General features: G+C 59.0%; 50 protein-coding genes and 3 pseudogenes (1 of these 53 running past the window's edge). 36 read left to right on the plus strand and 17 right to left on the minus strand.

The features are described from left to right. A partial coding sequence (locus CES87_RS24755) for an MFS transporter (protein WP_256591081.1) occupies window positions 1-904 on the minus strand: 904 nt, incomplete at its 3' end. Window positions 905-1,117: 213 nt separating this feature from the next. Here CES87_RS24755 and CES87_RS24760 point away from each other — a divergent pair. Continuing rightward, entirely contained in the window at window positions 1,118-2,020 is a 903-nt protein-coding gene (locus CES87_RS24760; RefSeq protein ID WP_128608174.1) for a LysR family transcriptional regulator, read from the plus strand. On the opposite strand, the gene CES87_RS24765 is transcribed toward CES87_RS24760, so the two are convergent. Continuing rightward, entirely contained in the window at window positions 2,017-2,286 is a 270-nt protein-coding gene (locus tag CES87_RS24765; protein ID WP_128608175.1) for a hypothetical protein, read from the minus strand. The genes CES87_RS24760 and CES87_RS24765 overlap by 4 nt on opposite strands. 414 nt (window positions 2,287-2,700) lie before the next feature. On the opposite strand from CES87_RS24765, the gene CES87_RS24770 reads away from it, so the two are divergent. After that, window positions 2,701-3,765, plus strand: coding sequence for a hypothetical protein (locus CES87_RS24770; RefSeq protein ID WP_128608176.1), 1,065 nt, complete (start codon window positions 2,701-2,703; stop codon window positions 3,763-3,765). A gap of 31 nt (window positions 3,766-3,796) precedes the next feature. After that, the gene (locus CES87_RS24775) at window positions 3,797-4,150 is read left to right on the plus strand and encodes a DUF1428 domain-containing protein (RefSeq protein WP_128608177.1); all 354 of its coding nucleotides are present in this window, start codon (window positions 3,797-3,799) and stop codon (window positions 4,148-4,150) included. A 15-nt stretch (window positions 4,151-4,165) separates the two neighbouring features. Here the strand turns inward: CES87_RS24775 and CES87_RS24780 are convergent, their stop codons facing one another. After that, window positions 4,166-4,360 (minus strand): hypothetical protein, encoded by a 195-nt coding sequence (locus CES87_RS24780; RefSeq protein ID WP_128608178.1) that lies wholly within the window; start codon window positions 4,358-4,360, stop codon window positions 4,166-4,168. Window positions 4,361-4,420: 60 nt separating this feature from the next. On the opposite strand from CES87_RS24780, the gene thpR reads away from it, so the two are divergent. Continuing rightward, window positions 4,421-4,960 (plus strand): RNA 2',3'-cyclic phosphodiesterase, encoded by a 540-nt coding sequence (gene thpR / locus CES87_RS24785; protein ID WP_128608179.1) that lies wholly within the window; start codon window positions 4,421-4,423, stop codon window positions 4,958-4,960. A gap of 235 nt (window positions 4,961-5,195) precedes the next feature. On the opposite strand, the gene CES87_RS24790 is transcribed toward thpR, so the two are convergent. The 5 genes from CES87_RS24790 to CES87_RS24810 form a co-directional block, all read right to left on the minus strand. Continuing rightward, the gene (locus CES87_RS24790) at window positions 5,196-6,293 is read right to left on the minus strand and encodes a polyamine ABC transporter substrate-binding protein (protein WP_128608180.1); all 1,098 of its coding nucleotides are present in this window, start codon (window positions 6,291-6,293) and stop codon (window positions 5,196-5,198) included. 157 nt (window positions 6,294-6,450) lie between these two features. Next, window positions 6,451-7,335 carry an ABC transporter permease subunit gene (locus tag CES87_RS24795; protein ID WP_128608181.1) on the minus strand — a complete coding sequence of 295 codons (885 nt, stop codon included), beginning with the start codon at window positions 7,333-7,335 and terminating at the stop codon, window positions 6,451-6,453. Next, window positions 7,332-8,213 (minus strand): ABC transporter permease subunit, encoded by an 882-nt coding sequence (locus tag CES87_RS24800; RefSeq protein WP_178081481.1) that lies wholly within the window; start codon window positions 8,211-8,213, stop codon window positions 7,332-7,334. Before CES87_RS24800 ends, CES87_RS24795 begins: the two co-directional genes overlap by 4 nt. A 29-nt stretch (window positions 8,214-8,242) precedes the next feature. Then, window positions 8,243-9,385 carry a polyamine ABC transporter ATP-binding protein gene (gene potA / locus CES87_RS24805; protein ID WP_128608183.1) on the minus strand — a complete coding sequence of 381 codons (1,143 nt, stop codon included), beginning with the start codon at window positions 9,383-9,385 and terminating at the stop codon, window positions 8,243-8,245. 350 nt (window positions 9,386-9,735) lie between these two features. After that, window positions 9,736-10,497, minus strand: coding sequence for a gamma-glutamyl-gamma-aminobutyrate hydrolase family protein (locus tag CES87_RS24810; RefSeq protein WP_128608184.1), 762 nt, complete (start codon window positions 10,495-10,497; stop codon window positions 9,736-9,738). A gap of 281 nt (window positions 10,498-10,778) precedes the next feature. Here CES87_RS24810 and CES87_RS24815 point away from each other — a divergent pair, with 281 nt between their 5' ends. The 5 genes from CES87_RS24815 to CES87_RS24840 all read left to right on the plus strand — a co-directional run bounded on the left by CES87_RS24815 (window position 10,779) and on the right by CES87_RS24840 (window position 16,831). Continuing rightward, window positions 10,779-12,155: a glutamine synthetase family protein gene (locus CES87_RS24815; protein ID WP_128608185.1), complete on the plus strand. Its 1,377-nt coding sequence runs from the start codon at window positions 10,779-10,781 to the stop codon at window positions 12,153-12,155. 178 nt (window positions 12,156-12,333) lie between these two features. Next, window positions 12,334-13,824, plus strand: a complete 1,491-nt coding sequence (locus tag CES87_RS24825; RefSeq protein WP_128608186.1) for an aldehyde dehydrogenase — start codon at window positions 12,334-12,336, stop codon at window positions 13,822-13,824. Window positions 13,825-13,878: 54 nt separating this feature from the next. Beyond that, window positions 13,879-15,177, plus strand: a complete 1,299-nt coding sequence (locus tag CES87_RS24830) for an FAD-binding oxidoreductase (protein WP_128608187.1) — start codon at window positions 13,879-13,881, stop codon at window positions 15,175-15,177. A 382-nt stretch (window positions 15,178-15,559) separates the two neighbouring features. Continuing rightward, window positions 15,560-16,108: a cupin domain-containing protein gene (locus CES87_RS24835; RefSeq protein ID WP_045057658.1), complete on the plus strand. Its 549-nt coding sequence runs from the start codon at window positions 15,560-15,562 to the stop codon at window positions 16,106-16,108. Window positions 16,109-16,243: 135 nt separating this feature from the next. Continuing rightward, a complete protein-coding gene (locus tag CES87_RS24840; RefSeq protein WP_128608188.1) occupies window positions 16,244-16,831 on the plus strand; it encodes a nucleotidyltransferase family protein in 588 nt (195 codons plus the stop codon). A gap of 46 nt (window positions 16,832-16,877) precedes the next feature. Here the strand turns inward: CES87_RS24840 and CES87_RS24845 are convergent, their stop codons facing one another. Beyond that, complete coding sequence (locus CES87_RS24845; RefSeq protein ID WP_128608189.1) at window positions 16,878-17,165, minus strand: fructose-bisphosphate aldolase; 288 nt, start codon at window positions 17,163-17,165, stop codon at window positions 16,878-16,880. A gap of 642 nt (window positions 17,166-17,807) precedes the next feature. Between CES87_RS24845 and CES87_RS24850 the strand changes: the two genes are divergently transcribed. Then, window positions 17,808-18,614: a hypothetical protein gene (locus CES87_RS24850; protein WP_128608190.1), complete on the plus strand. Its 807-nt coding sequence runs from the start codon at window positions 17,808-17,810 to the stop codon at window positions 18,612-18,614. A 40-nt stretch (window positions 18,615-18,654) separates the two neighbouring features. On the opposite strand, the gene CES87_RS24855 is transcribed toward CES87_RS24850, so the two are convergent. Then, window positions 18,655-19,395, minus strand: a complete 741-nt coding sequence (locus tag CES87_RS24855; protein ID WP_128608191.1) for a hypothetical protein — start codon at window positions 19,393-19,395, stop codon at window positions 18,655-18,657. An 860-nt stretch (window positions 19,396-20,255) separates the two neighbouring features. On the opposite strand from CES87_RS24855, the pseudogene tssB reads away from it, so the two are divergent. The 26 genes and pseudogenes from tssB (at window position 20,256) to CES87_RS24985 (ending at window position 50,074) form a co-directional block, all read left to right on the plus strand. After that, a pseudogene (gene tssB, locus CES87_RS24860) lies at window positions 20,256-20,749 on the plus strand (type VI secretion system contractile sheath small subunit). Between the two features lie 44 nt (window positions 20,750-20,793). Continuing rightward, the gene (gene tssC, locus CES87_RS24865; protein WP_128608192.1) at window positions 20,794-22,332 is read left to right on the plus strand and encodes a type VI secretion system contractile sheath large subunit; all 1,539 of its coding nucleotides are present in this window, start codon (window positions 20,794-20,796) and stop codon (window positions 22,330-22,332) included. A gap of 38 nt (window positions 22,333-22,370) precedes the next feature. Further along, complete coding sequence (gene tssK, locus CES87_RS24870; RefSeq protein WP_128608193.1) at window positions 22,371-23,726, plus strand: type VI secretion system baseplate subunit TssK; 1,356 nt, start codon at window positions 22,371-22,373, stop codon at window positions 23,724-23,726. Then, window positions 23,723-24,406, plus strand: coding sequence for a type VI secretion system protein TssL, short form (gene tssL / locus CES87_RS24875; protein ID WP_128608194.1), 684 nt, complete (start codon window positions 23,723-23,725; stop codon window positions 24,404-24,406). The genes tssK and tssL overlap by 4 nt, the downstream gene beginning before the upstream one ends. A 7-nt stretch (window positions 24,407-24,413) precedes the next feature. Next, complete coding sequence (locus tag CES87_RS24880) at window positions 24,414-26,114, plus strand: OmpA family protein (protein ID WP_128608195.1); 1,701 nt, start codon at window positions 24,414-24,416, stop codon at window positions 26,112-26,114. A gap of 15 nt (window positions 26,115-26,129) precedes the next feature. Next, window positions 26,130-26,621 carry an Hcp family type VI secretion system effector gene (locus CES87_RS24885; protein WP_128608196.1) on the plus strand — a complete coding sequence of 164 codons (492 nt, stop codon included), beginning with the start codon at window positions 26,130-26,132 and terminating at the stop codon, window positions 26,619-26,621. Between the two features lie 149 nt (window positions 26,622-26,770). After that, window positions 26,771-29,413, plus strand: a complete 2,643-nt coding sequence (gene tssH / locus CES87_RS24890) for a type VI secretion system ATPase TssH (protein ID WP_128608197.1) — start codon at window positions 26,771-26,773, stop codon at window positions 29,411-29,413. 2 nt (window positions 29,414-29,415) lie between these two features. Further along, window positions 29,416-31,269, plus strand: a complete 1,854-nt coding sequence (locus CES87_RS24895; protein WP_371858262.1) for a type VI secretion system Vgr family protein — start codon at window positions 29,416-29,418, stop codon at window positions 31,267-31,269. Between the two features lie 27 nt (window positions 31,270-31,296). After that, window positions 31,297-33,405: a DUF2345 domain-containing protein gene (locus CES87_RS34545; protein ID WP_371858263.1), complete on the plus strand. Its 2,109-nt coding sequence runs from the start codon at window positions 31,297-31,299 to the stop codon at window positions 33,403-33,405. Then, window positions 33,402-33,668, plus strand: coding sequence for a DUF2931 family protein (locus CES87_RS33595; RefSeq protein WP_256591075.1), 267 nt, complete (start codon window positions 33,402-33,404; stop codon window positions 33,666-33,668). Before CES87_RS34545 ends, CES87_RS33595 begins: the two co-directional genes overlap by 4 nt. Continuing rightward, window positions 33,661-34,038: a DUF2931 family protein gene (locus CES87_RS33600; RefSeq protein WP_256591076.1), complete on the plus strand. Its 378-nt coding sequence runs from the start codon at window positions 33,661-33,663 to the stop codon at window positions 34,036-34,038. Before CES87_RS33595 ends, CES87_RS33600 begins: the two co-directional genes overlap by 8 nt. Before the next feature lie 10 nt (window positions 34,039-34,048). Continuing rightward, the gene (locus tag CES87_RS24910; RefSeq protein ID WP_128608256.1) at window positions 34,049-34,684 is read left to right on the plus strand and encodes a DUF2931 family protein; all 636 of its coding nucleotides are present in this window, start codon (window positions 34,049-34,051) and stop codon (window positions 34,682-34,684) included. A gap of 35 nt (window positions 34,685-34,719) precedes the next feature. Further along, entirely contained in the window at window positions 34,720-35,079 is a 360-nt protein-coding gene (locus CES87_RS24915; RefSeq protein ID WP_128608198.1) for a DUF2388 domain-containing protein, read from the plus strand. A gap of 69 nt (window positions 35,080-35,148) precedes the next feature. Further along, on the plus strand, window positions 35,149-36,246 hold the full coding sequence (locus CES87_RS24920) for a hypothetical protein (RefSeq protein WP_128608199.1): 1,098 nt from the start codon (window positions 35,149-35,151) through the stop codon (window positions 36,244-36,246). Between the two features lie 97 nt (window positions 36,247-36,343). Continuing rightward, window positions 36,344-37,321: a hypothetical protein gene (locus tag CES87_RS24925; protein WP_128608200.1), complete on the plus strand. Its 978-nt coding sequence runs from the start codon at window positions 36,344-36,346 to the stop codon at window positions 37,319-37,321. Further along, window positions 37,296-37,883, plus strand: coding sequence for a hypothetical protein (locus CES87_RS24930; RefSeq protein ID WP_128608201.1), 588 nt, complete (start codon window positions 37,296-37,298; stop codon window positions 37,881-37,883). Before CES87_RS24925 ends, CES87_RS24930 begins: the two co-directional genes overlap by 26 nt. Before the next feature lie 28 nt (window positions 37,884-37,911). After that, window positions 37,912-38,175: a PAAR domain-containing protein gene (locus CES87_RS24935; protein WP_128608202.1), complete on the plus strand. Its 264-nt coding sequence runs from the start codon at window positions 37,912-37,914 to the stop codon at window positions 38,173-38,175. Between the two features lie 2 nt (window positions 38,176-38,177). Continuing rightward, window positions 38,178-39,407, plus strand: a complete 1,230-nt coding sequence (locus CES87_RS24940; protein WP_128608203.1) for a hypothetical protein — start codon at window positions 38,178-38,180, stop codon at window positions 39,405-39,407. 9 nt (window positions 39,408-39,416) lie between these two features. Beyond that, window positions 39,417-42,775: pseudogene (locus CES87_RS24950) on the plus strand (ImcF-related family protein). Further along, window positions 42,772-44,343 carry a type VI secretion system protein TssA gene (gene tssA, locus CES87_RS24955; protein WP_128608205.1) on the plus strand — a complete coding sequence of 524 codons (1,572 nt, stop codon included), beginning with the start codon at window positions 42,772-42,774 and terminating at the stop codon, window positions 44,341-44,343. Before CES87_RS24950 ends, tssA begins: the two are co-directional and overlap by 4 nt. A 24-nt stretch (window positions 44,344-44,367) precedes the next feature. Further along, the gene (tssF, locus tag CES87_RS24960; RefSeq protein ID WP_128608206.1) at window positions 44,368-46,137 is read left to right on the plus strand and encodes a type VI secretion system baseplate subunit TssF; all 1,770 of its coding nucleotides are present in this window, start codon (window positions 44,368-44,370) and stop codon (window positions 46,135-46,137) included. After that, window positions 46,101-47,198, plus strand: coding sequence for a type VI secretion system baseplate subunit TssG (gene tssG / locus CES87_RS24965; RefSeq protein WP_128608207.1), 1,098 nt, complete (start codon window positions 46,101-46,103; stop codon window positions 47,196-47,198). The genes tssF and tssG overlap by 37 nt, the downstream gene beginning before the upstream one ends. Continuing rightward, window positions 47,179-47,715, plus strand: coding sequence for a type VI secretion system lipoprotein TssJ (gene tssJ, locus CES87_RS24970; protein WP_128608208.1), 537 nt, complete (start codon window positions 47,179-47,181; stop codon window positions 47,713-47,715). Before tssG ends, tssJ begins: the two co-directional genes overlap by 20 nt. Window positions 47,716-47,718: 3 nt before the next feature. Continuing rightward, window positions 47,719-48,165 carry a type VI secretion system baseplate subunit TssE gene (tssE, locus tag CES87_RS24975; protein ID WP_128608209.1) on the plus strand — a complete coding sequence of 149 codons (447 nt, stop codon included), beginning with the start codon at window positions 47,719-47,721 and terminating at the stop codon, window positions 48,163-48,165. A gap of 200 nt (window positions 48,166-48,365) precedes the next feature. Next, the gene (locus tag CES87_RS24980) at window positions 48,366-49,274 is read left to right on the plus strand and encodes an OmpA family protein (protein WP_322784200.1); all 909 of its coding nucleotides are present in this window, start codon (window positions 48,366-48,368) and stop codon (window positions 49,272-49,274) included. Between the two features lie 131 nt (window positions 49,275-49,405). Further along, window positions 49,406-50,074 (plus strand): ATPase, encoded by a 669-nt coding sequence (locus CES87_RS24985; RefSeq protein WP_128608210.1) that lies wholly within the window; start codon window positions 49,406-49,408, stop codon window positions 50,072-50,074. Between the two features lie 951 nt (window positions 50,075-51,025). Here the strand turns inward: CES87_RS24985 and CES87_RS25000 are convergent. From CES87_RS25000 to CES87_RS25025, 7 genes and pseudogenes are all read right to left on the minus strand, one after another. Beyond that, window positions 51,026-52,465, minus strand: coding sequence for a family 16 glycosylhydrolase (locus tag CES87_RS25000; RefSeq protein WP_256591077.1), 1,440 nt, complete (start codon window positions 52,463-52,465; stop codon window positions 51,026-51,028). 47 nt (window positions 52,466-52,512) lie between these two features. Beyond that, window positions 52,513-53,568: a UDP-glucose 4-epimerase GalE gene (gene galE / locus CES87_RS25005; RefSeq protein WP_128608212.1), complete on the minus strand. Its 1,056-nt coding sequence runs from the start codon at window positions 53,566-53,568 to the stop codon at window positions 52,513-52,515. Between the two features lie 44 nt (window positions 53,569-53,612). Next, on the minus strand, window positions 53,613-54,074 hold the full coding sequence (locus CES87_RS34550; RefSeq protein ID WP_371858265.1) for a polysaccharide biosynthesis C-terminal domain-containing protein: 462 nt from the start codon (window positions 54,072-54,074) through the stop codon (window positions 53,613-53,615). Window positions 54,075-54,134: 60 nt separating this feature from the next. Further along, window positions 54,135-55,027: pseudogene (locus tag CES87_RS34555) on the minus strand (oligosaccharide flippase family protein); the annotation flags it as partial. Between the two features lie 40 nt (window positions 55,028-55,067). Continuing rightward, a complete protein-coding gene (locus CES87_RS25015) occupies window positions 55,068-56,003 on the minus strand; it encodes a glycosyltransferase family 2 protein (protein ID WP_128608213.1) in 936 nt (311 codons plus the stop codon). Next, window positions 55,997-57,337, minus strand: coding sequence for an O-antigen ligase (locus tag CES87_RS25020; protein ID WP_128608214.1), 1,341 nt, complete (start codon window positions 57,335-57,337; stop codon window positions 55,997-55,999). Before CES87_RS25020 ends, CES87_RS25015 begins: the two co-directional genes overlap by 7 nt. Continuing rightward, window positions 57,334-57,671, minus strand: the end of a protein-coding gene (locus CES87_RS25025) for a glycosyltransferase (RefSeq protein ID WP_128608215.1). 775 nt of this gene lie beyond the right edge of the window; the window shows 338 of its 1,113 coding nt (coding positions 776-1,113); its start codon lies beyond the right edge, outside the window; its stop codon occupies window positions 57,334-57,336. Before CES87_RS25025 ends, CES87_RS25020 begins: the two co-directional genes overlap by 4 nt.

Below are 57,671 nucleotides of genomic sequence, written 5' to 3' on the forward strand. Positions count from 1 at the left end.
CCGCAGGCACGCCGGTCAGCGCGGCGACCAATGGTCCGACCGACAGCACCAGCCCGACCCCGACGGCGCTTAATCCAAGAGCCTGAGACAGATAAAACGGCCCGACCACCAGCGTGCCCATCATCACCGTGGTCACCAACAGGCTCATAACCAGACTGCCACTGAGCTGCCGATCATGGAACATCGCCAGTCGGATCAACGGCGCAGCGACACGCTTCTCAACCCACACAAACAGCCCGACACCCACGCAAGCTGTCAACAGCAACGCAATGTTCAAACGGCCAAAATGACCGCGTCCAAGGGTCATGGCCAACGCGTAGGCGGCGAGCGTCAGGGCAAGCAGCAAAGTGCCCAGCGGATCGAAAACCCGTCGTGCTGTTTTTGCCTTCTGCTGATCAGCAGGCAAATAGCGCCAGGCCAGCAGCAGCGTCACCAAGCCCAATGGCACCGTGATCAGGAAAATCGCTCGCCAGCCCAGCCCGGCGATGAGCACTCCACCCAGCGACGGTCCCATCGCCGTACCAATGGCCGACATTGTGCCGAGCAATCCCATGGCGCTACCGGTCCTCTCCTTTGCCACCGTCTCGCCCACAAACGCCATCGTCAGCGCCATCATGATCGCCGCGCCGAGACCCTGAAGGGCCCTCGCGCCAATCAACAGTCCCAGGGTTGGCGCCAGTGCGCACAAGCCCGAAGCCAACGTGAACAAAGCGATACCGCATAACAGCAGACGCCGCCGACCCATCACGTCACCGAGCCGCCCGACACTGACGATCAGGGTAGTGATGACCAGCAAATAGGCGAGGACGATCCACTGCACTTGCTGAAAGGACGCATCGAACACCTGGGCCAACGTCGGCAAACCGACATTGGCAATGCTGGTGCCCAGGGATGACAGCAGCATCGACAGCGATAGGCTGGCCAACACCCAGCTGACGGACAGTGTCCGATGCCCGTTTTCTGTGACTGCTGTGTGGAATCCATGCTGTTCCTCTTTTCTGGTGACTCCCGATTGGAGCTACCGAAAAGCTACCCCCGCGCCTAACATGGCGGAAGACGCACCAGTTGCACTTAATACGTGCTCTTGACGCCATATCACCACGCTGCGAGGTGTTGCATGACTGCCGATTTCAACTTGCTGATCACACTGGATGTCCTGCTAAGCGAGGGCAGCGTGGCTCGGGCCGCCAAGCGCTTGCGCCTGAGCCCGTCGGCGATGAGTCGGGCACTTGCGCGGTTGCGCGAAACTACGGGCGATCCGCTGCTGGTCAGGGCAGGGCGCGGCCTGGTGCCGACGCCGCGAGCGCTGGAATTGCGTGAGCGGGTCAGTCAGCTTGTGCTGGAGGCTCAAGCGGTGCTGCGCCCGGCCGAGCAACCGGATCTCAAACACTTGGTACGCACTTTCACCTTGCGCACCAGCGAAGGTTTCGTCGAAAACTTCGGCGTCGCCTTAATTGCACGTGTCGCCGAGCAAGCGCCGGGTGTGCGCCTGCGTTTCGTGCACAAACCCGACAAAGACAGCACTTCACTGCGCGACGGTACGGTCGATCTGGAAACCGGCGTAGTCGGCAAGGCCGCTGGCCCGGAACTGCGGACCCAGGGCTTGTTCCGCGACCGCTTCATCGGCGTCGTGCGTTCGGGGCATGTGCTTGCAGAATGCGAGATCACGCCGGCGCGCTTCGCGGCAGGCAGCCACATCAGTGTTTCGAGGCGTGGGTTGGACAGGGGGCCAATTGATGATGCGCTGGAGGCGTTCGATCTGCAGCGGCAGATCGTGACAATCGTTGCGGGCTTCTCCACCGCGCTGGCGCTGGCCCGATCCAGTGACCTGATCGCCAGTGTCCCGGAACGCCACACTGCCAATCTGCGTACCGGCATGCGCAGCTTTACCTTGCCGTTGGCCCTGCCGGAATTTCCCGTGGCCATGCTCTGGCATCCGCGGCTGGATGCCGACCCGGTGCATCGCTGGTTGCGTGGCTGCCTGCGCGAGGTTTGCGCGGCACCCGATGCAACGCCTTAAAAGGTGAAGGGGCGCGCCGAACGGGGTGAGGTCCGAGCCATCTCGATCTCAAGCAAATGCTCGGCCAGCACATCGTTGAGGAAGCGAAACTGATCGTTGAGCCCGACCACTTCGTTGTTGAAGTGATGACCAGCTGCCGGAATCAGCAATGCTTCGAATTTTTTGTCGAACATCAGGGTCAACACTTTACGAGACTCGAATTGCTGCGAGTAGTAGTTGTTGCCGAACACCGGAAAGCTCACGGACAGGGTGACTTCGTTGATCATGACGTGCGCTCCTCGGTGAGGACGAACCAGGCAAATACGCTCAACGTGAAGGCCGTCAGGGCCAGACAGGTCAGGAGATGGATTAGCATGATTCGACCCTCCGCTACAGGTTTCGTGTTGGGTTGATATTGATCCTACGCTGACGGTCGGCGGGCGGAAGGCAATCGTGGCGATTGTGAATATCGATGCAAGTGATGGTCGGTTTTGTGGTGGTCTTTCGGGCCTCTTCGCGGGCAAGCCTCGCTCCTACAGTATCTATAACGACACTGCATCTGTAGGAGCGAGGCTTGCCCGCGAAGACGGCCTCAGGATCACCATCAGACCCGAATGGGCAACGACCGCCACCTATACTCAATTCAGGGCCTTTCAAGCGCCGAACATTCGGCTCGGCGCAAAATTCAGGAAACCACGATCTTGAACCTGCGTTCGCTGATCGTCGCCGTGCTGGTGGTGTTGGCGGGATGCGCCACGACCCCGCGCGCGCCGGTGGAAACACCGCAGGTCATGGTGGCGCCAAGCGTGTGGCAGCAGGTGGATCGGGAAATGATCGAGGCGTCGCAATCAGCCACCGAGCAGACCAGGATCTACGCCCGCGGTGCCATGGACTACTGGCGTACGCGGGTCTATGAACTGACCGAAGAAAACTTCATACCCTGGTTCAGCAGCTACTGGACCCAGGAATGGCTTTCGATGAAAGTCAGTTGGTACACCATCAGTGCCAAGGGTGAACAGGATGCTTCGGAAAAACGCCTGGCCGCTTATCTGCTGGAAAAATACCGGGAAAAAGTGCTGGCTCCGGTGGCGGTGGAGATTGATCCTGATGCGATTCTCAGCCTGGCGGCTGCCTTCTACGTGGACATCCTCAAGGAAGAGCTGCAGAAAATCTCCCAGCGCCACGGCGTGCCGATGGCTCAGCTCAATGGCCGCATCCAGAAAATCCCCGCCATTGCCCTCGGGCCTCCACCTGCCCGGGACGCCTCGCTTTATCAGGTGGTGCGCAGCGAATCGCTGAGTACTCTGCCGGCGTACGCCGCGCTGGTCGACAAAATCCACCAGGCCGGTGGCGACAAGGGCGTCGGCTCCACCGACACCGCCATGGCGCCGGTGGCCAGGCGCGCCAGCCAACGAATGGAAGCCGAAATGGCCCCGCGCGGGGCGGCCGGTGCCGTGGCGGCGGCCGCCGGGAAACTGGCGGGAGGATTGATTACCGTCGGGGTCGCAGGGATTCGAGCGTTGATTCAGGCCGCCGACCGGCCGGACAGCGAAGCGCTGATTCGCAGCAGCCTGGGCAACACGTTCGACAAGGCCTGGACGAAGCTGGTGCAGAACCCGACTACCGGAGTGATGGCCGGGACCTTGTACATGGCGGCACAGATCGAAGGCAACCTGGCCAGCAGCGCGCAACCGCCGGTCGGTCTGGATGCCGGTGATGTCGAATTGCACCCGAGCCAATCGACTAACCAGCAGATCACCCCATGAACGCATCTACCTACGAAGCAGGTGAACACTCATGTCTTATGTGAATGCTTTTGTCGCCGCGGTGCCCACCGCCAACCGCGAAAAATTCAAGAAACACGCCGAGATCACCGCCGCGCTTTTCAAGGAAAACGGTGCACTGAGTGTGGTCGAGTGCTGGGGTCATGATGTACCCGATGGCAAGGTGACCTCATTCCCCATGGCCGTGAAGCGCAAGGAAGATGAAACCGTGGTATTTGGCTGGCTCATCTGGCCGGACAAGGCCACCAGTGACGCAGCGATGGAAAAAATGATGGCCGACCCGAGGATGAAGCCGGACGTCAATCCCATGCCGTTCGACGGCCAACGGATGATCTTCGGCGGCTTTGAAATCATCGTGAAGGCTTGAGCAGCCTCTGCAGGCTCACTCTGGTGTCGGTGTGATCCTGCAGCTCTTGCGATTGCGAATCTCGCTGTCAGTCGGCCGCTGCTTGACGAACTCGAAACGCGGCTCACCTTCGTTGTAGTGAACCAGCCAGCCCCATTCGAGCTCGGACTCATCTTGACCGGGTTTCGGTGGCACGGCCCACCATGGCTCTTTGCTGATGATTTCTCGCATGGCCCCCTCCAGTTCAATCGTTTGCATGAACTATAACTTGGATGTCAGGAGGTGCCACGAATGAGCGACGAATCCCGCGAACCGTTCAAACGACTGTTTTTTGCTCTGGATTGCGCACCAGAGCAACGCAAGGCCATCGCCCATTGGCGCAGCGCCCTGCAACTGCGCAGCGGACGCCCGGTGCCGGCGGAAAATTTTCACCTGACCCTCAAATTTCTGGGTTCGGTTGGTGCGGCGCAAATTGCCGATATCTGCGAGGCTGCCGCATCTGTCCGCACGTCGGGCGAGCGTTTGACCGTCGTGCTGGATCGGCTGGATGTCTGGCGCAGGGCAGGGGTATTGGTATTGGCACCGGAGCAGGCGCCGCCGCCATTGTTGCGGTTGGTGTACGACCTGGAGCAGGCCTTGTTGCCGTTTGCGCTTGAAGATGCTCCACGGGAATTTCGACCACACCTGACCCTGGCCCGCGACTTTCGCGCACCGGCTCCCGAGTCCGCCACGCTACCGGAGTTTTTCCTGCGGGCCGATCGCTTCACCCTGTTCGAATCGCACAAGGGCCGCTACCGGGCCCTGGCTTCCTGGCCGCTGGGAACGGCATAAGCTCAAACAAAAAAGGCGCCCGAGGGCGCCAAACTTCACCTTAACCGAGGAGCCAGGTGAGTGCAGCGGTGGTAAGGCGCTGCATGAACGGAAAAAGTTTGTGCGGTGATAATGATCGTTCCTACGCTCCGCGTGGGAATGCCTCAAGGGACGCTCCGCGTTCCAGCTCTCGAAAGGGACGCAGAGCGTCCCGGGCTGCATTCCCACGCAGAGCGTGGGAACGATCATTTCGCGGCTATTTGCCGAGTTTCACCTTGGTCCAGCCCCGGGTCATCACCCGTTGCACACCAATCGGCATATCCGGAATCGCATACAAGGTCGCCATCACCTCCTGCGATGGGTACGACCCCGGATCGTTGCGAATCGCTTCATCCACCAACGGCGTAGCCGCCGAGTTGGCGTTGCTGTAGCCGATGCTGTTGGTGATCTCGGCGATGATGTCCGGGCGCATCAGGAAGTTCATGAACAGGTAGGCGTTCTCGACGTTGGCGGCATCGCGCGGGATGGCGACCATGTCGTAGAAACTGCCGGCCCCTTCTTTCGGGATGCTGTAGTCGATCTTCACCTTGTCCCCGGCTTCCTGAGCGCGGGCCTTGGCCTGCAGCACGTCGCCGGAGTAACCGACGGCCACGCAGATGTTGCCGTTGGCCAGGTCGGAGATGTATTTCGACGAATGGAAGTACGCCACCGACGGGCGAATCTTCATGAACAGCGCTTCGGCCTCGCTGATGTGTCGCTTGTCCTGATCGTTCGCCGGGTAGCCCAGGTAGTGCAGGGCGGCCGGGAGCATCTCGGTCGGCGAATCAAGGAAACTGATGCCACAGGCTTTGAGTTTTTCAGCGTTTTCCGGTTTGAACAGCAAGTCCCAGGAGTTGGTCGGGGCGTTCGCGCCGAGCACTTCCTTGACCTTGTCCGGGTTGAAACCGATACCGATCGAGCCCCACATGTACGGGAAGGCGTGGGCGTTGCCGGGGTCGCTGGCGGATGCGTTTTTCAGCAGCACCGGGTTGAGGTTTTTCCAGTTAGTCAGCTTCGACTTGTCCAGTTCCTGGTAGACACCGGCCTTGACTTGCTTGGCCAGGAAACTGTTGGACGGCACGACGATGTCATAGCCGGATTTGCCTGCCAGCAGGCGTGCTTCCAGGGTTTCGTTGCTGTCGAACACATCGTAGGTCACCTGGATCCCGGTCTCGTCTTCGAACTTCTTGACGGTGTCCGGGGCAATGTAATCCGACCAGTTGTAGACGCGCAGTACCTTGTCATTGGCCTGGGCGCCAGTAGCGATCGCGCCCATTAAGGACAGTGTCAGCAGAGTCCTGCCAAACATTTTCATCGGTACAACTCCATTCTCTTTTTATTCGCTCTTTTGTAGGAGCGAGCCTGCTCGCGAAAAACTCAAGGACGACGCGTTAATTCTGCCAGTCCACGTCATCGTTAACGTCCATCGCGACGGTTCGACGCTTCGACAGGCTCGCTCCTACAGGTAGGCACTAGGCCGTTGCTTCGAGCATTTGCTTTTTAGGTTGTTGCCAGGATTCGCTCGCTGTCTGGTCCATGGCTTCCTGGATCGCCCGCTTGCGGCTGACTTCGGCACGGCGACTGAAGTACCAGACCATGAAGGTCACGATCGACACCGCCAGCAAAATCAGGCTGGCCACGGCATTGATCTCCGGCTTCACGCCCAGACGCACCGCCGAGAACACTTCCATCGGCAGGGTCGTGGAACCCGGACCGGAAACGAAGCTCGCCAGTACCAGGTCATCCAGCGACAGGGCGAAGGACATCATGCCGCCAGCCGCCAGTGACGGTGCGATCATTGGGATGGTGATCAGGAAAAACACTTTGAACGGCTTGGCACCGAGGTCCATCGCCGCTTCTTCGATGGACAGATCCAGCTCACGCAAGCGCGCCGACACCACCACCGCCACATACGCCGCACAGAACGTGGTGTGAGCGATCCAGATCGTCACGATGCCGCGTTCCATCGGCCAGCCGATCAGTTGCGCCATGGCCACGAACAGCAGCAACAGCGACAGACCGGTGATCACTTCCGGCATCACCAGCGGCGCGGTGACCAGGCCACCGAACAACGTACGACCCTTGAAGCGGGTAACCCGGGTCAGCACGAACGCCGCCAGCGTCCCCAGTGCCACCGCGGCAACCGCCGTGTAACAGGCGATTTCCAGCGAGCGCCCCACCGAGCCCATCAGTTGCGTGTTGTCGAGCAGGCCGGCGTACCACTTGAACGACCAGCCACCCCAGACCGTCACCAGCTTGGAGGCGTTGAACGAGTAGATGACCAGAATCAGCATCGGCAAGTAGATAAACGACAGGCCGAATACCAGCATCATTTTTGAAAAGCCGAAACGTTTCATCCCCGTGCCTCCATCTCTTTGGCCTGGCTGCGGTTGAACAGCAGAATCGGCACAATCAGGATCAACAGCATCACCACCGCCAGGGCAGACGCCACCGGCCAGTCGCGGTTATTGAAGAACTCTTGCCACAGCACGCGACCGATCATCAGCGTCTCCGGACCACCCAGCAGTTCCGGAATCACGAACTCGCCGACCACTGGAATGAACACCAGCATGCAGCCGGCGATGATCCCGTTCTTGGCCAGCGGCACGGTGATTTTCCAGAAGCTGTTGAAGGTGCTCGAACCCAGGTCGGATGCCGCTTCCAGCAGGCTGCCATCGTGCTTGACCAGGTTGGCGTACAACGGCAGCACCATGAACGGCAAGTACGCGTAGACCACCCCGATGTAGACGGCGGTGTTGGTGTTGAGGATCTCGATCGGGTGCGAAATCAACCCGGTCCACATCAGGAACGCATTGAGCAGACCGTTGTTGCTGATAATGCCCATCCACGCATAAACGCGGATCAGGATTGCGGTCCAGGTCGGCATCATGATCAGCAGCATCAAGACGTTTTGCGCTTCCTTGCTCGCCTTGGTGATGGCGTAGGCCATCGGAAAGCCGAGCACCAGGCACATCAACGTGCTGAAAAACGCTACCTTCAACGAACCGAGGTAAGCCGAGAGATAAAGCTCATCCTGACCCAGCAACGTGTAGTTGCCGATGTTGAGGAACAGCTGGAATTTCTGCTCGGCGTAGGTGTAGATCTCCGAGTAGGGCGGAATGGCCAGGGCTGCTTCCGAGAAGCTGATCTTCATCACCAGAAAGAACGGCAGCATGAAGAACAGGCACAGCCACAGGAACGGGATGCCGATGACGAGCTTTCGACCGCTGGGCACCAGGCGCAGGAATTGCTGATTGAAGGTTCTCATGCGCGCAGTACCACGCCGCTGTCGTCTTCCCACCACACGTAGACCTGATCGTTCCAGGTCGGACGCGCACCACGGCGTTCGGCGTTGGCCATGAACGATTGCACGACTTTGCCGCCAGGCAGTTCGACGTAGAATACCGAGTGACCGCCGAGGTAGGCGATGTCATGTACCTTGCCGCTGGACCAGTTGTAGCGGGCGTCGGGTTTGGTGGTGCTGACCAGCAATTTTTCCGGACGGATCGCGTAGGTGATCGACTTGTCCTGCACCGAGGTGCTGACGCCGTGACCGACGTAGATCTTCTGCTCCAGGTCCGGGCTGTGAATGATCGCGTGACCTTCCAGGTCTTCCACCACCGTGCCATCGAAGGCGTTCACGTTGCCGATGAACTCGCAGACCATGCGGCTGACCGGTGCCTCGTAGATGTCCACCGGGCTACCGATCTGCGCGATCCAGCCGAGGTGCATGATCGCAATGCGTTCGGCCATGGTCATGGCCTCTTCCTGATCGTGGGTCACCATCACGCAGGTTACGCCGACGCGTTCGATGATCTCGACCAGTTCCAGCTGCATCTGCGAACGCAGCTTTTTATCCAGCGCGCCCATCGGTTCGTCGAGCAACAGCAGTTTCGGACGTTTTGCCAGGGAGCGGGCCAGGGCCACGCGCTGACGCTGGCCGCCGGACAACTGATGGGGTTTGCGCTTGGCGTATTGGGTCATGTGTACCAGACGCAGCATCTCCTGGACGCGGGCGTCGATTTCGGCCGCGGGCAAACGGTCCTGCTTGAGGCCGAAGGCGATGTTCTGCGCCACGGTCATGTGCGGGAACAGGGCGTAGGACTGGAACATCATGTTGATCGGCCGTTCGTACGGCGGCATGTCGGTGATGTCGACGCCGTCGAGCAGGATCCGGCCTTCGGTCGGACGCTCGAAGCCGGCGAGCATGCGCAGCAGCGTCGATTTACCGGAACCGGAGCCACCGAGCAGGGCGAAGATTTCGCCCTGATGAATTTCCAGGGACACATCGTCCACGGCGGTGGTTTCGTCGAACTTCTTGGTAACGCGATCGACTTTCACCAACACCTTTTTCGGTGCCTGGTGACCTTCAAGAGCCTTCCTGTAGATGCTGGAGGCGTTTGCCATGTGAAACTCCCAACAGGTTTCAGTCGTCGGGCCAACGCGGCCTGACTTAATAGTTGATTGCAAACCCGGGGCTTCAAGGTCGACGCGGCTTCTTCTGTAGGAGCGAGCACGCTCGCGATGGTCGCCAACGATAACGCTGGCAGTTTGAATGTCCGCGGTGTCCGGACATCCATCGCGAGCATGCTCGCTCCTACAGGGAATTGCGTTTCCCACTCCGGGTTTATCCGGTGCCGCCTTCCTGGCTGCGGTACTTGTTGTTATTGCAGTGTGTTGTTGTCGTGAGGGCCGGACGCACAAAGGCACGCCCGACTGACTCACGGGGGCAGTAAATGGATTGTTCGTGTGTTACGTCAGCGCGAATTCCGCAGCGCCGCCCGTTGCCGGCACGCTTCGCCGAACGCCTGGAAAATGCTCAAGTAGGGCGGGTTGTCCAGGACCTGCCATTCCGGGTGCCATTGCACGCCGAGGGCAAAGGCCTTGCTCTGCTCGACCGAGACCGCCTCGATCAAGCCATCGGGAGCGACGGCCTCGGCGCGCAGGCCGGGGGCCAGTCGGTCGATGCCTTGGCTGTGAATCGAATTGACCTGGAACACCGGTGGCAGATCCAGCGCTTCGAATACACCGCCGGGCTGCACGTTCACCGCATGAGCGGGTGCGTATTGCACGGCCAGATCCGGATGGTTGGCTTCGCGGTGATCGAGCAAGCCTTGGAGCTCATGAACCTTCTGATGCAGGCTGCCACCGAACGCCACGTTCATCTCCTGAAAGCCGCGGCAGATGCCAAGCACTGGAACGCCTGCGGCGATGGCCGCGCGAATCAGGGGAAGGGTGGTGCGATCCCGCTGGGGATCGTGTTCGGTGCCGGGAGCGCTGTCGGGGCCTTGATAGTGGAAGGGTTCCACATTCGATGGCGAACCGGTCAGCAACAGACCGTCGAGCTGCCCCAGCAGGTCATCGATTTCAGTCAGGTCGCCTAAGGAAGGAATAACGACGGGCAGCCCCAGCGCCGCAACGCTGACAGCACGCAAGTACTTGTCGCCGCTGACATGGCAGGGGTGCAGGCCAATCTGTTTGACGCAGGCAGTAACGCCGATCAATGGCTTGAGTGCCATTTTTATCACCTCGAAGTTTCACACTTGAACGAGCTTTTCTGGAGCTTAGCCTTGTTGATTTTAATTAACAACTCTCATGTAAAAAATTCTAAACGCCGCACGTCAGATCTTCGGGATTTACGGGCGTTTGGCGGCTGATGTGGCACTCTCGTCCTCCTGAGAGGCCCTAAAATAAACGCTGAACGGCTGAGTGTTCGCTATTGACTTCACTTTGCCTTTCGGATTGACTGGCTACGTGAAAGGGCAGTGAACATAATAATTAACAGCTAAATAGGTGCATCATGTCGGTCCCTCTGCGTACCGTTCAACTCAACGAAGCAAACGCATTCCTTAAGAAATATCCTGAGGTTTTGTACGTCGACCTTCTGATTGCGGATATGAACGGTGTGGTGCGCGGCAAGCGCATCGAACGCACCAGTCTCCACAAGGTTTACGAAAAGGGCATTAACCTGCCGGCGTCTCTGTTTGCTCTGGACATCAATGGTTCTACGGTGGAAAGCACCGGCCTGGGTCTGGACATCGGCGACTCCGACCGGATCTGCTACCCAATCCCAGGAACCCTGAGCATCGAGCCGTGGCAAAAGCGCCCGACTGCACAACTGCTGATGACCATGCACGAACTGGAAGGCCAGCCGTTCTTCGCCGATCCGCGGGAAGTGCTGGCCAATGTGGTGCGCAAGTTCGACGACATGGGCCTGACCATCTGCGCCGCGTTCGAACTGGAGTTCTACCTGATCGACCAGGACAACGTGAACGGTCGTCCGCAATCGCCACGTTCGCCGGTTTCCGGCAAGCGTCCAATGTCGACCCAGGTGTACCTGATCGACGACCTCGACGAATACGTCGATTGCCTGCAAGACATCCTCGAAGGCGCGAAAGAGCAGGGCATCCCGGCTGACGCCATCGTCAAGGAAAGCGCCCCGGCGCAATTCGAAGTCAACCTGCATCACGTGTCCGACCCTATAAAGGCCTGCGATTACGCAGTGCTGCTCAAGCGTCTGGTGAAAAACATCGCCTACGACCACGAGATGGACACCACCTTCATGGCCAAGCCGTATCCGGGCCAGGCAGGTAACGGTCTGCACGTGCACATTTCGATTCTCGACAAAGAAGGCAACAACATCTTTGCCAGCGAGGATCCCGAGCAGAACGCCGCGCTGCGACACGCGATCGGCGGTGTGCTCGAGACCCTGCCGGCGCAGATGGCGTTCCTTTGCCCGAACGTCAACTCGTACCGCCGTTTCGGCGCACAGTTTTACGTGCCGAACTCGCCGAGCTGGGGCATCGACAACCGCACCGTGGCTGTGCGTGTGCCGACCGGTTCGCCGGACTCCGTGCGCATCGAGCATCGTGTAGCCGGCGCCGACGCCAACCCGTACCTGCTCATGGCTTCGGTCCTGGCCGGTGTGCACCACGGTCTGACCAACCAGATCGAACCGGGCGCGCCAGTAGAAGGCAACAGCTACGAGCAGAACGAGCAAAGCCTGCCGAACAACCTGCGCGATGCATTGCGCGAGCTGGACGACAGCGAAGTCATGGCCAAGTACATCGACCCGCTGTACATCGACGTGTTCGTGGCGTGCAAGGAAAGCGAACTGGCCGAGTTCGAAAACTCGATTTCGGACCTTGAGTACAACTGGTATCTACACACGGTCTGAAGACCACCCCACCCTGTAGGAGTGAGCCTGCTCGCGATTGCGTCATCACATTCAATGGTGATGGTGACTGATTCACCGCTATCGCGAGCAGGCTCACTCCTACAGGGGATCGGATTACCAGAGTTTGATTGGCGGTGTTCGCCCGCCAGTCACCAATTCCCTGCGTCGAGTCACAACCATGACAATCACTCGCAGCGACTGGGAGCAACGCTTCCAGTCCCTCAACATCGAAAGCCGTGCCTTCATCGACGGTCAATATTGCGCAGCTGCCAGCGGCGCCACGTTCGAATGCATCAGCCCCGTGGACGGTCGCTTTCTGGCGAACGTCGCCAGCACCGACGAAGCCGATGCCAACGCAGCGGTAGCCGTGGCACGCCGTACCTTCGAGTCCGGCGTGTGGGCCAACCTGGCCCCGGTCGAGCGCAAGCGAATCCTTATCCGCTTCGCCGACCTGATCCTGGCCAACCAGGAAGAATTGGCGCTGCTGGAAACCCTGGACATGGGCAAACCCATCAGCGACTCGATGAACGTCGACATTCCGGCGACCGCCAACGCGATCCGCTGGACCGCCGAAGCCATCGACAAGATCTACGACGAAGTCGCCGCCACGCCCCACGATCAACTTGGCCTGATCACTCGCGAACCGGCCGGCGTGGTCGCGGCCATCGTGCCGTGGAACTTCCCGCTGATCATGGCCAGCTGGAAATTCGCCCCGGCGCTGGCAGCCGGTAACTCGTTCATCCTCAAGCCTTCGGAAAAGTCGCCGCTGACCGCGATTCGCATCGCCCAGTTGGCCCTCGATGCCGGCATCCCCAAAGGCGTGTTCAACGTGCTGCCGGGCTACGGTCACACGGTCGGCAAGGCCCTGGCGTTGCACATGGACGTCGACGTACTGGCGTTCACCGGTTCGACCGCGATTGCCAAGCAACTGATGATCTACGCCGGGCAAAGCAACATGAAACGCGTCTGGCTCGAAGCCGGGGGCAAGAGCCCGCACGTGGTGTTCGCCGATGCGCCGGACCTGCGCGTGGCAGCCCAGGCGGCAGCCAGCGGCATCGCCTTCAACCAGGGCGAAGTCTGCACCGCCGGCTCGCGCCTGCTGGTGGAACGTTCGATTCGCGATCAGTTCATCCCGCTGCTGGTGGAAGCCTTGCAAGCGTGGAAACCGGGGCACGCGCTCGACCCTGCGACCACCGTCGGCGCAGTCGTCGATCAGCGTCAACTGGATAACGTATTGCGCTACATCGACATCGGCAAGGAGCAGGGCGCCGAGCTGATTGCCGGCGGCCAACGCACCCTCGAGGACACTGGCGGCCTGTACGTGGAGCCGGCGATTTTCGACGGCGTGACCAACGCCATGACCATCGCCCGCGAAGAAATCTTTGGCCCGGTGCTGTCGCTGATCACCTTTGATACTGCTGAAGAAGCCCTGGCAATTGCCAATGACAGCATCTTCGGTCTGGCGGCAGGCGTGTGGACCAGCAACCTGAGCAAGGCCCACACCTTTGCCCGTGGCTTGCGCGCCGGCAGCGTCTGGGTCAACCAGTACGACGGCGGCGACATGACCGCGCCGTTTGGCGGCTACAAGCAGTCAGGCAACGGCCGGGACAAATCGCTGCATGCGTTCGACAAATACACCGAACTCAAAGCGACCTGGATCAAGCTCTAACACCTATAAAAAAAGCGACGGTCGCCGGCACGCCGGTGGCCATCGGAGAAACCTATGAAACAAGACTCTTCTAATCAACAGCATGTAAACAGCTACTACGCCGCCACCCGCAACTTCACCGGCGACTTCCCGGTACTTGAAGAGCGGGTGGAATGCGATGTCTGCGTGATCGGCGCCGGCTACACCGGCCTGTCCTCGGCACTATTCCTCGCCGAAGCGGGTTATAGCGTGACCGTGCTGGAAGCGGCGAAAGTCGGCTTCGGCGCCAGTGGTCGCAACGGCGGCCAACTGGTCAACTCCTACAGCCGCGACGTCGATGTCATCGAAGAGCGCTATGGCGACAAGACCGCCGAAGTGCTCGGCAGCATGATTTTCGAAGGCGCCGACATCATTCGTCAGCGCATACAACACTACGACATTCAGTGCGACTACCGTCCGGGCGGCATTTTTGCGGCGCTGAACAAGAAGCAGCTCAAAGGCCTGGCCGAGCAGAAGAAAAGCTGGGAACGCTACGGCAACAAGAATTTGACCCTGCTCGGTGAGGCTGACATCAAGCGCGAAGTGGGCTGCGACAACTACGTCGGCGGCCTGCTGGACATGCAGGGCGGGCATATTCATCCGCTGAACCTGGCCCTGGGCGAAGCCTCGGCGATCATCGGCCTGGGCGGCAAGATCTTCGAGCAATCGGCGGCGGTGGAAATCACCTACGGCGAGCCGATCACCGTGCGCACCGCCAAGGGCGTGGTGCGGGCCAAATACCTGCTGATCGCCGGTAACGCCTACTTGCCGCAGGACCTCGATAACCGCGTGACCCGCAAGAGCATGCCCTGCGGCTCGCAAATCGTCGTCACCGAGCCGTTGTCGGAAAAAGTTGCGCGCAGCCTGATCAAAAACAACTACTGCGTTGAGGACTGCAACTACTTGCTCGACTACTTCCGCCTGACCGCCGACAACCGCTTGCTCTACGGCGGCGGCGTGGTCTATGGCGCTCGCGAGCCGGACGACATCGAACAACTGATCAAGCCGAAAATCCTCAAGACCTTCCCGCAACTGAAGGACGTGAAGATCGACTACCGCTGGACCGGCAACTTCCTGCTAACCATGTCGCGCATGCCGCAATTCGGTCGTATCGAGAAGAATGCCTACTACATGCAGGGCTACAGCGGCCATGGCGTCACCTGTTCACACCTGGCCGGCAAACTGATTTCGGAAATGATCCGCGGCGACGCCGAACGCTTCGACGCATTCGCCTCCCTGCCACACATGCCGATGTTCGGCGGCCGCACGTTCTCCGCGCCGCTCACTGCCATGGGCGCCGTGTACTACTCGCTGCGCGACCGGTTCGGGATCTAAGCTTTACCTCGCCGGCGGCCGCCCCAAAAGGTGTCGCCGGTTTTTTAATTGCAAAAACACCGCAACAACCCTGTAGGAGCGAGGCTTGCCCGCGAAGAGGCCATATCAGCCACCATTGATGTCGCCTGACGCACCGCTTTCGCGAGCAAGCTTCGCTCCTACAGCAACACCAACAAACGTGATTTAATAGCCGCCTTTCACGTTTGCGGGACCGGAAAACGGCGTGATCCACGCCTGCTCTCCACCCTTCCATTATCACTGTAGGAGCAGCCGGTCGACGTTCGATTGCTGGCGATAGCGTTGGTTCAGCCGACATCAATGTTGAAGGTCAGATAGAAATCGCGAGCAAGCTCGCTCCTATGGGTTGGCACATAAGGCTGTCATGGACACGGGCTCACGACTTAAATTAGTACGCGAAAGCTACAAACTGTCCCAGCGCGAGCTGGCCCGGCGTAGCGGCGTCACCAATGCCACCATCTCGCTGATCGAACAGAATCGCGTCAGCCCCTCGGTCAGTTCCCTGAAAAAACTGCTCGAAGGCATCCCCATGTCCCTGGCGGACTTTTTCACCTTCGATCAACCCCCGCGCGAGCACCAATACGTCTTCCGCGCAAGCGAACAACCCGACCTCGGCCGCCACGGCCTGCGCCTGCTGCTGATCGGCGCCTCGGTGCCGAGCCGACAAATGCGCCTGCTACGCGAGCAATACGCACCGGGTGCCAGTTCGGGGGAAGAGCCGATTGTGCACTCGGAAGGGGAGGAGTGCGGGCTGGTGACGCGGGGCACGGTTGAGCTGACCGTTGATGGGCAGATCAGTGTGTTGAATGCCGGAGATGGGTATTACTTTCCGACGACGTTGCCGCATCGGTTTCGCAACATTGGACAGGATGAGGCAGAGATCATCAGCGCCAACACCCCGGCAAACTTCTGATCCTGTAGGAGCCGGCTTGCTGGCGAACGCGGTGTGCCAGGCGCCATCCGTGTTGCTTGATACGCCGCCTTCGCCAGCAAGCCGGCTCCTACAGAGGTCGTAATGCGTCGTCCCGTCGGGTTTCAAGGAACGAACATGACATTGACTGCCGAAGAGTTGGTCCGAATTGCCATGACCAACCCAATAAACGCAGAAATTACCTCACGCCTGCCATCTCTCGGCCTGAATCAATGCATGCTCACCGCCGGCTGCCTGTTCCAGGCGGTGTGGAATCATCAGTCGGATCAGCCGGCAGACTGGGGCATCAAGGATTACGACGTTTTCTACTTCGACACGGATCTGTCCTGGGAAGCTGAAAACGAAGTTATACAGTCGGCCCAACACCTGTTCCATGACCTTGGCGTCAGCATTGAAATCAAGAATCAGGCCCGCGTGCACCTTTGGTACGGTCAGCGCTTTGGCAAACCGTATCCTGCGCTTCAGTCATCAAAAGACGGAGTTGATCGTTACCTGATTGCGGGTACCTGTATCGGGCTTGATGTTGCAACAGGCGAAGTCTATGCACCAAATGGCCTGGCGGACACGGAACAAGGGGTCCTTCGTATCAACCCGAAAAATCCACAGCCGGACTTGTTCGATGAGAAGGCGAAAAGTTATCAGGCTCGCTGGCCCTGGCTCAGGATCCTCGCGGACCGTTTCGGAAGTCCCGACCTGAAAAGCTGAAAACCCGCATTAATGCGGGTTTTCTATGGCTAGAAGGTGGTCGTTGTCACTTGGGCACCTCAAACCCCCGCTGCTCAATCACGCTAAAAACGTCGCGCACATCCTGAAGCAGAATCCGGGCGATTTCGGTGACGGTGTTGACGTCGTTTTCGGCGTAGTCGGGGAGGCTGGTGCAGGCCATCAGATGCAGGTATTTGAGGGCGGCGTTGAGGCGTTCACTGACGCAATTGTGCAGTTCGCGGATGGGGGCTTGGTTGTCGATCAGGAGGACGGGGTAGTCGGTGGCGAATTGTTTCATGGGGATGAAGCGGCGTGGCGGAAGTGGATTGATCATCGGAAATCCTTAGCTCAAGTGAAGAATTGGCCACCGTTTGCTGCGAAACAAATTGGGTGGCAGCTATACGTGGGTTCGCAGACCGAGGAGCTAAGACTCGGCAGACCCGAAGGTCTCCCACGCACAGCCGCCATAAAACAGAACACAGGCGAAAATGCCGCGTCGTATTTTGACGGTTGTGGACTTAACTCGCTAGGGCTGCGAAACCCAATCACTGACTGCGGTCAGCGACGGGACCTACAATAAGAGGCATTTTGGATACCTTCAACCGGGTTGCCGCAGGTGTGTAGGACCATGCGAGGCCACTGTTGCGAGGGGATTCATCCCCGTTCGGTGGCGCAGCCGCCGCAAACCGGACACTCAGATTCGTCCTAGGAAATGAGCTAGCAGGGTTGGGGGCGCTTCGCGACGCAGCGGGGATAGATCCCCTCGCCACAATGGGAAATGCCCTACATATTTTGCAGACCTTCAGATTGAACGTTCGTCGGATGGCGGGTGGCTATCACTGCAATTGCCTCCCGATCTCATCACGACTGCTACGCTTGGACGTTGCAACGCCCGAGCCCATTCCTGGCTCACGTTGCAAGCATTCCCACGGAGTACGACATCCAGTCCTGTCGGCAACCTGCACGGAGGCAGGCGATGTTTATCAAGCGAATGATCGATTCGAGTGCGGCGGGAGTTCCCGAGTCGCTCGATCGTGAAGAGATGGAACGGGTGCTGGCGTTGTTGCTGGCCAGCCCGTTGTTTGCCAAGTCCAGGCGGATGGGCAGTTTGTTGCGTTTTATGGTCGAGCACGACCTGCATTCTCCCAACCCACCTCTTACCGAGCACGCCATTGGCATCGAGGTGTTTCGTCGCGACCCGGCGGTGTATTGCACGGGTGACGATCCGGTGGTGCGGGTACAGGTGGGGCGGTTGCGCCGCAAGCTCGCGGCGCATTACGCCACCAACGGCCAGCAAGACCCGGTGCGGTTGAGCATTCCACCCGGTTGTTATCGCATGGCGTATCAGCGGCTGCGGCCCAAGGGGGTTGGCACGCGCCATCCTGTTCTGCAGATCCAGCCGTTTACCTGCATCACCCGCGATGGAGACGACTTTACCAGGGGTCTGTGCGAGGAGTTGAGTTGTCGCTTGTTCGAGTCGTTCGAGCAGGCGCAGACCGGGTCCAATCATGTGTTGATGCGGGTCGCGCGCAATAGTGTGCAAGCATCTGAGCTGGGGCGTGGCAGGCGTTACAGCTATTGCCTGGAGGGCAGCGTGCGGGTCGAGCCGGCGAGGGTTAGGGCGTCGTTGCGGCTGGTGGATATAGCGCAGGGGCGGATTCGCTGGTCAGGGCAGTTCGATCGCAATCAGCCGTATGGCATTGCGACTCAGGAGGATTTGGCGGAGTCGATTTGTCACTCGCTGACGGGGTACTTCGCTGGCAACGTGATGGACGATAACTGAAGGGAAGGGGCAACCCTGTGGTTGCCCCCCGGCGCTTCGGTCAGATCGTTTTCCACACACCGTCTTCGTAAAGGCGACCTGCGGTGTTATCGAAAGTCAGGTCGATTTCGATCGCCTTGGAGCGTGAGGAACTGAACATGGTGCTCGTCTGCACGTTTTGTTCGAACCACACGAGGATGGTTTCGACCGGTGTCAGCACGGTGTTGCCGGTGACGACCTGATTGACGGCCACGTAGATGGGCGTGCTGACCTGGTTGCCATCTATGCCGGTGGACAATTGGTTGACCCCTGGGTGAATCGGCGCGTAGTCGTTTACGAACGTAAACGAGGTGTCAGGACCACCCGTCACCGCCGGGCTCAACAGGCCAGAGTCGGCGAGCGTCGAGGTTTGGCCCAGGCCGATGTTGACGATGTTGGTCGAGACTTTGACTTGTACGTTTTCCTTGAACACATTGGTAGCGAACAGCTGATACTGCGGCGTCCAGCTGAATTCGTTGTTGCTCAGGAAAGCGACATAGGACTGCCAGACCACGTTGTAGTCTTCGTCACCTACTTTTTTGGCAAAACACAGCTTGTAGCCGGACTTTTTCAGCAGGGTCAGATCAGCGGAGGCGATCTCGATGGTGACGGTTTTTTGCGAAGCTGCCAGGGTTGACCGGAACACCTTGCCGTAGTCGGTAGGGGTCAGGGCCTTGGTGGCGCCGAGAAGCGACTTGACCGCTTCTTGCACATCATTGTGAAGCTGCTGGCTATGTTGGCTGACAGCAATTGATTTGCTCATGGTTTCCCTCTTCCTTGTTGGTGTGTTGGGCAATCAATGGGCCGTGGGCGGTCAACCCTGTCGGTCCAATGAGGGCTTCACTCTAGGTGCATGAGGTACGGTGGCTAAGTGTCTTGGCGTTACAGGTGGGTAACGAGGTTGTATCAACGAAGGGACTTTCAGGATAAAGCAGCAGAGCGGTTGTTCGACCGCCCTGCTCACCGAAGTCCCTACTGTATTGACCGGCCCGACGGTGCAGAAGTGACAACAGGCGCGCTGAGGTAACAGCCGGGAAACAGCGCCGCGCTGTGACGTATCCCCAACGTATCAAGCGCGCCGCATGCTCCTGGTGAGGTGTTTCCCTTTGTGCTGTTAAAAATAGCGGGTTTGGTCTGTAAGGGAAGTCGTCGGGTCGCTCTTGAGGGCTGCGACTTCACCGTCCAACTGATGCAGATCCCCTCCACAAGAACGGAAAATTCCTATATCGAAAACGAGCGTAATGAACGAATCTGGACCTTCAGTTGTTCAGGAGAGGAACGCAGCCAGGACGATTCGTTTTGAAGCCAAATCTGATAGTTCGTATCGCCCAGACAGTTCTGATTGAAGCTCTTAGTATTTCAAATCAGCTCTTCGATAGCGTTTCTGTGAATTGCTTTGGGAGTCGCGTCTGATGATTCCTACAATGTCCTGTAGGTTACTTCCGCGTAGGGCGTCGGACGCCTCTTGATCGTAATCTGAGAGGCATTACTGCATTGGATCGTGCATCGTTGCACGTCAAAATAGACCGAGGCAGGGAGTTTGTCGCGTCCTCAGGAGTGATGAATTAATTTTTTATTCAGTTTGTTATGGCAGCCGCTATCGCGAGTTTGCATGGAGGAGTTATGGCTTCGAATAGTTTTCAAAATGAAGTGCCCAAGGCTCGGGTCAACATAAAGCTCGATTTGCACACCGGTGGTGCGCAGAAAAAGTCGAATTGCCCCTGAAATTGATGGTGATGGGCGACTACAGCAACGGCAAAGAGCAGCGTACTTTATCGGCGCGAAACAAGGTCAGTATCAACAAGATTAACTTCGATAGCGTATTGGCCGAGTATTCTCCCGCGCTGAAGCTGGCGGTGGAAAACACCCTGGCTGATGATGCTGGCGAAGCATTGGTCGAGTTGCATTTCGAGAGCATGAAGGATTTCGAGCCAGAGCAAGTGGCCCGGCAAATACCGCAGCTCCGCGCGCTGCTGGCCATGCGCAATCTGTTGCGCGATCTCAAGTCGAACCTGTTGGACAACGCCACCTTCCGTTACGAGCTGGAACGAATCCTTAAGGATGATGCACTGAGTAACGAGCTGCGAGCCGAATTGGCGGCGCTGGCTCCGCAATAAGTTCGTTAGTTCACCACGGTTCAATAAAAAAGGAAGTTTCCATAATGTCGGTAGAAAGTTCTAACGTGCAATCGCGCGGCGCTACAGTGTTGTCTGAAGAAAGCAAAGGTGTTTACAGCGCGCTGTTTGGCAAGATCAATCTAAGTCCAGTTGAAACATTGGGTGGGATTGAGATTTTCCAGAATGCCGAAGCGCTTTCGGAAGCGACAGCCGATGAGCGGGTAACCGCAGCGGTCAGCGTATTTTTGAATTTACTAAAGCAGTCGTCGCAGAAAGTCGAGCGTCTGGATAAAACCCTGCTGGACGAACATATAGCATCGCTGGATACACAGATCAGTCGCCAGCTCGATGCAGTCATGCACCACCCTGATTTTCAGCGAGTCGAGTCAACCTGGCGCGGCGTCAAGTCGTTGATCGATCAAACCGATTTCCGCCAGAACGTCCGTATCGAACTGTTGGATATCAGCAAGGATCACCTGGTACAGGATTTCGAAGACGCCCCTGAAATTGCGCAAAGTGGCCTTTACGTACACACCTATACCCAGGAGTACGACACGCCGGGTGGTGAGCCGATTGCCGCTGCAATTTCCAATTTCGAATTCGATCGCAGTCCGCAAGACATAGCCCTGCTGCGCAATATTTCCAAAGTGTCGGCAGCCGCGCACATGCCGTTCATTGGTTCCGTCGGCCCGTCGTTCTTTGGCAAGCAGTCGATGGAAGAAGTGGCCGCGATCAAGGACATCGGCAATTACTTCGACCGTGCCGAATACATCCGGTGGAAGGCGTTCCGCGACAGTGACGATGCTCGTTACATCGGCTTGCTCATGCCGCGCGTGCTAGGACGTCTGCCGTATGGCCCAGATACCGTTCCAGTGCGCAGCTTCAACTACATCGAAAGCGTTAAAGGCCCGGACCACGATAAATATCTTTGGACCAACGCCTCGTTCGCCTTCGCCGCCAACATGGTCAAAAGCTTTATCGCCAACGGCTGGTGCGTGCAGATCCGCGGACCGCAGTCCGGTGGAGCGGTCACCGGCCTGCCCATCCACTTGTACGATCTGGGCACGGGCAATCAGGTGAAGATTCCTTCGGAGGTGATGATTCCGGAAACGCGCGAATTCGAGTTCGCCAACCTCGGTTTCATCCCGCTCTCGTATTACAAGAATCGCGATTACGCGTGCTTCTTCTCGGCCAACTCTGCGCAAAAGCCAGCGCTGTACGACACGCCCGACGCGACTGCCAACAGTCGCATCAACTCCCGCCTCCCTTACATCTTCCTGCTGTCGCGCATTGCCCATTACTTGAAGCTGATCCAGCGCGAGAACATCGGCACGACCAAGGACCGCCGTTTGCTGGAACTGGAGCTGAACAAATGGATCGGCGGACTGGTGACTGAAATGACCGATCCGGGAGACGACCTGCAGGCTTCTCATCCGCTGCGCGACGCCAAGGTGACCGTCGAAGACATCGAAGACAACCCGGGCTTCTTCCGCGTCAAGTTGTATGCCGTGCCGCATTTTCAGGTGGAAGGCATGGACGTCAATTTGTCGCTGGTTTCGCAGATGCCCAAGGCAAAAGCCTGAGTCTCTTTACCCAAGCCATTTCGTCAGGAAACGACCTCATGAAGATCGACCGTCCTTTGTGGTCAGCGGGGGCCTTGTTGTCTCCGCAGCAATTCCAGCAGCAGGGGCGCTGGGAAGCCTGGGCCAATGAGTGTCTGGCTCAATTGTCCCTGGTACATCCCTGGGGTATCCAGGCAGTGGCGTTTGACTTGCAAGCGCTACGACTGGGTAAGCTCAAGGCGAGCCAACTGCGCCTGCGCATGCCCGATGGCACCTTGATCGACACCGATCGTGTCGATTGCCTGCCGGGGGGGCTGGAACTGGCCGAACTGCTTGCCGGGGACATGCAATCAGCGACGCTGCTCTTGGCCTTGCCCCTGGAGCAGGCCAACGGCAACAACTGCCTAATGGAGACAACCAAGGCTGATCGACCGACGCGCTACCGCCAGGTTTGGCGCCAGGTGCAGGATCTTTATGGCGACGAGACCCAATCGATTGGGGTGCTAAAGCATGTACTGAGCTTGCGCTTTGCACATGACGATAATGGCGATTACCTGACCTGCCCAATCGCGCGTGTGCTGCGCGACGGGCAGGGCGGCTGGAGTCTTGACCCGGCCTACGTGCCACCGTTGCTCAGCTTCGCGGCACATCCGGGACTGCTGACACAACTGGATAATCTGTTGACCCAGTTGTCTGCCAAACGTCGGCGGCTGATGGGCATGCGGCGCGAGAGCAACCAGCGCATGGCGGACTTCGCTGTGGCCGACGTGTCGTTGTTCTGGCTGCTCAACGCCCTGAACACCTATCAGCCGGTATTGGCCGATCTCAAGGCCTGGCCAGCGCGGCACCCGGAGCAGGTCTATCTGGAACTCTCGAAGCTTGCCGGCAGCCTGCTGACCTTTTCGCTGGAACACGATATCGAGCAGATTCCGCCCTATCGTCATGACCAACTGGAGACCGTGTTCCCACCTTTGCTAAGCATGATCGCAAGCTTGCTCGAAGCGAGCTTGCCTTCGCGGGTCATTGCCCTTGAGCTTGTGGAGAAAGGTGCCAACCGCTGGCAGGTATCACTGGACGATGCACGACTGCGCGAGCCTGACAGCGCCGACTTTTATCTGTCAGTGCGTTGCCGTTTGCCGGCCGTGCAGTTGCAGGAGCAGTTCCCGCGCCTGTGCAAGATCGGCACGCCGGATGATGTCGATCGACTGGTCAATGCCGCGCTTGATGGTGTGCCCCTAAAGTCGCTCAGTCATGTGCCGGCCGCCATCCCCCTGCGACTGGAAAACCAGTACTTCGCCCTTGATCTGAGCCATGCGCAAGGGCGCGCCATGCAGGAGTTCGGGACCTGTGCTTTCTACGTCCCCGGCACCCTGGCCGACGTCAAACTCGAACTCTTCGCGGTACTGCGCACATGAATCCCATCACGTCAAAGAAACACGCCGCCACCGCGGTGGAGATCGACTCGCTGTTGCAAGACAGCTATCTGCTGGTGGTCGAACTGCGGCACGGCGCCTCTGTAGATGACAAACGAGATTTCGTTGCGCTATGCATCGAGCAGGTCCAGTTCGCACGCCAGCAGCTTGAAAAGGCTGGTCTGAGCGCGCGCAGCATCGAGCACATCAGCCATGCCCAATGCGCATTGCTGGATGAAACCGTGCTCGGCGGTGTCAAGGACGATGGGCATGCCAAGTGGGCCAGCGAGCCGCTGCAAGCCAGATTTTTCAATCGACATCAAGCCGGCGAGTTTCTCTATGAAGAGATGCGCGAAGTGCTGCGCGAACCTGCGCCGGACCTGCTTGTGCTGACGGTATATCAGCGAGTGCTGATGCTGGGTTTCAAGGGCCGTTATCAAGACCCGGATGACCCCGAGCGTGAGCAGCTGTTGACTGAGCTGAGTGCTCAGGTCGCGCCGCTGAAGCTCAATCAGGCGATTGCTACGCAGGCCGGCAGAAGTCCTCGAAGCGCAATGCTGGCCTGGCTGGGGCTGCCACTCGCCCATGTGCTGACAGTGGGGCTTTTGGTCGCGACGGTCTGGTGGGGGCTGGACCATTGGCTGGGCGGCCTGATCGCCACGCTCCTGCCGGATCAGGTGTGAGGGGCCAATGACCTTCAAACACAAACGTGGGCTCTGGCTCTGGGCCGCTACGCTGGTCATCACGTTGCTGGTGATCATGCCGCTGACCATGTGGGCTCGCACAACGGTGATTCTGGCGGTGGTTGTGTGCGTCGCTCTGGCCTGGAAACGGATCGCAAAGCGGGCGATACGCCAGCAAGAATCGCTGGTCATCGCCGATGACCAGTCTTTGCCACAAGCTTCCTACCGTCACCCGGTGGTATTGGTCTGTGGTGATGGTCTGCCGGGATTGTTCGGCGCAGTCCCTGCCGAGCAATTGGCCCTGCGGATCACGGGGCAGGGTTGTTACGTTCGGGTACCCAGTGTGGAGCTGTTGCCGGAGGTGGCCGACAGCCTGATCGCCGTGCGTCCGGGTTGGGGGCGGCAACTGAGCGTCATGTTCATCGTCAATCCGCAGGAACAAACCGACCGTGAGGTACTGGCTGGCCGGGTGCGTGCACTGCGCCATCAGGTGATGCGCGTGCGCAAGCGTGGCATCGCCTTGCCGCTGCTGTTATCGAGTTACCTGCAAGCTTCTCGTGGGCAAGGACCGTGGTTCAGCTGGGAGGCTGGCCAATCCAGTCTCAGCGTGCGCGAAGCTGGCGAATGCGTCGGCCTGGATGATTGGCAGGTGCAAGCCGCAAGCAGTGCAATACGGGCTTCACGATTGCAAACCGGCGTCCAGTTGAACGGTATTGCCGCGTGGTTGGCCGAGGAAGTGCAGCCATATCTCACCTCTGGCGAAGCCCGTACTTCCCGCAATCTTCCAGTGGTCAGCGCCATCACGCTGGTCGCGGCACTGCCGCAGAAAGTGGACGGCAACCTTAGGCAACACTGGTTGCGCGACAAGTTTGCGTTGGTCGGGTTGCAGCAGCCCGATGTCTGCGAGGCTTTGCCATTCCCCGATCCTTTGCTGACGCTGCTGCCGAAGGACACTCGTTACTCTGCCAACCGCCGCGCCAGTGTGATTGCGCTGTGGCTGTTCACGGCGGCCGGTTTGGTCGCGCTGGTCAGTTCCGCGTGGCAGAACACCCTGCTTGCACGACAGGTCAGTGATGACGTGCGTCGATACGCATCCGTTGCCCCGGCAGAGTTCGCCCGGCGCGAAGAGGCAATGACCGTACTGCACGAGGACGCTGTACGACTGGACGGCTACTACCGCCATGGCGAACCGCTGTCGCTGGGGTTTGGCCTGTATCGCGGTAATGACTTGCGCGAGCATCTGCTGGAAGTGATCGCCGGTCACAGGCAGCCATCGACGGCAGTGGCCACGACGGTACGCCTGGACAGCCTCTCGCTGTTCAGCAGTGGCAGCGCACAACTCAAGCCTGATTCGGCCAAGGTCCTGATCAATGCCCTGGTCGACATCAAGGCCCAACCCGGCTGGCTGATCGTCATCGGCGGGCACACCGATGCCAGTGGCAGCGCCGAGCAAAACCTGCATTTGTCACGCGCCCGGGCGGCGGCAGTTCACAACTGGATGCGGCAAATGGGCGGCATTCCCGACAACTGCTTCGCGGTGCAGGGCTTTGGCGCCAGTCAGCCAATCGCCAGCAACGACACCGAGGCCGGGCGCCAGGCCAATCGGCGCGTCGATATCCGCCTGATTCCCGACGTGGGGGCCTGCGTGCTTCCCACGGCGGGAACGGGCAAGCAACCCCCGTCGCACAACGCGACATTCACCAACTGAGAAAAGGAGCTTCACATGGCAATTCCCGTTTACCTGTGGCTGCAAGATGACGGCGGCGCAGAGATCAAGGGTTCGGTGGACGTGCAAAAGCGCGAAGGCAGCATCGAGGTGGTCGCCCAGGACCACAGCCTGTACATCCCCACCGATAACAACACTGGCAAGTTGACCGGCACGCGGGTGCATACCCCGTTCCTGTTCAGCAAGGAAATCGATGCCTCCAGTCCGTATCTGTACAAGGCTGTGACCACCGGTCAGACCCTCAAGAGTGCCGAGTTCAAGTGGTTTCGCATCGACGATGCCGGGCAGGAAGTCGAGTACTTCAACACCAAACTGGAGAACGTAAAAGTGGTGAAGGTCGCGCCGAAAATGCACGACGTGAAGGACCCTTCCAAGGAGAAGCACAACCACCTGGAGCAGATCGAGTTGCGCTACGAGAAGGTCACCTGGACCTACAAGGACGGCAACATCATCCACTCCGATTCCTGGAGTGAACGCCAGAGCGCCTGACGCTGAAATACCAGCAGGCAGGCTTCTGCCTGCTGGTCTCGGTGTGCCGGGTTGAGCGCCTGTTCGCGGACGTTCACCCCGACACATCTCCAAGCCTTTCATTTGCCCAACCGATCACACGCTGGACATCCAGCACAAGGACGTACCGCATGGCACACCATTCCACACGCTTGCTCCGCCGCCTCAATCCCTACTGCGCACAGGCGCTGAGTGCAGCGGCTTCGCTGTGCCAAAGCCGTGCCCATGCACAGATCAGCATCGAACACTGGTTGCTTAAGTTGCTTGAGCAAGGCGAGGGCGACCTGACCCTCATTGCCCGCCGGTATGAGTGGGACATGGACGCGCTGTGGCGCGGGTTGCTCGATCACCTCGACACGCTGCCGCGCAGTGTTCAGGGCAAGCCACAGTTGTGTGGCAGGTTGCAGGAGCTGATCAAGAACGCCTGGCTGCGCGCCTCGCTGGAAGGCAATGACAGCGTGCGTTCGGCACACCTGCTCGGTGAGCTGCTGACGAACCCTGACCTGCTGGCGTGCGATGCGGTCTGGCCGCTGCTTAGTCTGAGCGACATCCAGTTGCAGCAGCTTTTTGCGGTGCTCGATCAACACTCCGAAGAGCGTCCTCAGGTCCAGCATCAGGCGCAGCTGTTTACCTCCGCTGATCCACTGGCGACTGCTCCTTGCAACGATGCCTTGCAAGTGGTGCTGGACAAATTTACCCAGGACATCACCGCCAAGGCGAGGGCAGGGCAGATCGACCCGGTGTTCGGCCGTGACGATGAAATTCGTCAGGTCATCGACATTCTCAGTCGTCGACGCAAGAACAACCCGATCCTGGTCGGCGAGCCGGGCGTGGGCAAGACGGCACTGGTCGAAGGCCTGGCCCTGCGCATCGTCGAAGGCAATGTTCCCGACAGCCTCAAACCGGTCAGCGTGCGCACGCTGGACCTCGGGTTGTTGCAGGCGGGCGCCGGGGTCAAAGGTGAATTCGAACAACGCCTGAAGAATGTCATCGACGCCGTGCAGCAGTCGCCGCATCCGGTGCTGCTGTTCATCGACGAAGCCCACACTTTAATCGGTGCCGGTAATCAGGCCGGTGGCGCGGACGCGGCGAACCTGCTCAAACCGGCATTGGCCCGTGGCGAATTACGCACCATCGCAGCAACCACCTGGAGCGAATACAAGCAGTACTTCGAGCGCGACGCTGCGCTGGAACGACGCTTTCAGATGGTCAAGGTCGACGAGCCGGACGATGCCAATGCCTGCCTGATGTTGCGGGGCCTCAAGGCTCGCTACGCCAGCCATCACGGCGTGCATATTCAAGATGCGGCGGTACAGGCGGCGGTGTGTCTGTCGCGGCGTTACCTGACAGGCCGGCAGCTGCCGGACAAAGCCGTCGACCTGCTCGACACTGCCAGCGCACGCGTGCGCATGGGCCTTGATTGCGAGCCGCAGGCGCTGGTTCGGCTCAAGGCCCGCAAGACGGCACTGGAGCTGGAGCAGCGGGCCCTGCTGGAAGATCAGCGACTCAGTGGCGGCCCTGTGGAAGATCGACTGGCAAGCATCGCGGGTCAACACCCCGAGCTCGACCGTCAGCAAATCGAACTGGCGGCGCAGTACCGGCAAGAGCTCGAACTGGCCCGACAACTACTCGACAAGCGCCAGTCCGAACCCTCTCGCCCTGATGACTGTGTGGCGCTGCAACTACACCTGAACCAAATCCAGGGCAGCCAACCGCTGCTTTCGCTCGACGTCACTGCGCGTAGCGTGGCCGAGGTGGTCGCCGACTGGACCGGGGTGCCACTGGGCAGTCTGCTCAAGGACGAACAGGCCAGTCTGCTGGGGCTGGAACAGCAACTGGCTCAACGGGTGATCGGTCAGGATCATGCCTTGGGCGCCCTGGCTCAGCGCCTGCGTGCGGCCAAAACAGGTTTGACCGACGAGCAAGCACCACTGGGCGTGTTCCTGCTGGTCGGCACCAGCGGCGTCGGCAAGACCGAAACCGCCCTGGCCTTGGCCGACTGTCTTTTCGGCGGCGAAAAGTCGCTGATCACCCTCAACCTGTCCGAATACCAGGAAGCCCACACCGTCAGCCAGCTCAAAGGCTCACCACCGGGCTACGTCGGTTACGGCCAGGGCGGGGTGCTCACCGAAGCGGTGCGTCAGCGCCCCTATAGCGTCGTGTTGCTCGATGAAGTGGAAAAAGCCCACCGCGACGTGCTCAACCTGTTCTATCAAGTCTTCGACCGCGGCTTCATGCGCGATGGCGAAGGGCGCGAAATCGACTTTCGCAACACCGTCATTCTCATGACCTCCAACCTCGGCAGCGACGAACTTCAGGCCGGACTTCAAGAGCAGCCAGAAGCTCCGGACAGCGCCCTGCATGAATGGCTGCGACCAATTCTGCGCGATCACTTTCAGCCGGCCTTGCTGGCGCGTTTTCAAACGTTGATCTACCGCCCGCTGGACGCCTGCGCGCTCAAGCGCATTGTCGCGCTCAAACTCGCCAAGGTCGCCCAGCGCTTGCAACGTCACTATGGCCTGACCTGCCAGATCGAGGATTCGCTCAACGACGCACTGGTTGCCGCGTGCCTGCTACCGGACTCCGGCGCACGCAACATCGACAGCCTGCTCAACCAACAGATATTGCCGGTGCTAAGCCAACAGCTCCTGCAGCGTCAGGCAGTCGATAAAAAAACCCTTGGCGTGACCCTGGGCCATAGCGACGAACACGGCGTCTGCCTTTTCTTCACTGACGCTGCACCAACGGCGTCCTCTACGGCCGTGGAGGCCTGAACATGAACCAGCCACTACCGGTCTTCTTTGACCACAGCCGCCACAAACTCCAGGTCGAGGATCTAGACGCCCACCTCGACGTCCTCGCCTTCGACGGCACGGAACACCTGAGCCAACCCTACGTCTACCACATCGAATTCACCAGCACCGAACAGGACCTGGCCGCCGAACAACTGCTCGGCAAGCACGCCACATTCAGCTTGCACGCCGTGCCGTCAAACCTGCCGGTGTTCTCCTGGGCACCGCCGCCCGAGGTCAAACCGCTGCGCACCCTGCATGGCGTGATCAGCGGTTTGCAACGACTGTCTGGCTCGCGCGACGAAGCCCGCTACAAAGTCACCCTGCAACCGCGACTGGCGCTGCTCGACCGTGGCCGGCAATACCGCATTTACCAGCACCAATCGGTGCCAAAGATCGTCGAGCAGGTCCTGCGCAGCCGCCACGGTTTCGAGTATCAGGACTTCGTCTTCAATCTGAATCGCCAATACCCCCGGCGCGAACAGGTGATGCAGTACGGCGAAAGCGACCTGGCCTTCATCAGCCGCCTGCTGGCCGAAGTCGGCATCTGGTACCGCTTCACCAACCACGAACGCCTGCCGATCGACGTCGTGCATTTCTGTGACGGTCAGCGCGGCTACCAGTTCGACGTCGAACTGCCGTTGCGCCCACCGGCCGGCCTGAGCAGCGGCGAAGATGGCGTGTGGGCCTTGCAAACCCGCCATCAGGTGGTGGAAAAACACGTCAACGTTCGCGCCTACCACCACCGTGACGCCGAAGCCCACCTCGACGCCGACGTCGACCAGACCGGCGGCGCCCGCACCACTCACGGCGAGGCGTACCACTACGCCGAACCGTACCGCGTGCTTGGCGCTCGCTATGGCCATCACGAAGACCTGGAAACCGAAAGCGGCTACTTTTACGCGCGCCTGCGCCACGACCAATACCTCAACAGGCAGACCCGACTCAGCGGCGTGAGCAGCAGCGCCTCCCTCGCACCGGGTCAGGTGCTGACCATCACCGACGGCGCCCCCCAGGCCTTCACGCCACGTTGCACGCTCATCGGCCTGACCACTAGCGCCGCCCGCGACGCCAGCTTCGAAGCGAAGTTCGAGGCCATGCCCTACTCGGAAACCCTGTGCTTTCGCCCGGACATCCCAACCAAACCACAAATCGCCGGCACCGTCCCGGCCCGGGTCACCAGCGGCGAAGCCCACGACAAATACGCCGAGATCGACGTCGAAGGCCGCTACAAGGTCAACTTCCTGTTCGACCGCGACCCCTGGGAACTCGGCGAAGAAAGCCTGTGGCTGCGCCTGGCCCGCCCTTATGCGGGCGACACTTACGGCCTGCACCTGCCACTGATCTGCGGCACCGAAGTGGCCATCGCCTTCGAGCAAGGCGACCCGGACCGACCCTACATCGCCCACGCCCTGCACGACAGCGAACACCCCGACCACGTGACCCTGCGCAGGCGCGATTACACGCGCAACGTGCTGCGCACCCCTGCCAACAACAAGCTGCGCATGGAAGACGAGCGGGGGGAGGAGCACGTCAAGCTCAGCACCGAGTACGGCAAAAGCCAGCTGAATCTGGGGCATTTGGTGGATGCCAAGAAGCAGAAGCGCGGTGAAGGATTTGAGCTGCGGACGGATGAGTGGGGGAGCATCCGGGGTGGCAAGGGCATTTTCATCAGCGCCGATGGACAGGCCAAGGCGCAAGGGCCCGTGCTGGACATGAGTGCCGCCGTGGACCGCTTGCAACAGGCCGGCGAACAACTGCAAAAGCTCTCGGTCGATGCCCAGGCCGCCAACGCCGATCCGGCGGATGTGCCGGCACAACTGCAACTGCTGCGCTAGGAGCTGGAGCAACTCAAGTCTTCCGTCTTGCTACTCAGCGCACCGCAAGGCATCGCCCTCACCAGCGGCAAGCATCTGCAACTGGCGGCGCAAAACAACCTGATGCTCAACGCTGGCGGTGAAGCGGATATCAGCGTGGTCAAGCGTCTGTTCATCGGCGTGGGTCAAGGGCTGAGCCTGTTTGTGCGCAAGCTGGGGATCAAGCTGATCGCCAATCAGGGGCCGGTGCAGATTCAGGCACAGAACGACAAGCTTGAACTGTTTGCGCGACATGGCCTGGACATCACCAGCACCGAAGATGAAATCCACATCACCGCGAAAAAGAAGATCGTCCTCAATGGTGGCGGCAGCCACATGACGCTGGAACAGTGCGGTATCAAGGCAGGCACCGCAGGGGACTATGAGGTCAAGGCGGCGGACTACCTGTACACCCAGGTCAAAGCCGCCCAGCCGGCGCAAATGTTCGGGCTGGCGCAGGTGATCGATCCGCCGCTTGAGTTCCACGAGAAATTCCGGATCTTCGAGAGCAATGGCGAACAGCCCTGGGCCAGCGTGCCCTACAAGATCACGGCCGCCTCCGGCAAGGTCTGGAAAGGCACCACCGACAGCCAGGGGTTTACCGAGCGCGTCTACACCGCCAAGCCCGAAGAGCTGTCGCTGGTCTACGACATCGAAGAAGAGGAAGAGGAAGAAGAACAGGAAGGGATCACGCTGCGGCTGGGGCTGTTTTTTGATGGGACCGGTAACAATTTGGCCAATGCTAAGGCAACCGAACAATGTCGGCGTGAGGATCTGGCGTCGTTCGACTCGAGCGATCTGGAAAGCATGGTCTCGTACTGCAAGACACACGGATTCGATGGGTTTGATGGCAAGGGTTTTAATAGTGCACCGGATAACAGTTACGGGAATGCGCCGAGTAATGTGGTGTATCTGCGGGAGCTGTATCCGGACCATGCTACCGAGGGGCTCCCGGCTGACGCTGAAATTGGCTATGTGCCGGTCTACATCGAAGGTATTGGCACCCGAAGTGGCGGCGAAGACGACTTCTTCTGGGGTCAGGGCATGGGGCTGGGTGAGACAGGGGTGGTGGCACGGGTTGAACAGGCGCCGGCTACGATTGAAAAGCAATGGGAACGTTTTCAGCGCGCCAACCCTGGCGTTTACGTCCGACGTGTCGAGTTCGACATTTTCGGCTTCAGTCGTGGGGCCGCCGCTGCCCGGCACTGTGTGAATGAGCTGCTCAAACCGGGGCGCGGGCTTTTCAAAGAATTACTGCAGGCAGGTCGCTTCACCCTGGTAACCACTTTCGATCCGGCGGTGGACGTCAGCATCAACTTCATCGGCCTGTTCGACACCGTCGCCGCCATCGGCGGTATTGACCTGAATGTTTCGGACGATCACAACCCGGGCGTAAACCTGTACCTGCCACCCGGTTGCGCGCGTCAAGTCATCCAGTTGCAGGCTCGTGATGAATGCCGGCACAACTTCTCGCTCAACGGCGTGCACCACCACCATCGGCAAATCTGCCTGCCTGGCGTGCATTCGGACATTGGCGGCGGCTATCTGCCGCGCGCCCGCGAAAAGGTTTTGTTGACCAAACCTATTGTGGTCGACCTGAAACCCAACCAACCCATGACGTCTCTCGGAGAGTGGCCGCGATACTGCACCCAATTGGAGGCGCTACGTGCCAGCGGCATCGCCGACGACGGTGAGGTCGAAATCAGGACATGGGAGACAGTCAAAGCGCCACGCGGCGGTCCGGAATCCCAGGTGAAGCACTACCTGATGGCGATCGAACTCGACCGACCGGTACGCGGCGAGTTGGCCCTGATCGCCCTGCGTGTCATGCGTGAGTTGGGGGTGGGCCATGGTGTGCCATTCAAGGACGTTGAAGCACGACCTGATTTGGCACTTCCCGAAGACTTGCACCCCATCGCCGCGCGCGTCCTCGATCAAGTGCTGGGGGGCAACGAAGTCAGCCTCGATCCTGAACAGGAGCGTCTGTTGCGTCGACGCTACATTCACCAATCTGCTCACTGGGTACCGAGCATAAAGTTTCTGCTTGTCAACAAACCCGCGTCGGAGAGCAACCGCAAGATCTATAAGAATCATCCACAGAAGGGGTATCCCCAATGAGGCGCCTGTCCCTGCTCGTCAGTTTGCTGTTTAGTCTGTCGGCTTGCGCTACTGGCCAAAAGCCGCCTGCTTCACCCAAGCTCCCCTACAACAGTTGGCACATCGGCCTCGCCGCGCCGCGCCATATGGAAGTCTGGGTCGAGACCGTGGATGTGCTCGATCAGCGTGGGCTTGCGTTTTTTCCGCGTGGCTGCTGGCGTGGCAGGCTACTCCCGCAAGCCAGAAAATTGGCACTACGCGGGCTCAACGATGCCAGTGAGTAATGTCGATCTGCCGGAACGGATTTTCCTGCGCTGGCAATCGCTGGTCGAACCGCAGACCTACAAGATCCGAATTCCGATCCCGCAATGGGTGCGCGACGAGATGGTCAAGCCGGAGCGGGTATTTTGCCCGGGAGCCAAAAAGTGGAAAGAGGACTATCGAGACTCCATCACCCTGGGCATGACCCCCGGCGGCATCGTCAAGGTCTGGGTGGGCGGGGCCTGTCTGGATCTCAAGGAAGTCGGGCGCTTTCAGGCGGAGATCGAGCCCCTTGGGCCTTACAGAGGCAAGAGCAAAGGTCAGTACATCCGCATCGAGCCCGAGAACAAGGCCTATGTCGACCAACACGGAATTCCTTATGGCACTTGGTAAATGGTCCCCAATGAAGCGCCTGGCCCTGCTTGTTAGCCTGCTCTTCAGCGTGTGCGCCTGCGCCAGCGGGTCCAAGCCTTACACTCCACCAAAACTGCCTTATCACAGTTGGTATATCGGTCTTGCTGCACCACGTCATATGGAAGTTTGGGTTGAGACCGTGGATGTGCTCGATAATCGGGGGGGAGCATATTTTGAAGTTCATCGTGGGAGGGCGAGTTATGCCCGAACACCGGAAAAATGGCCCTTAGCAGGAAGAATGATGCCAGTGAACAACGTCGACTTGCCGCAACGGATTTTCCTGCGTTGGCAATCGCTGGTGGAGCCGCAAGCCTACAAGATCCGAATCCCTATCCCGCAATGGGTGCGCGACGAGATGCTCAAACCGGAACGGGTGTTTTGCCAAGGCTCCAAAAAATGGAAGGTCGACTATCGAGACTCGATCACCTTGGGCATGGCCCCTGGCGGCATCGTCAAGGTCTGGATGGACGGGGCCTGCCTGGACTCCAAGGAAGTCGGGCGCTTTCAGGCAGAGATCGAGCCATTAGGGCCGTTCAGAGGCAAGAGCAAAGGTCAGTACATTCGCATCGAGCCCGAGAACAAGGCCTATGTAGAGCAGCACGGAATTCCCTACGGGACTTGGTAAATGATGTCCCGTACCAAAATAACGCAGGTGAACTTATGAATGGTTTTACTAAATACCGTCTGAAGGGAAGTATTTGTGCTCAATTTGTTAAAGGCTATCTATCGATTCTGACTGTGGCGTTGTTATTTCCTTTTATCGCCATGGCTAACGACGAGACTAGTTTTGCTTCGTATATTTTAACTTTTGCCGGTGATGAGGTAACTACAGACATTAGTTCGCCAAGGCGATATTCTCGATTTTCAACGCAGGCCAAAGAGGATGCAGCAGCCTTTGTCGCTAGCGACGGAGCTATCAGAGGTCCGTTTCTTGAAAGCGCTATTCAAGAATTACGCATAAGAGCCTCTCCACATTTAAGTGATCGGGGTATTGCCAGTTTTATACTCGGTGGTGCCTAACGCATCTAAATAGTTGCTTGTGCAAAAAAACGCTCAATGCGTCAGTTAATTTGAGAAGGATTTTTAAATATGCAAGCTCGAAATGTTCTATTCGCAATAGGCATGTCGCTTTTCTCCGCTCTATCGGCAGCTGATTCAAGCGACCTTGCAGGGCGTTACTACTTGCAAGGTGCCATGGAGATGGCTTCTGAATTACTGCTCAAGAAAGATGGTACGTTCGCCGGCGGGATTGCTTATGGCGCGGCGCAAGGTAATGCCAAAGGTACTTGGCGGGTGGATGGAGATGTAGTGTTATTGCAAAGCGATGCAGGAAATACACCGAGAGCTGCGGGTGATATCAGTTTTAGGCTGCAGGATGAATTTAATCTGGAGGAGGTAAAAGAATACCAGGAATATGATAGCCAGCGCGGCTATAAGCTTGCGCACAATAATTATGTATTGGAGATAAGGCGTGATGTGGATATAGCACCTCCAGCGATTAATCCTATGGATGTTTTTTTCGAGTTCTCTGATGGCACTGTCACTAATCTGGTGTGGAGTGGTTGGACAGATTGGCGTCTGTCACTGCCCTTTGACGAGCGAAAAAACCTAAAGAAAATTGGCTTTCGTGAAAAGGGAAATACAGGTGCCATTCAATGGTTCGAAGTTTCTAATACGGCGCGCTGGCTTGCTATTGACTGGAAGAAAAAGCCAGGTCGAAAAATATCATTTGATCAACCCTATGAGCGTGATCTGGTGGAGACTGAGCTTTACTATAAAGGTAACCCTGAAGAGTTGGAGCGCATCAAGGACAAATATATGATAACCCTGCATTACGATAATGAACTCATCGAGGCGGAGATTAATCCTGTGCTTGTTCATTGGGCATTTGATGACGGTTTTGTCCAAAAAGAAATATGGAAGGAATCCAATGGGGAACTAGCACACCTGCCCTATGTGGCGCGAAGGAAGTTGCAGAAAGTCGGGTTTCAAGAGCAAGGATCGAAAGGTCCCGTTCAGTGGCTAGACGTCTCTCCAACAGGGCGCTGGTTCACTATTTTCTGGGCGGGGCATCGTCCCGGTCAGGAAGACGATCTTTCAATGATGTTTAAGGATTTGGCTTTGGAAATAAAGCCGAATTGTCTGGTGTTTGATTTGGGTGTTGGTAAAGCGTGCTTCCGTAAATGAGTTTTGGGCTTTCTTAAACTCGATAGGTGGTTCGTAGGGGCAAGTTTGTTTCGACTTGGCCTTTCTGAAGTGAATGAGACATAAACGGAGGGATGTCATGCAGCAAGTCAAGTATGCAGGAAGCACTAACAATGCTGACAGCACTGTAGTCAAAGTGCTGTCTTCGGATACGTCGTTAACCTGGCTGTCGCCTGCTGAAAATGCAGTGTTCAAGATCTCTCAGGATGCTGAGCTACCAGAAATTGTCTTCGAGTTTCACACGCAAGTGGCCGGCGATTATAAATGGTCATGGACGATTGAATGGGAGGCGAAAGTCAGTGGCTTAAGAGAGCGCGCCAGAAAAGACAATATATTGCAGACGTTCAAAGAGTCGGGTTCGTTTGTCAGTAACACCCGTTCATGGACCGTCGGCTTTTCTGAAAAGGTGTTGGGCGGCACGCTGACAGTGAAGGTGAGTGTCGGCGCCAAGACATTGACAAGAACCGTCGTGATAAAAGGACAGAACCCCAGTGCGCAAAGTGTCGCGACTTATATAGCCACCCTTGATGACATGACAGGCTTTGAAAAGCTGCTGGAGCAAGAAACCAATTCCAGGCACTTCATCAACTTCGATGGTGAGCCGATAGCTGCGTTCGATAAAGGTTATGGCATCACCCAAATGACCAACCCCGTCCCCACTTATGAGCAGGTGTGGAACTGGAAAGCCAACATTCTGGCGGGCTCATCCATTTATAAGGACAAAGTTCGCATTGCAAAGAAGTACCTTGGCCAAGCGGGCAGAGCTTATACCGATGATCAGTTGCAGCATGAGGTATTCAGTCGCTGGAATGGCGGTTCCTATCACGAGTGGAATGCGACCTCCGCGTCGTGGGTCAGGAAGAAGAACATCTTGTGCGATTCCAATACCGGCAATATCGGATGGTCAATGGATAAAGAAAAGAACACGGGGCAGACCGAAGCCGAGTTGCGCGAGCGAGATAAAGACACGTACTCAAGAGGTATCAAAGGGCAATCCGATGATCACCCGTGGGAATACAAAGGGGTGTGTTATGCAGACCATGTGTTGGGTGAATAAACTCGCAAAGGGGCTGGTTTTCTTTTTGTTGGGTTTATATGTGATTGACCCTGTTTATGCCGGCGCTGATTCATCGCGGGTGAAAAACAAGGATGGGCAGGTGCTCCTGCAAATGGTCGATGGAACGGTCTATGGTCTTGAGTTGATCTCCGATGTAGAAAGCGTGTTCTATGACAAAGATAAACACTTGGTTGAGGGGGGTAATTATATTTCACTGTTTCAGGTTTCTTCCTCCAATAGTGCAAATCCTGCAGGGCTTTGTGGTGCAGGAAGCGAAATCTGGCTCTATGTCTATCAAGTAGTGGGTGCGACGTTGATTGAAAAGACCAAGAGATTAGTGAGCAGCTGTTTGCGTTCGATTTCAATGGCAGGCCAGAACTCGGGGGAAGCGGGGCAAGACGCCGATTTCTCTTCGGTGCAGTGGAACTTGCGGGGGTTTTCCATTGAGTGGTTCGACCATGTTGATGCTGCGGGACGGCCGTTACAGCTTTCAAATTTTGTATTGCATGGCGGTGATTTTTTACAACAAGACGTCTTGATTCAGGACAACCCGAAGAACTGATCCACCAATTAATAAAAAGGACTTGGACATGAAAGGCATCATTCGTAAAGGCGACAAAAACTCAGGTGGCGGCACCGTGCTTTCGGGGTCTACTGCCAAGCGGTTCAATGGTATCGGTGTCGCTCGCGAAGGCGACCCCGTGCGCTGTCCGATTCCAGGCCACGGCGACACGGTAATCGCCGAGGGGCATCCGGGCTATCGCGACAATGGTGTTCCAGTCGCATTCGAAGGCCACCGCTGTGCGTGCGGGTGTGTGTTGATTTCTTCTCTGCCCGTAGCAGGTGCGAACTAGTCATGCCGGTTAGATTGGATCGCGTTCCCGCACCAGCAGCCAGACCTGCACGCCCGCGTATCCTGCTCTGGTTGAGCTTGCTGGTGCTGTTTTTGGCATTGGGTATCGGGCTGACATTTGTGTTCGCTACCCAGGCGTTGCGAGAGCAGCCAATGAGCTTCTGGGGCCTGGCATTGGGCATGCCATTGTTGGGTTGGGCCATTCTGGGATTCGGGCGAATCGCACTCTACATAGGCCAGCAAAGTGTTGCCGATGGTTGGGACGAGGCGCGTGAGGACGACTTGATTGGCAGAATTCGCCAGGGTCGACGTTCCCAGCAAGTGTTGGCCGTGAGTCTGTACACCGCGCTTCATAGTCCGCAAGACCAACCCGCAACCCAACTGGATGCCTTGTTGAGCGCAACCCAGGTGCTGAAGGCCCAACCAGACCCGGTGGGGGAGGCACCTTTGCGCCACACTCGCCTGCATGGCGGCGCGGAAGAAGAACCTGAAGACGTTCTGCTTCGGGTATTGACGCAGGTTTTGACCGACCTGGGGCAAACCTTGACGCAAGTGCCAGACGACAGGCCGCTGGCGCTGTTGCTGGAAGTCGATAGCGGTTTACCGGATGGTCTGTTGAGCCGGGTGTGGCAGCTGGCATGGCAAGAGTCCGGCATCCGCCAATCGACTGTAGCCGTCGATGGCTGTGGGTTGGCGGCGGTGGATCACTGGCTCGACCAGCGAATCAACGATCAAGCCTTGTTGCTGGTATTGGCGGTGCGGTTTGCCCCTCCAGAGCCCGAAGGCTCGACAGAGGTCGCCGTGGGTTTGTTGTTGGGCAACCGTCTGACGCAAACCACCCTGGCGCCGATTGCCTATCTCCATCGGCCTGAGCCGGAGCGCAAGCCCACCGGCGCCGATTTGCTCTACGCCGCGCGCCAGGCCCTTGACTGGGTACCGCTGGAAGGGCAGTCGATCGAACAAGTCTGGCGGGTGTGTATGGGGGCGCAACGAACTGTCGCCATGGCGTCCGTGTTGCTTGAAATTCCGATACCGGTCGAGCCGCCGCGAGGTGTGTGCAACCTCGATGCGTTGCTTGGCGATCCGGGAAAAGCCGCACCCTGGCTGGCCATTGCGGCCGCGGCACAAACGATTGAGCGCGGTGCCGGTCCGCAATTCATTTTCAGTGGCGACGATGAAGCAGCCGGGCTCTGGTGCACGGTGTTGACGCCGGTGTCTCCACTTTCGAAATAGGAATCTCCAATGCAGTTTCGACGCTCTGTAGGGATAGGTGTGCTGGTGGGTGGGCTGTTGCTCACCGGTCTGGTCTTGGGTGTGCTCGTCTGGCTTCATCCTGAGTCGTTGGGTATTGCCTCCGGCAGTGTCTGGCAAACGCTCTGGCTGTCGGTGATATCGGCCACGACCTTCATCGTGGTGATCTTCCTCGGTGGCTATCAGTTGCTGGGGGGCAGAAGGGGCATTCAATTATCGAGGGCTTGTTGCGGGTGATGTTGGCCAGCCAGCGCAGGCGCCTCCTGAAAAATCCTTCGAGCCGCAGGTGGAACGAACCATCGCGGCGATCAAAGCAGACCTGCGCGAACAACATGGCCTGCTTTGGCGGTTCAAGGTTCGCGTGTTACTGGTCGTCGGCGAGCCCGATCAGATCAACGCCATCGCCCCCGACCTGGCCGGGCATTATTGGCTGGAAGGCCACGACACCCTCCTGCTCTGGGGCGGCAGTACGCAAACCGCTACCAGCGACACGGTGCTGAACCTGTGCCGATGGCTAATCCGCTGGCGTCCGCTGGACGGTGTGGTCTGGGCGCTCAGCAAACAGCAAAGCACCGACGCCGCGGCGATGGATACGGGTGTACGTCACCTGCAAAAACTGGCGCGCAAGCTGCGCTGGCAGTTGCCGCTGCACCTGTGGCAGGTCTGCGACAGTCGATGGTTGCAGGACAAACGCGAGACCCAACCGGTCGGTTGTCTGCTGCCATCACCCGCGACGGCGCCGGATCTGGAAACCGCTTTGGACAGCCTGATCGATCCCGTGCGCCGCACGGGCTGGTCGCAGATGCGCGACTCCATGAGCCATGACTTTTTAGTGCGCCTGTCCCGCGATTTGCAGGTCGAGGGCATTGCCCGTTGGCGTCAGGCGCTGTCGCCATTGTTCCGCATATTTGCCAGGGGCGTGCCATTGCGCGGCTTGTGGTTCAGTCTGCCGTTGTCGGGCGCCAATCCACACGCGAAGAACCTTTGGCACGCCACCCCACCCTGGGGAGGTGTACTCGGCGACAAGGCAGTTCAGCATCGTCGGCTGGGCTGGGGCGCTATGCGCATTGGTTATTCACTGGCACTGGGTCTGACGCTGATTTGGGGCGCCGGGATGTTGCTGTCCTTCGCCACCAACCGTGCAGACATCGCCCAGATTCAGACGGCAATGAATGCGATGCAACAGGCGCAATCAGCCGACGAGCAACTGCTGGCCTTCAACGAGGTCACACGGGAAGTGAGCCGGGCCGCCTACCGCGCCGAACACGGCACACCGTGGTATCAGCGCTTCGGCCTGAACCGCAACGATCAACTACTTGCAACGCTGTGGCCGCACTACATCGAGGCCAACAACCGTCTGATGCGCGACCCGGCCGCGGCCACCTTGCAACAGCAGCTCAACGCCCTGCTCAAGCTGCCCCAGACAGCCCGGAACGCCTCAAACGCGCCCCAGCAGCCTACGCCCAACTCAAAGCCTATCTAATGATGGCCCGCCCGGAAAAAGCCGACGCGACCTTCCTCGCCCAAACTCTCCGCGAGGCGCAACCGCTACGCGCCGGTACCTCGCCGGACCTCTGGCAATTGCTGTCGCCGACCCTGTGGCAGTTCTACGCCGAGCAATTGTCAGCGCACCCAGACTGGCGCATCGAAACCGACAAACGCCTGGTCGCCCAAGTTCGCCAGGTGCTGCTCGGCCAACTGGGCCAACGCAACGCCCAAGCCAGCCTCTACCAAAAAGTCCTCGACGACGCCGCCAATCATTACCCGGCCTTGAGCCTGCAACAGATGGTCGGCGAAACCGACGTCCAGGCGCTGTTTTCCAGCAAAAAAAGTGTCCCCGGCGTGTACACGCGCCAGGCTTGGGAAGGCCACGTACGCCAGGCCATCGACGCCATCGCCGAGGCGCGCCGTGAAGAAATCGACTGGGTGCTCAGCGATAACCAGACCCAGATCGCCGCCGAGCTGACCCCGGACCAACTCCGAAACCAGCTTACCGAACGTTATTTTCAGGACTACGCCAACGCCTGGCTGGATTTCCTCAACAGCCTGCGCTGGCAACCGGTCGACAGTCTCGGCGAGGTGATCGATCAACTGGCGCTGATGAGCGATGTGCGCCAGTCGCCGCTGATCGCGCTGATGAACACGCTGGCCTTTCAGGGACAGGCCGGCATGCGCGGACAAGCGCTCGGCGATTCACTGGTCAAGTCCGCGCAGAAACTGATCGGACAGGACAACGTGCCGATGATCGAGCAGCAAACGCCAAGCCATCCACTCGACGCCAGCTTCGGCCCTTTGCTGGCGCTGTTGGGCAAGGAAAATGCAGAAGGCAAAGACGAGCGCCTGAGCCTGCACGCCTTCCTCAACCGCGTCACCCGAGTCCGCCTGAAACTGCAGCAAGTCAGCAACGCCCCCAACCCGCAAGCCATGACCCAGGCCCTGGCGCAGAGCGTATTCCAGGGCCAAAACGTCGACCTCACCGACACCCAGTCCTACGGCAGCCTGGTTGCCGCCAGCCTCGGCGCGGAGTGGGACGGCGTTGGCCAGACCCTGTTCGTGCAGCCATTGGAACAGGCCTGGCAGCGCGTGCTGCAACCCTCGGCCGCCGGCCTCAACGCGCAGTGGCAACGCGCAATCGTCAACGACTGGCACGGCGCCTTCGCCGGCCGTTACCCGTTCGTGGTGACCGACAGCGACGCCTCGTTGCCATTGCTCGGGCAGATGATCCGCGCCGATTCCGGGCGCATCGAACAGTTCCTGCAGCAACAACTGGGCGGCGTGCTGCGCAAGGAAGGCAGTCGCTGGGTGGCCGATTCCCGCATAGCCAGGGCCTGCGTTTCAACCCGCAGTTCCTCACTGCGATCAACCAGCTCAGCCATCTGGCCGACGTGCTCTACACCGACGGCGGCATGGGCATCAGTTTCGAACTGCAGGGCAAAGCCGTGCGCGACGTGGTGGAAACGGTCTTCGTGCTCAACGGCCAGAAGCATCACTACTTCAACCAGAAAGAAAGCTGGCAACGCTTCAGCTGGCCCGGTTTCAGCAGCCATCCGGGCACCAGCCTGACCTGGACCAGCGTGCGTGCCGGCGATCGTCTGTTCGGCGATTTCCAGGGCACCTGGGGCCTGATCCGCCTGCTGGAAAAAGCCCGGGTCACGCCGTTGACCGACAGTGGCAGCCACTACCGCGTACAGGTCAAGGCACCGGATGGACTGGAGCTGACGTGGAACCTGCGCACCGAACTGGGAGCGGGACCTTTGGCGTTACTTAAGCTGCGGGACTTTAAATTACCGACGCAGATTTTCATGACAGACAAGGGTGCGGCGGTAGCGCAAAACGGGAGTTCCCAATGACCCTACGCACCCTGATTGCCCGCTGCCTCGGCGAACGCGATGCCCTGTCCCTCGCCGCTGAGCAGTCAGAACACTGGCAAGCCTGGTTACACCCCATCAGCGACGAATCCCCTGTAGGCGAAGACCCCGGCTACGACGACGATTTCCAGCGCATGCGCGAGGAGGTCAACAAGCTCTCGGGTGCGGATGTCGATCAAGTGGCGCAACTCGCGGAAAAACTGCTCACCCAGCGCTGCAAGGATCTGCGCGTCGCTACCTATTACTTGTGGGCGCGCTTGCACAAAGCGGGGGAGGCGGGGTTGGCCGACGGCCTGAGTCTGCTTGCCGCGCTGGTGGAGCGCTTCGCCGACGGCGTACTGCCTGCCAGGCCCAACAGCCGCAAGCTGGCGCTGGAATGGCTGAACAGCGGCAAAGTGCTGGACTGCCTGACCCTGTATCCGGAAGTGGTGAAAGACGAAGCGGAGCGCACGGTCGCGGCGCTGGCCTGGCTGGAGCGTGGGCTGGAGGCGTGGCCGGAAGATCAACGTCCGGCGCTGGGTCCGTTGTACGGCGCATTGTCTGCGCGGCTGGCGCAATCGGGCGGGGTCGATGCGGTGGTTCCGCAGAACAGTGCCAGTCAAGAAACCACTGCGCAGTCGGCGGCCATCAAATCCGGCCGTGACCTTCTGGACAGTGGCCGCGCGCTTGCCGGATATCTGCGCGAGCAGCCTCAGGGCTGGCTGGCGGCGCACCGTTTGATGAAGAGTCTGCGCTGGGACACCGTGCATCAAACGCCCCCTCAGGATGCGACCGGGATGACGCGCCTGACTCCGCCACGTAGCGATTATCGGGCGCAACTCAAACGCCTTTACATGCAGCAGAGCTGGAGCGAACTGCTCGATCTGGTGGAGCGGATTTACGCCGAAGGTGTGAACCATTTCTGGCTCGACCTGCAGTGGTACACCTGTCAGGCGCTGAGCAAACAACCTGCGCCTCAGGATAGCTGGGCTGACATCGCCAAACGGGATCTGGGCATGTTTCTGGAACGATTGCCGGGTCTGGAAACCCTGTGCTGGAACGACGGCACTCCTTTCGCCGATGAGACCACACGCGAGTGGATCACCCAGCATGTCAGCGGCAATCGCCCAGAGCAGTGGCTACCAGCACCGACCGCGGTACCAGCCAGTGCGGATGCCGACATCTTGTCGCTGGAGGCTGAGGCACTGGCACAGGCCGACAGCGATGGCGTCGAGCAAGCGATGACCTGGCTGGCGGCGCGCCCCGGCATTCACACCGGACGACAACGCTGGTTACTGCACCTGCTGATGGCGCGGGTGGCCGAGCAATGTGGCAAGAGCGATCTGGCCTTGCATCTGCTGGGCGAACTGGATGCCACGGCTGAGCGTCAGGTGCTGGCGCAGTGGGAGCCGCAGCTGGGTTTCGAAGTTAAGGCACGCCTGCTCAAACTGTTGCGCTTGAAAGCTCAGCGCAACGACGCCGACAAAATCACCCTGGGCCGAAGGATGGACGCGCTGCTGGCGGCGCTGGTGGCCATTGATCCGGTACGCGCCGCAGTGCTTTGCGGTTAAGCCTCATTTATCAGGATTTTTATTATGAGAAAGGACAATCTGATACTGCATTACTTCGATGCCGAAATGCGCTACCTGCGTGAGGCCGGCCAGGAGTTCGCAGAAGCTTTTCCGGACCGCGCGACGCAACTGAACCTGGACAAGCCGGGCGCAGCGGATCCGTATGTGGAGCGCCTGTTCGAAGGCTTTGCCTTCCTCATGGGGCGTTTACGCGAAAAGCTCGACGATGATCTGCCCGAGCTGACCGAAGGTTTGGTCAGTCTGTTGTGGCCGCATTACCTGCGCACCATTCCATCGTTGGCCATTGTCGAGCTGGCGCCGGAGGTGGCGAGCATGAAGCGCAGCAAGCTGATCGCCACAGGCTTTGAAGTGCTATCGCAGCCCATCGGTCCGAAACGCACCCAATGCCGATACACCATCACCCAGGACCTGACACTACGGCCGATTACACTGGATTGCGTGCAACTGGCTCACGAGCCAGACGGGCGTTCAGTGCTGCGACTGCGCTTCGCCCGTGGCGCGATGTCTGAATGGAGCGAGATCGATCTGAGTCGCCTGCCGCTGTACCTCAATGCCGACGCGCCGCTGGCCAGTGCATTGCATCAGGCACTGACCCTCAACGCTGAAACTTTGTATGTGCGTACGTCGGGCAATTCGGAACGTCATCCGTTGGAGGGGTATTTCTCGCCCAAGGGGTTCGCCGATGAGGATCAATTGTGGCCCAAGGGCGACAGCGCCTTCAGCGGTTATCAATTGCTGCTCGAGTATTTCACCTTCCGCGAGAAGTTCATGTTCGTGACCCTGTGCGGGCTCGAACAATTGACCATTACGCCGGGCGCAGAGTGGTTCGAACTGGACGTGGTGCTGCGCGAATCATGGCCACAGGCATTCAACCTAAGCACCGCGCACATTCGCCTGCATGCGGTGCCGGTGATCAATCTGTTCACGCTGGAGTCCGACCCGCTGACACTGCAACCGTTGCAGACGGACTACTTGCTTCGCCCCAAGCGTTTGCAGGACGGTCACACCGAAATTTATTCGGTGGATCAGGTTTGCGCGTCGAAGAATGGCGAGCGCCAGGACTATGTGCCGTTCAGCAGTTTCCGCCACAAGGGCGGCATGTTGCGCGACGAAGCCCCGGAGCGTTATTTCCATACCCGCCTGAAACAGGGCGCCAATGGCCTGCACGACACTTGGCTGATCCTCGGCGGCGAAGGCTTTGACGAAGATCTGGCGGGTAACAACAAAAGCCTGTCGCTGCAACTGACCGCCACCAACGGTCAGCTCCCGCGCAAGGCATTGCAAAGCACGCTGCTCGACACGGTGGTGGAGACCTCGAAGACCGGCTTGCGGGTGCGCAACCTGTGTGCGCCCACGATGCCCTGCTACCCACCCAACCGCGACCGTTTCCATTGGCGAGTCCTCAGCCACCTGGGCTCCAATTTCCTGCCGATGCTCGACAACGCCGAAGTGCTGCGCGGCACGCTGGCGCTGTACGACTGGACGGGCAGCGAGCTGAACCGCCGGCGTCTGGCGGCGATCGTCGAGGTCAAGCATCACCTGATACAGCGCTTCGAAAAAGGCTTTCTGCTGCGCGGTGTGGATATCGAAGTCACCCTTGATGCCAACGGTTTTTCCGGCGAAGGCGACATCAGCCTGTTTGGCGAAATGCTCAATCGTTTCTTCGGGTTGTACGCCGACATCCACCTGTTCAACCAGCTCACGCTGATCCTTCAACCTTCTGGAAAGTGCCTGCGATGGAACGAGAACCACAGTCAGCGTATTCCCGGCTGAAAGCCACTGGATTGCTCCAGACACTGGAAGGTCGGGTGGCCGAGGCCAATCTGTACCGCTTCTGCCAGTTGCTGGAACAGGCCATGCCCGATCACCCGCCACTGGGCAGCACCACGCATCCGGCGGATGACCCGGTACGTTTTCGCCCCGACCCCGGCATGGGATTCCCCGCAGGCGAGCTTCGGGCAATCGAAACCGATGACCACCATCCGCAGCGACCGGCCACGGTGCGTATACGCCTGCTGGGTTTGTATGGCGTCGATTCGCCATTGCCGACGGCTTTTCTGGACGATATCGCCCAGCGTCGTGAAGGGCATGAAGCGCTGGAGGCGTTCCTCGATATTTTCAACCACCGGATCTTTACCCAGTTCTATCGGATATGGCGCAAGTACTCGTACCCGGCCACCTTCGAATCTGGGGGGAGCGATGCGACTTCGCAATGCCTGCTAGGCCTGATCGGCCTGGGGATTCCAGGCACTGCCGAGCGGATCGCCACACCGGTTTCGCGCTTTCTGGCGCTGCTCAGCGTGATGCGCCTGCCCACGCGCAACGCCGAAGGCATCATCGCGCTGGTGATGCTGCTCGCACCCAATACCCGGGTGAAAGTGACCCCACACTTGCCGCAGAAAATTGCCTTGGCGCGGCCAGCCAGCCTGTCCGCGCATCATCCGGCGGGCCTGTCCCAGGGCACGCCCATTGGCCCCACCGGGTACGACGCCAACAGCCAATTGCATCTGGAGCTGTTTACCGAGGATCAGCAAGAGGCCCGAGGCTGGTTGCCGGGTGGCCGGTTGTACAGCGATCTCCTGGTGTTGCTTCAGGTGTACCTGGGCTGGCGCTGCACCGCAAAACTGCGGCTGTCGCTGCCCGTGCGCAGCCTGCCGCGACCGATCCTGGGAGGGGAGCCGGTGTTACTGGGCATGACCGGTGTGCTGGGTTTGGGTGGCGATACCTTGCAGGTAGCGGAACACGCCACGATCACGATCAACCTGGGCCGCTACCAAGGCCTGAAATGCAATCCCGACGACAAGGAAATACAGTATGTCGCGTACCGTTTCTAACCTACTGATGATCACTGCACTCGGTGCGCTGCTGGCCGGCTGCGGGTTGACCCAATCGGTCACAGAGTCCACCGCATCCACCGCTCACGGGATTTTCTACAAGCAAGTGAAAACCCTGCACCTGGATCTCAGCTCCAGAGTCGCGATGAACAACGATGAATCGAACATGAATGGGTTGTCGGTGCCAACGCTGGTGCGTGTGTACCAATTGCGAAATGACAACGCATTGGAGAAGGCCAGCTACGAGGGCTTGGTAAGTGATGACGACAACCTGCTGCGCAGCGATCTGCTGGACAGGCGCGCGGTGGTGGTCAAGCCGGGTGAAGGTGCGCAATTGAGCGTGCCGATGGACAAAGACGCGCGATTCGTCACGGTGGTCGCGCTGTTTCGCCAGCCCGACACCAGGCTCGATACCTGGCGCTTGACGCTGACCCGCGATGACCTGAACCCGGACCGGGCGCGGGTTATCGAGTTGGGGGACAACCGATTGACCTTGCGCCCGTTGGCCAAGGAGTAGCGGATGACCGACTTGAATCCCTCACTGTACGAAATGCTCTTGCAGAACTTCGACGGCGATCTGGACCTGCATCACGTCAGCGAAGAGGACCAGTACACGCTCTCGGTGCTGGACAATGTGCAACGCATCCTCAACAGCCGCGCCGGAGCACTTGCTCATCTGCCGGACTACGGTCTCACGGATATGAGCCAGATCCTGCAAGGGTTGCCCGCAACGGCCCACGCATTGATGAAGACCATTGAAGGCACGCTGCTCAGGTACGAGCCACGACTGGCGGCAATCAGCGTCGAAATGCTGCCACAGGTACTGCCGGGTCATTTGGAGTACACGTTGCAGGTGCAACTCGATAACGGCAAACAAGTGGATTTCGGCACGACCATCGCACCCGAGGGCAAAGTCCTGGTGCGCCACCTGAAACGGCAGAATTGGCTGTCGCAATCGAATCTGTAACGGAAGGGAAGCGCGATGACGGCGTTATTTGAAATGCGAGTTCGGGTGGGCGGTGATCCTCGGGGCTTCAGTGAGTTTTTGGCGTTGCACTAGGCGCTGGCCAAGCTGAGTCACCCGGCCTGTCCAGATGTGGACTGGGCGATGGTCGAGCAGTTGTGCCTGGCGTTGTTCCAGAAGAACGGGGCAGATTGGCGCAGGGAGTGGCGCTGATAGAGGCGCTTTGCTGCGAATGGCCGAACCTGTGGCCAGCCCCGCCAGCGGCACGCCTGGATATTCTGGGTTGGCTATTTGCCCAACTGCAGTCATTGCTGCGCGGCCTGTATGTGGACGTCAGGAGTCTGCCAGCGCTCGCGCATCTGGACGCTGAGCTGCTGCGTATGCAGTTGCGACTGGAGCACTCCCTGCAAATCTCGCTGGCGCCATTACAAGCGTTGCATGAGCAGATCGAAAGCCTGAACCACCGTTTGCAGCGAAACAGTGCTCCGGGCGGCGCGATGCAATTGCTGCCCAGAGAAATCGGGCCGGCACCCTTGATGCCTATCATGATTTGGCCGACCCGCCCCATGCTGCAAATCAAACCGACCAGACGGCGCACCGCCCAGTGGGTGTGTGCCGCGGCGGCGACCCTCGTACTGGTCTGTGGCGGCTGGTGGATCTTGACGGGTTCGGACGACCAGAGCAGGCAACGCTTTACAGACCTTTTTCAACAGCAGCAGCCGATTCCCGTACCGGTGCGTCTGGATAGCCTGGCGCTGTTCGACGCCGGCAGCAGCGAACTCAAACCCGATTCGACCAAGGTCCTGATCAGCGCACTCATCGACATCAAGGCCCAGCCAGGCTGGCTGATCGTCATCAGCGGGCACTCGGATGACCGGGGCAATCCTGAACAAAACCGCCAGCTGTCCCACGCCCGCGCTTCGGCCGTGCGTGGCTGGATGCAGCGCATGGGCGACATCCCCGACAGTTGTTTTGCGGTGCAAGGGGTTGCCGCCAGCCAGCCAATCGCCAGCAACGACACGGAATCCGGGCGCGCGGTCAACCGTCGAGTCGATATCAGTCTGGTGCCACAAGCGGGAGCATGCGGGCAATCGGTAGTCGGTTCCGCATGAGGCTTGGAGGAGCGCGCTGATAGGCACCATTCATTTGATCGATACCCATCATTAAAAAACGCAAGTTCTGTTTTTCTGTCATCAGAGGAGGATAGGGTCATTCCGATCTCGCCATTGAAGGAACCTGCGCGATGAGAATTTCGACTCTGCTGGCCGTTGTCGCCGTGTTGACCGGCAGCCTTGCCGCTACCATACCGGCCCTTGCAGCCGATCCATCCTGCCATTTCGCGCCGATTGCCGACAGCGCCACCAGCCTGCTACACGCACGGACGGTGGCGGTGCTCTACAGCGAAAATACCCTCAACACCCAGCAATACCTCGAGAGCTACCACGCCGTGGCGGTTAAAGGTGCGCAGAATCCACAGATGGATTCGCGCATCAGCAAGGCGTTCGTCGACAGCTCCGATCCGCAGCGGGCGATCAATTGGCTGATGGGGTCGTTGCAGAAGGAATTCGCTTCGGTGACCGTCTACGACAACCTCGATGCGGCGGTGCAGGCCCATCCGGATGTGGTGGTGATGCTCGATACCTACAGCCGTCTGGTGTCCAAGCGCAACAGTCAGGTTGAAGCGCGGTTCCTGGCCAAGTTTTACGACGCCAACCTGCAATACATCGGTCAGGCCGAAGGCTCGCGGGCACAGCAGATGCCGTCGGTGTGGGTGCATGGCAAAGCTGCGCCGCAGATTGCTGCGCAGATCGATCAGCAGACTGCGTTGCAGGTCAATGCGTTGAAGCAGTTCGATGCATCGTTGAAGGCGCTGGTGACGACTGGCAATGCGGATCATGTCGCGAGCAATTGAGGGTGTAAAAGCCCTTTGTAGCATGTGGCGAAGGCAGCCTGGCAGGCGACCTGAATGTCATTGACCGCGTACATATCCATTCCTGCGGTAACGGCTGCTTAGGGTTTCGCCCTTACGGCGAGTCACTTGGAAAAACGGAACGCCGCCCGGCCCCAAGTAACCAAGCGCTCTTGCCCCTTTCGTTCGGTGCCTCGCTGTGGCTCGGCATGCCCTCGCTCCGGTCCTGCTCCGTGGGCCCGCCCGGCATCCTTGCCGGGTTACCCACTGCGCAGAACCTGCGCTCGGCCTCTCGATGGGGCAAGAAGATCAAAAGCCATAGCAACGCGAGGCGGCCGGATAGCCGACCTGATTTCGCGGATGTACTCGTCCCACTGTAGGAGCGATGCTTGCTCGCGAAAAACGTCCAGACAACGCGATCATTCAGACAGGGCGCGTTATCGTTGACGTCCATCGCGAGCAGGCTCGCTCCTACAGGGGGGCGGGGCACCAGCCAGCGCCAGGTCGGCTGTCAGGCCGCCTCGGTTTTTGTTTTTGATCCTGGCGCCCCGTTAAACCACGATGGCCGAACGCAGGTATTGCTCCGTGGGTAAACCGGCAGGACGCCGGTTTAGCCGCGCTGGGCCATGGATGGCCCATCGCGGCGACCCACGGAGCAATGCCGGAGTGAGGGCATGCCGAGCCACAGCGAGGCACCGAGTGGTGGGGCAAGAGCCTTTTGGTTACTTTGGGGCTTTTCCAAAGTGACCCGCCGTCAGGGCGGAACCAACAGTGGCCGTTACCGCGGGAATGGATATGTACTCGGTCAACAACATTCAAGGTCGGCAATGAGGCCGTCATCGCGAGCAGGCTCGCTCCCACAAGGGATTGGGGATATCAGAAGATTCAGGTCGGCTGTCAGGCCGCCTTCGCCAGCAAGCCGGCTCCTACAGGTGGATCGCGCATATCCTACGATCATCCGCCACGTCGCCACACCCTGATGTAATCGATACTGAAGGTCGATGGCAGGTCGGCATCGTCGACTACGCCGAACCAGTCCCACATGGCCTCACTGTCAAAAACGATTTGCATCGGAAAATGCCAATAGCTGTTCTTCGCTTCCCGCACCAAAACGCCATCGACATACCAGCGCAAGGTGTCGGGCTGCCAGTCAAAACCATACACATGAAAGTCACTCGCCAGGCGCCATGGGCTGGTCCAACTGGCGCCCTCAGCGATGTGTTCGGTGTTGCCGGGCCGCGCCCACACGTGGGCGTTCATGTTGTACAGGCGATCGAATTTGGCGTCTTTGGTTTTGCCGCCAATCTCGAAAATGTCGATTTCGGTGGCGTTGTCGGTCAGTCCGGTCCATGCCAGCCAGAAGGCACTGGAACCGGCTGAATTCATCGGTCTGGCCCGCGCCTCGTAGTAGCCGTATTCGCCGCGCTCGATGGTGCGGACCATGGCGGCGGTGTAGTCCTTGTAGCCCAGGCGGACGTATTTGTCCGGGATGGTTTCCTTGCGGAAGATGATGTTCAGATGGCCGTTGCTGACGTTGGCATTATTGGGGGTGAACAGGGCCGGTTTTCGCCCCAGCGAATCGGTGCCCGTGGCGTCGTTGACATGCCAGCGCTTGGGATCGAGGGCGGTACCGTTGAATTCATCGGTGAAACGCGTGTCCAGCCGCCATCGGCCGGCATTGGCCTGATCGGACAGTGGCAGGTTGTCGTTGGTCTGTTTCGGCACAGGGCCCAGCGGGCCGATGCGGGTCCAGGCAGTGTCTTTTACAGGGGCGGCGACCGACCATTTTTTCGTCAGGTACGCAATGGCCGCCTGACGGTCGGTCTGGGTGGTCAGCGGTCGGTCATACACCAGCACTTCGGCGATATCACCGCGCAGTATCTCCGAGGTGCCCACCACGTTGCGCCCCACGGCGTAAGGGCCTATTGGCACGTCGCTGGTTTCCAGAAAGGCAAGGGCGGGTTCATAGGCACTGGTCTGCTGGACGCTGATGCCGAAATTCGGCGCCACGTTATCGTTGTCGGCCATTTGCGGGCGCGAGCTGAATAGCCGCTGCCAGGCCTTGCCACCAGCCTGTTCCGGCATTCGACGCGACACGATCAACACGGTCACCGAACCTTTTGCCCTGCGCAGTGCCTTGCCGCTGAATGCCGCCGTGCCATTCAAACGCACAACCGCGTGACCATTGAGGGCGTTGGCTACAAGCTCCGGAAGCTTGGCGGGGGCGGCATTGTCTGCACTTACATCGTTGGAATGACCGGATTTATCGTGCCAGCGCTGCACCCGGTGTTGTGCATTCAGACTGATGCTCGATGAGTCGGCAGCGTCGAGCCACAGTATCAGACCGTCGACGGGGGGCTTGGCAGACGCAGCTATCGCGGAACAAGCGCTCATTGTCAAAAACACCATCAGCCAACATTCCCTGATCACGGGCTTCTCCTTTACTTCATCGCCACCGCCGGCAATCGTTCAATGTGGGAACGGTACCCATCGGGGTTGCACGACTGCCAGCGCCACGTGTCGATGATCATCTGCTCCAGATTACGTTGTGCACACCATCCCAGGTCGCGCCCGGCTTTGCTCGGGTCGGCCCAGCATTGGGCGATGTCACCGATCCGGCGCGGCGCGAAATGAAAGGGGATGCTGATGCCGGTCACGTCTTCGAAACTGTGGATGATCTGCAGCACGCTGTAGCCCGTGCCGGTTCCAAGGTTCCAGATGTTGATGCCGTGGGTGTTTAGCAACATCTGCAGGGCCTTGAGGTGGCCCTCGGCAACGTCGACCACATGGATGTAATCACGCACGCAGGTGCCGTCGACGGTGGGGTAGTCATTGCCGAACACCGTGAGTTCGGGGAGCCGGCCAATCGCGACTTGGGTCAGGCAAGGCAGCAGGTTGTTTGGGCGCCCGTGGGGGTCTTCGCCAATCAGTCCGCTTTCGTGGGCGCCGATCGGATTGAAGTAACGCAACAATGCGATGCTCCAGCGCGGATCGGACAACGCCAGGTCGGCGAGCAATTCTTCGATCATCAGTTTGCTGCGGCCGTAAGGGTTGACCGGTTTTCCGGTGGCCAGGTCCTCGGCAATCGGAAAATGTGCAGGTTCGCCATACACGGTGGCCGATGAACTGAACACCAGTCTGAATACACCATGACGGACCATCGCCTGGCACAGATCGAGCGTGCCGGTCACGTTGTTGGCGTAATACTCCAGCGGCTTGCGCACGCTTTCGGCGACGGATTTGAGGCTGGAGAAATGCACCACGGCATCAATGTCGTAGTGGTCAAAAATTTCATCGAGCAAGGTGGTGTTGCGGACATCACCCTCAATGAAATCGACTTGGGCATGGGTCAGTTGCTCCAGACGCGCAATTGACTCTCGACAGCTATTGCACAGGTTATCGAGTACCACCACGCGGTGGCCGGCATTGATGAGTGTGAGGGCGGTATGGGAGCCAATGTAACCGGCCCCGCCAGTGATCAGCGTGGTTTTGCGCATGATAAGGCTTCCTGCACAGTGTGAATTCGGCGGCGCGAGCGGCGTCAGCGAGTGGTGAACACGGACTTGAATTCTTGCGGCCAGCGCGGATGCATCAGGCTGTAGGCCAGCGCATAGCTCAGCGTGCCGATGCCGATACTGCAGGCCAGATGCAGATAGCCCTGCACACAATCGGGAGCCAACCACAACACGGCGGCGGCCATTACCAGCGAGGCGATCACGCTGCGGTAACTGGATTCGAAAAACGCTCGCCAGCCAAAGCCGATGGCCGTGTTCAGCCCGCGAATCTGCAGTGGTGTCACCAGGATCATTCGGACCAGCAATGCCAGGGCCGCGGCCATGCCGCCGAATAGAGGCCCCAGGCCGTAAACCAGCGCCAACGCCAGCAAGGTCGTGCCCACTTCCGCCTTGAGGGTGAGGCGGGTGCGGTTGACCGCCACCAGTGCGGTGGTGGCATACATGGCGGTGTTGCCGATGGCTGCAGTGCAGGCCAGCACTTGCAGCATCGGGATTGAGTCGGCCCACTTGGCGCCGAAAATCAGCAGGATGATGTCGCTGGCGGTGACCGCGATACCGATAAAGATCGGCGTGAGCAGGAAGCCGCTGACCGCCGTCGTATCGCAAATGAAGCTGATCAACCGCGACGGCTCGGCACTGCGGCGGGCGAATGCCGGTAGCGCGTAACTCATGAGGCCGTTGTAGAACGCCGTGCGTGGCAAATCGATGATGCGCATGGCCATGTTGAACATGCCCACGGCCTGGGCGCCAGCGGTGATGCCCAGCACTACGGTGACGCCACGCTGAAGCGTTTGCGAACTCAAGGTATTGATGGCTACTGGCAGGCCTACCGTCAACAGTTCACGCAGGCACGCACCATCAATGTGGAAGCTGATTCGCCGTCGATCGCCGAGCATCAACACGATGATCGATACCAGCTCCATGACCAATGCCTGGGCAATCACCGCCCACGCACCCAACCCCCGAGGGCGACGGCAATGCCCGCGACACCACCGAATACCTTGCCCAATAGCGTGCGCGAAGCGAGCATCCTGAAATTACTGGTGCGCCGCATCTGCACCACATAGACACGCGCCATCATGGTGAAGAGGATTTTCACCGAGGCCACCGCCGTCATCCATCGCAGTGCGTTAGACGTCAGGCACAGCCACGCCACGCAGGTGATCATCAGGATGGACACCAGGCTCGCTAGCACCGCAACCCAGAAAGCCGTGGAAATATGTCGATCGTCCAGATGTTCCTGACGTACCAATGGATCTTCAAGTATCGACGAATAAAGAATGCCGATCACCTCGACGATGGCGATGATTACCGTGCCCACGCCTAGCTCTTCCGGGGACAGCAGCCTGGCATAAACGACAAAGGTGATCATCGACAGGAAGATCAGGCCGAATTTCTCGGTGAAAATCCAGGTCAATGTGACGAGGCGTTGGTTGGCCATAGGCGGAGCCCGGTAAAGCGTTTGATGAACGGCAATAGGCTCAGGAAGCCTTGCGCAGCGTTTTTATTTGCGCGTAGAGATAGCGCAGGGTCGGTTTACCCCTAGAGAAAATCAGCGTTTGCCAGGAATGACCGAGCATGTACCTGAAGACCTTGATTACCTGCGCATGCTCACCGCTGCGGGAAAAGGCATTGAGAAATTCGACATGGTTGGCCAACACAAAGTGAACCCGCTGCTGGCGGGTCATTGTCGCGCCGTAGCGCTCAAGGTACAGCTCGATGAATTTGATCTTGTACGGGTAGTATTTCTGCGGCTGGGCGGTGATGTTGCCGCTGTCGACCCCGCGCCGGTGCAGAATCTCGGGCACGGTGTGGATTTCCCAGTGCTCGGCGATTCGCGTCCATAACAAACGGTCTTCGGCGAAGCGCAGGGTTTGATCGAAACCGCCCAAGGCGGTCACGACCTCACGCACGACCAGCACGCCGGAGGTACCGTTGATCACGTTCTCGCGCATGAAATCGGCAAAGTGATTACCGCACTTGCGGCGTTCTTCCAATTGCCGTTTGCCGTCGCTGAATACGCTCAACTGGTAGCAATCGATCATGCCGACCGAATGACCCTGGCGAGTCAGTTGGTCATACAGTGCCAGCTGCTTTTGCAGTTTTTGCGGATGCCATTGGTCATCGGCGTCGAGGAAGGCAATGAAAGTTTCCTGGGCAGCAAAGATGCCCTTGTTCCGCGCACACGCCGGCCCCTGGTTGGTCTGCTGCAATAGCGTCAAGGGGTAAGACGCGGCGTAGTCCCTGACGCGTTGCGGGCCGTCATCGCTGGAGCCGTCGTCAATCACGATCACATGGTCGGGCTGCCGGGTTTGCTGGCTCAGTGACGCCAGTGTCTTTTCTATGGTGGCAGCGGCGTTGTACATCGGGATGACCACACACACCGAACCCGATGACGGGGGAATGTCATTCAACATGGGTTTTGCTCCTGGGGCACGACCTTGGCGGACGCGCCGGTGAACACCTTGCGGTTCGTCATGGCGTGGGTCATTGCGGCCGGTACCCGAGCGGTTGTTCTGGCGTGATGGTGCCGGAAGGACAGGGCCAGGGTGCAGAACACAAGAAATTCGGCGGAGCGGTAATTGGGAATCACATAGGCCACGTAATTGGTGACGATGAACAGGGCAATGATCACCAGGGCGCTGGCGCGAGACTGCGCCGACCGATCCGCCATTACGGCGCGATACTGTTTGATCAATGCCTCGCCCAGCATCAGGCCCAGCACCGTGAGTTGCACCACCCCGCCGTTGAGCAGGGTTTCCATATAGCCGCTGTGAGCGTTGCCGATGTAACCCCAGCGGGTGATGAACGCGTCGGCATCGGCGCTGTTCCAGAAGGCTCCGAAACCATAGCCCCTGAGCCACTCGGCGTCGATAAACGGTGCAAGCAGCTCCCAGATCTGTATGCGATCGGTGAGCGAGGGGTCACGTCCGACCATTTCCAGCAGCAGCGTGTAATTGCCGTATAAAAACAGACACGTCAGCAAATAGAGGAGCGTCGTCGCGAAAAACGCAATCGTCGAGCGGTTGATGCGCAAGCGAATCATGGTGAGGAAATACCAGTAACTCAGCGCGCCTGCACAAATGAGCACCAGCCCCGTGGCGGACTGGGCGAGTCCGATCGCGACCAATGAACAACACGCGCTGAAGATGGCCCACGGATTGCGTCGGCGGATCATCGGCAGCAACAACACAATGGCGATGGCGTTGATCCGCGCTCCGGCATTTTTTTCCGGAAAAATTCCCTTGAAGGCACCGTCGCGAATGCCCCCGGAAATGAACGCGATGTCCGGCAGAATCAGCGCGCAGATCAACCCGATCAGGGCGGCGGCACCGATGGTACAGCCGAGCATGAAGCTGATTTTTTCGAGGCTGTAGTTGTAGGCGACGAAACCTGCGAAAAACACCACGCTGATCAAGGCAACAAAGCGTTTGAAACTGAGCATAGGCTCGTAGGACCAACTGATCGACGCGGCCACGCACACCAGGAACAGCAGTAAGAAGGCGTTATTGCGGTAAAAGCTTTTGCTGAGGAACACCTTGTGGCGAAGGAAGAAAAATAGCGGTACCAACAGGGTGATCAGGCCACAGACCTGATTGATGAGATTACCTTCCAGGTCTCGCTGCGCGTCATCCAGGCTCGATACGCTACCCAGGCCGCTAAAAAAACTGATCACTTGCAGATAGAACAGCACCCCGAACAGCGTGAACGCGTCGCGCAGCGTGGTGTACCTCACCAATAGAGTGTTCATGACACGGGACTCCCGAGCAGCGCAGTGAGGTAAGTCTTTACCGCACGTGCGTTCATGAAGCGGGCGGCGGCATCGATTCGCATCTGGCGCTGCAAATCACGTGGCGCGGTCAATTGGCCGCTGATCGCCTGCGCCAGTGCACTGGCGTCCTCTACGGCCACTAAAGGCGCGACGGCGCCGTCGTCCAAAATGTCCTGCGGGCCATACGGGCAGCGGGTCGCAACCACAGGTGTACCCGTGGCCAGGGCTTCGACCAGCGCATTAGGGCTGCCTTCGAAACGCGACGAGAGAACAAAGCAATCAGCCGCCGCGACTTGCGCCATGGGATCGCGGG

The organism is Pseudomonas sp. ERMR1:02 (assembly GCF_002277815.1).
Lineage (GTDB): Bacteria > Pseudomonadota > Gammaproteobacteria > Pseudomonadales > Pseudomonadaceae > Aquipseudomonas.

Bases quoted from the DNA above. Each gene is read 5' to 3' on its own strand.
- thpR (WP_128608179.1), top strand. From the start codon at position 4,421: ATGAGCGACGAATCCCGCGAACCGTTCAAACGACTGTTTTTTGCTCTG.
- CES87_RS24885 (WP_128608196.1), top strand. From the start codon at position 26,130: ATGGCAATTCCCGTTTACCTGTGGCTGCAAGATGACGGCGGCGCAGAG.
- CES87_RS25015 (WP_128608213.1), bottom strand. From the start codon at position 56,003: ATGTTGAATGACATTCCCCCGTCATCGGGTTCGGTGTGTGTGGTCATC.
- CES87_RS24815 (WP_128608185.1), top strand. From the start codon at position 10,779: ATGTCGGTCCCTCTGCGTACCGTTCAACTCAACGAAGCAAACGCATTC.
- potA (WP_128608183.1), bottom strand. From the start codon at position 9,385: ATGGCAAACGCCTCCAGCATCTACAGGAAGGCTCTTGAAGGTCACCAG.
- CES87_RS24880 (WP_128608195.1), top strand. From the start codon at position 24,414: ATGACCTTCAAACACAAACGTGGGCTCTGGCTCTGGGCCGCTACGCTG.
- CES87_RS24840 (WP_128608188.1), top strand. From the start codon at position 16,244: ATGACATTGACTGCCGAAGAGTTGGTCCGAATTGCCATGACCAACCCA.
- CES87_RS24760 (WP_128608174.1), top strand. From the start codon at position 1,118: ATGACTGCCGATTTCAACTTGCTGATCACACTGGATGTCCTGCTAAGC.
- CES87_RS24765 (WP_128608175.1), bottom strand. From the start codon at position 2,286: ATGATCAACGAAGTCACCCTGTCCGTGAGCTTTCCGGTGTTCGGCAAC.
- CES87_RS25020 (WP_128608214.1), bottom strand. From the start codon at position 57,337: ATGAACACTCTATTGGTGAGGTACACCACGCTGCGCGACGCGTTCACG.
- CES87_RS24925 (WP_128608200.1), top strand. From the start codon at position 36,344: ATGCAGCAAGTCAAGTATGCAGGAAGCACTAACAATGCTGACAGCACT.
- tssA (WP_128608205.1), top strand. From the start codon at position 42,772: ATGACCCTACGCACCCTGATTGCCCGCTGCCTCGGCGAACGCGATGCC.
- CES87_RS24920 (WP_128608199.1), top strand. From the start codon at position 35,149: ATGCAAGCTCGAAATGTTCTATTCGCAATAGGCATGTCGCTTTTCTCC.
- CES87_RS24930 (WP_128608201.1), top strand. From the start codon at position 37,296: ATGCAGACCATGTGTTGGGTGAATAAACTCGCAAAGGGGCTGGTTTTC.
- CES87_RS24915 (WP_128608198.1), top strand. From the start codon at position 34,720: ATGAATGGTTTTACTAAATACCGTCTGAAGGGAAGTATTTGTGCTCAA.
- CES87_RS24855 (WP_128608191.1), bottom strand. From the start codon at position 19,395: ATGAGCAAATCAATTGCTGTCAGCCAACATAGCCAGCAGCTTCACAAT.
- CES87_RS24780 (WP_128608178.1), bottom strand. From the start codon at position 4,360: ATGCGAGAAATCATCAGCAAAGAGCCATGGTGGGCCGTGCCACCGAAA.
- CES87_RS24835 (WP_045057658.1), top strand. From the start codon at position 15,560: ATGGACACGGGCTCACGACTTAAATTAGTACGCGAAAGCTACAAACTG.
- CES87_RS24940 (WP_128608203.1), top strand. From the start codon at position 38,178: ATGCCGGTTAGATTGGATCGCGTTCCCGCACCAGCAGCCAGACCTGCA.
- tssH (WP_128608197.1), top strand. From the start codon at position 26,771: ATGGCACACCATTCCACACGCTTGCTCCGCCGCCTCAATCCCTACTGC.
- CES87_RS34550 (WP_371858265.1), bottom strand. From the start codon at position 54,074: ATGCTGCAAGTGCTGGCCTGCACTGCAGCCATCGGCAACACCGCCATG.
- CES87_RS24825 (WP_128608186.1), top strand. From the start codon at position 12,334: ATGACAATCACTCGCAGCGACTGGGAGCAACGCTTCCAGTCCCTCAAC.
- CES87_RS25000 (WP_256591077.1), bottom strand. From the start codon at position 52,465: ATGAGCGCTTGTTCCGCGATAGCTGCGTCTGCCAAGCCCCCCGTCGAC.
- tssC (WP_128608192.1), top strand. From the start codon at position 20,794: ATGTCGGTAGAAAGTTCTAACGTGCAATCGCGCGGCGCTACAGTGTTG.
- CES87_RS24895 (WP_371858262.1), top strand. From the start codon at position 29,416: ATGAACCAGCCACTACCGGTCTTCTTTGACCACAGCCGCCACAAACTC.
- CES87_RS24910 (WP_128608256.1), top strand. From the start codon at position 34,049: ATGAAGCGCCTGGCCCTGCTTGTTAGCCTGCTCTTCAGCGTGTGCGCC.
- CES87_RS24935 (WP_128608202.1), top strand. From the start codon at position 37,912: ATGAAAGGCATCATTCGTAAAGGCGACAAAAACTCAGGTGGCGGCACC.
- tssL (WP_128608194.1), top strand. From the start codon at position 23,723: ATGAATCCCATCACGTCAAAGAAACACGCCGCCACCGCGGTGGAGATC.
- CES87_RS24810 (WP_128608184.1), bottom strand. From the start codon at position 10,497: ATGGCACTCAAGCCATTGATCGGCGTTACTGCCTGCGTCAAACAGATT.
- CES87_RS24850 (WP_128608190.1), top strand. From the start codon at position 17,808: ATGTTTATCAAGCGAATGATCGATTCGAGTGCGGCGGGAGTTCCCGAG.
- CES87_RS33595 (WP_256591075.1), top strand. From the start codon at position 33,402: ATGAGGCGCCTGTCCCTGCTCGTCAGTTTGCTGTTTAGTCTGTCGGCT.
- CES87_RS24845 (WP_128608189.1), bottom strand. From the start codon at position 17,165: ATGATCAATCCACTTCCGCCACGCCGCTTCATCCCCATGAAACAATTC.
- tssG (WP_128608207.1), top strand. From the start codon at position 46,101: ATGGAACGAGAACCACAGTCAGCGTATTCCCGGCTGAAAGCCACTGGA.
- tssK (WP_128608193.1), top strand. From the start codon at position 22,371: ATGAAGATCGACCGTCCTTTGTGGTCAGCGGGGGCCTTGTTGTCTCCG.
- tssJ (WP_128608208.1), top strand. From the start codon at position 47,179: ATGTCGCGTACCGTTTCTAACCTACTGATGATCACTGCACTCGGTGCG.
- CES87_RS24790 (WP_128608180.1), bottom strand. From the start codon at position 6,293: ATGAAAATGTTTGGCAGGACTCTGCTGACACTGTCCTTAATGGGCGCG.
- CES87_RS24795 (WP_128608181.1), bottom strand. From the start codon at position 7,335: ATGAAACGTTTCGGCTTTTCAAAAATGATGCTGGTATTCGGCCTGTCG.
- tssF (WP_128608206.1), top strand. From the start codon at position 44,368: ATGAGAAAGGACAATCTGATACTGCATTACTTCGATGCCGAAATGCGC.
- CES87_RS24985 (WP_128608210.1), top strand. From the start codon at position 49,406: ATGAGAATTTCGACTCTGCTGGCCGTTGTCGCCGTGTTGACCGGCAGC.
- CES87_RS24830 (WP_128608187.1), top strand. From the start codon at position 13,879: ATGAAACAAGACTCTTCTAATCAACAGCATGTAAACAGCTACTACGCC.
- tssE (WP_128608209.1), top strand. From the start codon at position 47,719: ATGACCGACTTGAATCCCTCACTGTACGAAATGCTCTTGCAGAACTTC.
- CES87_RS24775 (WP_128608177.1), top strand. From the start codon at position 3,797: ATGTCTTATGTGAATGCTTTTGTCGCCGCGGTGCCCACCGCCAACCGC.
- galE (WP_128608212.1), bottom strand. From the start codon at position 53,568: ATGCGCAAAACCACGCTGATCACTGGCGGGGCCGGTTACATTGGCTCC.